Source organism: Ruegeria sp. AM2 (assembly GCF_056540685.1).
On the sequence record NZ_JBQFXE010000001.1, the window covers coordinates 904,260 to 960,199 of the forward strand.

The 55,940-nt window shown below is 58.4% G+C and carries 56 protein-coding genes and 3 tRNA genes (1 of these 59 only partly in view); 20 read left to right on the forward strand and 39 right to left on the reverse strand.

Features of this window, described 5'->3' with window-relative positions; translation table 11 throughout:
* Window positions 1-20 precede the first annotated feature (20 nt).
* The 13 genes from ACR0CR_RS04515 to ftsW all read right to left on the reverse strand — a co-directional run bounded on the left by ACR0CR_RS04515 (window position 21) and on the right by ftsW (window position 12,974).
* Entirely contained in the window at window positions 21-863 is an 843-nt protein-coding gene (locus ACR0CR_RS04515; protein ID WP_480597136.1) for an outer membrane protein assembly factor BamD, read from the reverse strand.
* 126 nt (window positions 864-989) lie between these two features.
* Complete coding sequence (gene lpxC, locus ACR0CR_RS04520; protein WP_480597138.1) at window positions 990-1,910, reverse strand: UDP-3-O-acyl-N-acetylglucosamine deacetylase; 921 nt, start codon at window positions 1,908-1,910, stop codon at window positions 990-992.
* Window positions 1,911-2,125: 215 nt separating this feature from the next.
* On the reverse strand, window positions 2,126-3,733 hold the full coding sequence (gene ftsZ / locus ACR0CR_RS04525) for a cell division protein FtsZ (protein ID WP_480597139.1): 1,608 nt from the start codon (window positions 3,731-3,733) through the stop codon (window positions 2,126-2,128).
* A 347-nt stretch (window positions 3,734-4,080) separates the two neighbouring features.
* Entirely contained in the window at window positions 4,081-4,503 is a 423-nt protein-coding gene (locus ACR0CR_RS04530) for a hypothetical protein (RefSeq protein ID WP_480597140.1), read from the reverse strand.
* Window positions 4,490-5,824, reverse strand: coding sequence for a cell division protein FtsA (gene ftsA, locus ACR0CR_RS04535; RefSeq protein WP_480597524.1), 1,335 nt, complete (start codon window positions 5,822-5,824; stop codon window positions 4,490-4,492). The genes ACR0CR_RS04530 and ftsA overlap by 14 nt, the downstream gene beginning before the upstream one ends.
* A gap of 8 nt (window positions 5,825-5,832) precedes the next feature.
* The gene (locus ACR0CR_RS04540; RefSeq protein ID WP_480597142.1) at window positions 5,833-6,828 is read right to left on the reverse strand and encodes a cell division protein FtsQ/DivIB; all 996 of its coding nucleotides are present in this window, start codon (window positions 6,826-6,828) and stop codon (window positions 5,833-5,835) included.
* Window positions 6,816-7,739, reverse strand: coding sequence for a D-alanine--D-alanine ligase (locus ACR0CR_RS04545; protein WP_480597143.1), 924 nt, complete (start codon window positions 7,737-7,739; stop codon window positions 6,816-6,818). The genes ACR0CR_RS04540 and ACR0CR_RS04545 overlap by 13 nt, the downstream gene beginning before the upstream one ends.
* 68 nt (window positions 7,740-7,807) lie before the next feature.
* The gene (gene murB / locus ACR0CR_RS04550; RefSeq protein ID WP_480597145.1) at window positions 7,808-8,767 is read right to left on the reverse strand and encodes a UDP-N-acetylmuramate dehydrogenase; all 960 of its coding nucleotides are present in this window, start codon (window positions 8,765-8,767) and stop codon (window positions 7,808-7,810) included.
* A gap of 45 nt (window positions 8,768-8,812) precedes the next feature.
* Window positions 8,813-9,067, reverse strand: coding sequence for a DUF2484 family protein (locus ACR0CR_RS04555; RefSeq protein ID WP_480597146.1), 255 nt, complete (start codon window positions 9,065-9,067; stop codon window positions 8,813-8,815).
* Window positions 9,064-9,312 (reverse strand): DUF2484 family protein, encoded by a 249-nt coding sequence (locus ACR0CR_RS04560; RefSeq protein ID WP_480597148.1) that lies wholly within the window; start codon window positions 9,310-9,312, stop codon window positions 9,064-9,066. Before ACR0CR_RS04560 ends, ACR0CR_RS04555 begins: the two co-directional genes overlap by 4 nt.
* Window positions 9,313-9,316: 4 nt before the next feature.
* Window positions 9,317-10,723, reverse strand: coding sequence for a UDP-N-acetylmuramate--L-alanine ligase (gene murC / locus ACR0CR_RS04565; RefSeq protein WP_480597150.1), 1,407 nt, complete (start codon window positions 10,721-10,723; stop codon window positions 9,317-9,319).
* Window positions 10,720-11,811, reverse strand: a complete 1,092-nt coding sequence (locus ACR0CR_RS04570; RefSeq protein WP_480597152.1) for a UDP-N-acetylglucosamine--N-acetylmuramyl-(pentapeptide) pyrophosphoryl-undecaprenol N-acetylglucosamine transferase — start codon at window positions 11,809-11,811, stop codon at window positions 10,720-10,722. Before ACR0CR_RS04570 ends, murC begins: the two co-directional genes overlap by 4 nt.
* The gene (gene ftsW / locus ACR0CR_RS04575; protein ID WP_480597154.1) at window positions 11,811-12,974 is read right to left on the reverse strand and encodes a putative lipid II flippase FtsW; all 1,164 of its coding nucleotides are present in this window, start codon (window positions 12,972-12,974) and stop codon (window positions 11,811-11,813) included. The genes ACR0CR_RS04570 and ftsW overlap by 1 nt, the downstream gene beginning before the upstream one ends.
* A gap of 237 nt (window positions 12,975-13,211) precedes the next feature.
* On the opposite strand from ftsW, the gene ACR0CR_RS04580 reads away from it, so the two are divergent.
* On the forward strand, window positions 13,212-13,610 hold the full coding sequence (locus tag ACR0CR_RS04580; protein WP_480597157.1) for a cytidine deaminase: 399 nt from the start codon (window positions 13,212-13,214) through the stop codon (window positions 13,608-13,610).
* Between the two features lie 61 nt (window positions 13,611-13,671).
* Window positions 13,672-14,850 carry a BaiN/RdsA family NAD(P)/FAD-dependent oxidoreductase gene (locus tag ACR0CR_RS04585; protein ID WP_480597159.1) on the forward strand — a complete coding sequence of 393 codons (1,179 nt, stop codon included), beginning with the start codon at window positions 13,672-13,674 and terminating at the stop codon, window positions 14,848-14,850.
* Here the strand turns inward: ACR0CR_RS04585 and ACR0CR_RS04590 are convergent.
* The 9 genes from ACR0CR_RS04590 to mraZ form a co-directional block, all read right to left on the reverse strand.
* Entirely contained in the window at window positions 14,847-15,221 is a 375-nt protein-coding gene (locus ACR0CR_RS04590) for a glycine zipper family protein (protein ID WP_480597161.1), read from the reverse strand. The two genes, ACR0CR_RS04585 and ACR0CR_RS04590, sit on opposite strands and share 4 nt — an antisense overlap.
* 107 nt (window positions 15,222-15,328) lie before the next feature.
* Entirely contained in the window at window positions 15,329-16,729 is a 1,401-nt protein-coding gene (gene murD / locus ACR0CR_RS04595) for a UDP-N-acetylmuramoyl-L-alanine--D-glutamate ligase (protein ID WP_480597162.1), read from the reverse strand.
* A 148-nt stretch (window positions 16,730-16,877) separates the two neighbouring features.
* Window positions 16,878-17,960 (reverse strand): phospho-N-acetylmuramoyl-pentapeptide-transferase, encoded by a 1,083-nt coding sequence (gene mraY / locus ACR0CR_RS04600; RefSeq protein ID WP_480597163.1) that lies wholly within the window; start codon window positions 17,958-17,960, stop codon window positions 16,878-16,880.
* A gap of 24 nt (window positions 17,961-17,984) precedes the next feature.
* Window positions 17,985-19,379: a UDP-N-acetylmuramoyl-tripeptide--D-alanyl-D-alanine ligase gene (locus ACR0CR_RS04605; RefSeq protein WP_480597165.1), complete on the reverse strand. Its 1,395-nt coding sequence runs from the start codon at window positions 19,377-19,379 to the stop codon at window positions 17,985-17,987.
* Complete coding sequence (locus ACR0CR_RS04610; protein ID WP_480597166.1) at window positions 19,376-20,857, reverse strand: UDP-N-acetylmuramoyl-L-alanyl-D-glutamate--2,6-diaminopimelate ligase; 1,482 nt, start codon at window positions 20,855-20,857, stop codon at window positions 19,376-19,378. Before ACR0CR_RS04610 ends, ACR0CR_RS04605 begins: the two co-directional genes overlap by 4 nt.
* 22 nt (window positions 20,858-20,879) lie before the next feature.
* Window positions 20,880-22,667, reverse strand: coding sequence for a peptidoglycan D,D-transpeptidase FtsI family protein (locus ACR0CR_RS04615; RefSeq protein WP_480597168.1), 1,788 nt, complete (start codon window positions 22,665-22,667; stop codon window positions 20,880-20,882).
* Window positions 22,664-23,032: a cell division protein FtsL gene (gene ftsL, locus ACR0CR_RS04620; protein WP_170655594.1), complete on the reverse strand. Its 369-nt coding sequence runs from the start codon at window positions 23,030-23,032 to the stop codon at window positions 22,664-22,666. Before ftsL ends, ACR0CR_RS04615 begins: the two co-directional genes overlap by 4 nt.
* Window positions 23,029-24,021, reverse strand: coding sequence for a 16S rRNA (cytosine(1402)-N(4))-methyltransferase RsmH (rsmH, locus tag ACR0CR_RS04625; protein WP_480597170.1), 993 nt, complete (start codon window positions 24,019-24,021; stop codon window positions 23,029-23,031). The genes ftsL and rsmH overlap by 4 nt, the downstream gene beginning before the upstream one ends.
* 4 nt (window positions 24,022-24,025) lie before the next feature.
* Window positions 24,026-24,529: a division/cell wall cluster transcriptional repressor MraZ gene (mraZ, locus tag ACR0CR_RS04630; RefSeq protein WP_480597173.1), complete on the reverse strand. Its 504-nt coding sequence runs from the start codon at window positions 24,527-24,529 to the stop codon at window positions 24,026-24,028.
* Between the two features lie 895 nt (window positions 24,530-25,424).
* On the opposite strand from mraZ, the gene ACR0CR_RS04635 reads away from it, so the two are divergent.
* Window positions 25,425-25,658, forward strand: coding sequence for a DUF1127 domain-containing protein (locus tag ACR0CR_RS04635; protein WP_480597176.1), 234 nt, complete (start codon window positions 25,425-25,427; stop codon window positions 25,656-25,658).
* Between the two features lie 398 nt (window positions 25,659-26,056).
* Here ACR0CR_RS04635 and ACR0CR_RS04640 read toward each other — a convergent pair whose 3' ends face one another.
* Window positions 26,057-28,603 carry an ATP-dependent helicase gene (locus ACR0CR_RS04640; RefSeq protein WP_480597179.1) on the reverse strand — a complete coding sequence of 849 codons (2,547 nt, stop codon included), beginning with the start codon at window positions 28,601-28,603 and terminating at the stop codon, window positions 26,057-26,059.
* Window positions 28,604-28,818: 215 nt separating this feature from the next.
* Here ACR0CR_RS04640 and ACR0CR_RS04645 point away from each other — a divergent pair, with 215 nt between their 5' ends.
* The 4 genes from ACR0CR_RS04645 (at window position 28,819) to ACR0CR_RS04660 (ending at window position 35,775) form a co-directional block, all read left to right on the forward strand.
* The gene (locus tag ACR0CR_RS04645) at window positions 28,819-30,555 is read left to right on the forward strand and encodes a GGDEF domain-containing protein (protein ID WP_480597181.1); all 1,737 of its coding nucleotides are present in this window, start codon (window positions 28,819-28,821) and stop codon (window positions 30,553-30,555) included.
* Between the two features lie 39 nt (window positions 30,556-30,594).
* Entirely contained in the window at window positions 30,595-31,752 is a 1,158-nt protein-coding gene (locus ACR0CR_RS04650; RefSeq protein WP_480597183.1) for an alpha-hydroxy acid oxidase, read from the forward strand.
* A 123-nt stretch (window positions 31,753-31,875) separates the two neighbouring features.
* On the forward strand, window positions 31,876-35,313 hold the full coding sequence (locus tag ACR0CR_RS04655; RefSeq protein WP_480597184.1) for a pyruvate carboxylase: 3,438 nt from the start codon (window positions 31,876-31,878) through the stop codon (window positions 35,311-35,313).
* A gap of 78 nt (window positions 35,314-35,391) precedes the next feature.
* Complete coding sequence (locus tag ACR0CR_RS04660) at window positions 35,392-35,775, forward strand: MAPEG family protein (RefSeq protein ID WP_480597186.1); 384 nt, start codon at window positions 35,392-35,394, stop codon at window positions 35,773-35,775.
* 15 nt (window positions 35,776-35,790) lie between these two features.
* On the opposite strand, the gene ACR0CR_RS04665 is transcribed toward ACR0CR_RS04660, so the two are convergent.
* Window positions 35,791-35,943: a hypothetical protein gene (locus tag ACR0CR_RS04665; protein ID WP_480597188.1), complete on the reverse strand. Its 153-nt coding sequence runs from the start codon at window positions 35,941-35,943 to the stop codon at window positions 35,791-35,793.
* A 149-nt stretch (window positions 35,944-36,092) separates the two neighbouring features.
* On the opposite strand from ACR0CR_RS04665, the gene ACR0CR_RS04670 reads away from it, so the two are divergent.
* The 3 genes from ACR0CR_RS04670 (at window position 36,093) to ACR0CR_RS04680 (ending at window position 37,225) form a co-directional block, all read left to right on the forward strand.
* Window positions 36,093-36,167, forward strand: a tRNA-Gly gene (locus ACR0CR_RS04670).
* Between the two features lie 33 nt (window positions 36,168-36,200).
* Window positions 36,201-36,275: transfer RNA gene (locus ACR0CR_RS04675), tRNA-Gly, on the forward strand.
* A gap of 83 nt (window positions 36,276-36,358) precedes the next feature.
* Entirely contained in the window at window positions 36,359-37,225 is an 867-nt protein-coding gene (locus ACR0CR_RS04680) for a GNAT family N-acetyltransferase (RefSeq protein WP_480597189.1), read from the forward strand.
* Here ACR0CR_RS04680 and ACR0CR_RS04685 read toward each other — a convergent pair.
* The gene (locus ACR0CR_RS04685) at window positions 37,222-37,461 is read right to left on the reverse strand and encodes an Lrp/AsnC ligand binding domain-containing protein (protein WP_480597192.1); all 240 of its coding nucleotides are present in this window, start codon (window positions 37,459-37,461) and stop codon (window positions 37,222-37,224) included. The genes ACR0CR_RS04680 and ACR0CR_RS04685 overlap by 4 nt on opposite strands.
* Window positions 37,462-37,615: 154 nt before the next feature.
* On the opposite strand from ACR0CR_RS04685, the gene hisB reads away from it, so the two are divergent.
* Together hisB and hisH are read left to right on the forward strand one after the other, a co-directional pair.
* Entirely contained in the window at window positions 37,616-38,203 is a 588-nt protein-coding gene (gene hisB / locus ACR0CR_RS04690; RefSeq protein ID WP_480597193.1) for an imidazoleglycerol-phosphate dehydratase HisB, read from the forward strand.
* Window positions 38,204-38,842, forward strand: a complete 639-nt coding sequence (gene hisH / locus ACR0CR_RS04695) for an imidazole glycerol phosphate synthase subunit HisH (protein ID WP_480597195.1) — start codon at window positions 38,204-38,206, stop codon at window positions 38,840-38,842.
* Window positions 38,843-38,846: 4 nt separating this feature from the next.
* On the opposite strand, the gene ACR0CR_RS04700 is transcribed toward hisH, so the two are convergent.
* Window positions 38,847-39,248 (reverse strand): DUF2147 domain-containing protein, encoded by a 402-nt coding sequence (locus ACR0CR_RS04700; protein ID WP_480597197.1) that lies wholly within the window; start codon window positions 39,246-39,248, stop codon window positions 38,847-38,849.
* 134 nt (window positions 39,249-39,382) lie between these two features.
* Here ACR0CR_RS04700 and hisA point away from each other — a divergent pair, with 134 nt between their 5' ends.
* Window positions 39,383-40,102, forward strand: coding sequence for a 1-(5-phosphoribosyl)-5-[(5-phosphoribosylamino)methylideneamino]imidazole-4-carboxamide isomerase (gene hisA, locus ACR0CR_RS04705; RefSeq protein ID WP_480597199.1), 720 nt, complete (start codon window positions 39,383-39,385; stop codon window positions 40,100-40,102).
* Between the two features lies 1 nt (window position 40,103).
* On the opposite strand, the gene ACR0CR_RS04710 is transcribed toward hisA, so the two are convergent.
* Window positions 40,104-40,550, reverse strand: coding sequence for a DUF302 domain-containing protein (locus ACR0CR_RS04710; protein ID WP_480597200.1), 447 nt, complete (start codon window positions 40,548-40,550; stop codon window positions 40,104-40,106).
* 118 nt (window positions 40,551-40,668) lie between these two features.
* Between ACR0CR_RS04710 and hisF the strand changes: the two genes are divergently transcribed.
* From hisF to ACR0CR_RS04725, 3 genes are all read left to right on the forward strand, one after another.
* Window positions 40,669-41,430 (forward strand): imidazole glycerol phosphate synthase subunit HisF, encoded by a 762-nt coding sequence (gene hisF / locus ACR0CR_RS04715; protein WP_480597202.1) that lies wholly within the window; start codon window positions 40,669-40,671, stop codon window positions 41,428-41,430.
* Window positions 41,427-41,744: a phosphoribosyl-ATP diphosphatase gene (locus ACR0CR_RS04720; RefSeq protein WP_480597204.1), complete on the forward strand. Its 318-nt coding sequence runs from the start codon at window positions 41,427-41,429 to the stop codon at window positions 41,742-41,744. The genes hisF and ACR0CR_RS04720 overlap by 4 nt, the downstream gene beginning before the upstream one ends.
* Before the next feature lie 61 nt (window positions 41,745-41,805).
* On the forward strand, window positions 41,806-42,372 hold the full coding sequence (locus ACR0CR_RS04725; protein WP_480597206.1) for a hypothetical protein: 567 nt from the start codon (window positions 41,806-41,808) through the stop codon (window positions 42,370-42,372).
* A gap of 3 nt (window positions 42,373-42,375) precedes the next feature.
* Here the strand turns inward: ACR0CR_RS04725 and ACR0CR_RS04730 are convergent, their stop codons facing one another.
* The 4 genes from ACR0CR_RS04730 to rlmB all read right to left on the reverse strand — a co-directional run bounded on the left by ACR0CR_RS04730 (window position 42,376) and on the right by rlmB (window position 44,761).
* A complete protein-coding gene (locus tag ACR0CR_RS04730; protein WP_480597208.1) occupies window positions 42,376-42,846 on the reverse strand; it encodes a CoA-binding protein in 471 nt (156 codons plus the stop codon).
* 197 nt (window positions 42,847-43,043) lie between these two features.
* Complete coding sequence (locus ACR0CR_RS04735) at window positions 43,044-43,499, reverse strand: YHS domain-containing (seleno)protein (protein WP_480597210.1); 456 nt, start codon at window positions 43,497-43,499, stop codon at window positions 43,044-43,046.
* Window positions 43,500-43,704: 205 nt separating this feature from the next.
* On the reverse strand, window positions 43,705-44,007 hold the full coding sequence (locus ACR0CR_RS04740; RefSeq protein ID WP_480597212.1) for a hypothetical protein: 303 nt from the start codon (window positions 44,005-44,007) through the stop codon (window positions 43,705-43,707).
* Complete coding sequence (gene rlmB / locus ACR0CR_RS04745; protein ID WP_480597214.1) at window positions 43,988-44,761, reverse strand: 23S rRNA (guanosine(2251)-2'-O)-methyltransferase RlmB; 774 nt, start codon at window positions 44,759-44,761, stop codon at window positions 43,988-43,990. The genes ACR0CR_RS04740 and rlmB overlap by 20 nt, the downstream gene beginning before the upstream one ends.
* Before the next feature lie 116 nt (window positions 44,762-44,877).
* On the opposite strand from rlmB, the gene ACR0CR_RS04750 reads away from it, so the two are divergent.
* Window positions 44,878-44,961, forward strand: a tRNA-Tyr gene (locus tag ACR0CR_RS04750).
* 266 nt (window positions 44,962-45,227) lie between these two features.
* Here ACR0CR_RS04750 and ACR0CR_RS04755 read toward each other — a convergent pair.
* From ACR0CR_RS04755 to ACR0CR_RS04780, 6 genes are all read right to left on the reverse strand, one after another.
* Window positions 45,228-46,727 (reverse strand): RNA-directed DNA polymerase, encoded by a 1,500-nt coding sequence (locus ACR0CR_RS04755; protein WP_480597217.1) that lies wholly within the window; start codon window positions 46,725-46,727, stop codon window positions 45,228-45,230.
* Between the two features lie 534 nt (window positions 46,728-47,261).
* The gene (locus tag ACR0CR_RS04760; RefSeq protein ID WP_480597219.1) at window positions 47,262-47,783 is read right to left on the reverse strand and encodes a DUF2478 domain-containing protein; all 522 of its coding nucleotides are present in this window, start codon (window positions 47,781-47,783) and stop codon (window positions 47,262-47,264) included.
* A gap of 71 nt (window positions 47,784-47,854) precedes the next feature.
* Entirely contained in the window at window positions 47,855-48,520 is a 666-nt protein-coding gene (locus ACR0CR_RS04765) for an NnrU family protein (protein ID WP_480597221.1), read from the reverse strand.
* A gap of 101 nt (window positions 48,521-48,621) precedes the next feature.
* Entirely contained in the window at window positions 48,622-50,682 is a 2,061-nt protein-coding gene (locus ACR0CR_RS04770) for an ABC transporter permease (RefSeq protein ID WP_480597223.1), read from the reverse strand.
* On the reverse strand, window positions 50,679-51,728 hold the full coding sequence (locus ACR0CR_RS04775) for a quaternary amine ABC transporter ATP-binding protein (RefSeq protein WP_480597225.1): 1,050 nt from the start codon (window positions 51,726-51,728) through the stop codon (window positions 50,679-50,681). Before ACR0CR_RS04775 ends, ACR0CR_RS04770 begins: the two co-directional genes overlap by 4 nt.
* A 10-nt stretch (window positions 51,729-51,738) precedes the next feature.
* Window positions 51,739-52,689 carry an ABC transporter substrate-binding protein gene (locus tag ACR0CR_RS04780; RefSeq protein WP_170655640.1) on the reverse strand — a complete coding sequence of 317 codons (951 nt, stop codon included), beginning with the start codon at window positions 52,687-52,689 and terminating at the stop codon, window positions 51,739-51,741.
* Between the two features lie 341 nt (window positions 52,690-53,030).
* Here ACR0CR_RS04780 and ACR0CR_RS04785 point away from each other — a divergent pair, with 341 nt between their 5' ends.
* Together ACR0CR_RS04785 and ACR0CR_RS04790 are read left to right on the forward strand one after the other, a co-directional pair.
* Complete coding sequence (locus ACR0CR_RS04785) at window positions 53,031-53,693, forward strand: DNA-3-methyladenine glycosylase I (RefSeq protein ID WP_480597227.1); 663 nt, start codon at window positions 53,031-53,033, stop codon at window positions 53,691-53,693.
* Between the two features lie 42 nt (window positions 53,694-53,735).
* Window positions 53,736-54,422, forward strand: coding sequence for a hypothetical protein (locus ACR0CR_RS04790; protein ID WP_480597228.1), 687 nt, complete (start codon window positions 53,736-53,738; stop codon window positions 54,420-54,422).
* A 5-nt stretch (window positions 54,423-54,427) separates the two neighbouring features.
* Here the strand turns inward: ACR0CR_RS04790 and ACR0CR_RS04795 are convergent, their stop codons facing one another.
* Complete coding sequence (locus tag ACR0CR_RS04795; protein ID WP_480597230.1) at window positions 54,428-54,835, reverse strand: c-type cytochrome; 408 nt, start codon at window positions 54,833-54,835, stop codon at window positions 54,428-54,430.
* 96 nt (window positions 54,836-54,931) lie between these two features.
* Between ACR0CR_RS04795 and ACR0CR_RS04800 the strand changes: the two genes are divergently transcribed.
* Complete coding sequence (locus ACR0CR_RS04800; protein ID WP_170655647.1) at window positions 54,932-55,369, forward strand: DMT family transporter; 438 nt, start codon at window positions 54,932-54,934, stop codon at window positions 55,367-55,369.
* On the opposite strand, the gene ACR0CR_RS04805 is transcribed toward ACR0CR_RS04800, so the two are convergent.
* Window positions 55,353-55,940, reverse strand: the 3' portion of a protein-coding gene (locus tag ACR0CR_RS04805) for an ABC transporter ATP-binding protein (protein ID WP_480597233.1). Its footprint extends 99 nt past the window's final position; the window shows 588 of its 687 coding nt (coding positions 100-687); its start codon lies beyond the right edge, outside the window; its stop codon occupies window positions 55,353-55,355. The genes ACR0CR_RS04800 and ACR0CR_RS04805 overlap by 17 nt on opposite strands.

Consider the following 55,940-nt stretch of genomic DNA (forward strand, 5'->3'; position numbering starts at 1 on the left):
CACCCTTTTGGCCATGGCGATTACAACCACTCACCTTTGATCGTCTGCCGGTATATTGTGCTAAGCCAGTTGTTGCCCCGGCTCTTGACGTCCAGCCCGCGCGACACTAGCAGCTTATAGCCCGCGTCGTACCATTCGGACGATTGGTAGTTATACCCAAGAATTGCACCAGCCGACTGTGCCTCATCCACGAGGCCCAGCGAGAGGTACGCCTCAATCAGACGATATAGCGCCTCGGCGGTGTGCGAAGTTGTCTGAAAGTCCTCGACCACAACGCGAAAGCGGTTGATCGCGGCGGTATAGTGATCCTGGCGCAGGTAGTACCGCCCGATCTCCATCTCTTTGCCCGCAAGATGGTCGAAGGCCAGATCAAATTTCAGCACAGCGGAAGTAGCATATTCGCTGTCGGGATAAACCTCGATCACGGTGCGCAATGCCTGCAGCGCCTGAAAGGTAAGCCCCTGATCGCGACCGACCTCGTCGATCTGATCGTAGTAGCTGAGTGCCAGAAGGTACTGCGCGTATGCGGCGTCTTCATCCGTGGGATAGAAATCAATGTAACGCTGCGCGGCGGCGCGGCTTTCCTCGTAATTCTTGTCGTTGTGGAACGAAAACGCCTGCATGATCAGCGCGCGTTTAGCCCAGTCTGAATATGGATACAGGCGCTCGACCTCCGAGAAATACCACGCCGCATCGTCCGACCGATTCTGGGACAGCTCGTATTCGCCGCGTGTGTAAATTTGCTCGGGTGTAAACCCTTCGAGGTTCTGATCGCGGTCTGCGCCCCTGTTGCCGCACGCCGTCAAAACTGCTGCCAGAAGAATCGCTCCTGCGAATCTGACTGCCGCTTTGGTGCCAACCATTCCGCCCATCCTTGTCGTCTTACCTAACGGGGTTCGCCCCTGATTGGGCCTTGGTCTAGCACATAATATTCCGGTGCAAAACGTCTTATGCGCCCGCTAGCGGAAATGTCGTCAGAGTTGATTTGGTCAGGCAACCTCGGGGATTTCGTCCAATATCAACCCTTGCCCCGGCAGACGCGCCGCCTGCTCGGGCGTGCACAGAACCGGACGAACCGCGCCAGGCGTTTCGAACAGTTTGCGCAAAAGGGTGTTGGTCATCGCGTGGCCCGACTTGTCGCCGGTGAAATGCCCCAAAATGGGGCCTCCCGCCAGATACAGATCACCCAGCGCGTCCAGCATCTTGTGACGCACAGCTTCGTCAGCGCGGCGGAAACCGCCTGGTGTCAACACTTCATCGCCCTGTACAACCACAGCATTTTCCAACGTGCCGCCCAAGGCCAGTCCGTTTTCACGCATCGCTTCGACGTCAGTACGCCGACAGAACGTACGACAATCGCTGAGTTCACGGGCAAACGAACCGTTGCACATATCCAGTGTTTTGGCCTGACGGCCAATTGCGTCGTCCTCGAAGTCGATATTGAAATCGATGATTAGCCGATCTGCCGGCACGATCGACGCGCTTGCGCCCTCACGAGTCGCCGTAACGGGTTTCAGCACCTCGAACGCCAGAACCGGGCTGGCCTGACGGCGCACGCCCTTGGCCATGATGCCCCGCACAAACTCAATGGAGGACCCATCCATGATAGGAACTTCGGGGCCGTCAATCTCGATCATCGCGTTGTGCACGCCACACCCTGCCAGAGCCGCCATGATGTGTTCAACGGTTGAAACCGAAACGCCCGCGTCGTTGACCAGTCGGGTGCACAGCGGTGTGCGTTCAACCATGTCGTAAATCGCAGGGATCAGCGCATTACCTAGCTCAATATCGGTGCGCTTGAACCAGATGCCGTGGCCCGCTGCAGCAGGCTTCAGAACCATGGTCGCGGGTTTGCCGCCGTGTAGACCGACGCCTTTGAATGTGACCGATGATTTGAGCGTATGTTGCAAAACTGACCTCAGCGAGTGGTTTGCAGCCAGAGTGACGGCTGTGTTGCACCCTCAGTTAAGGAAGGGCGCGCTAAGGCTCAACTCACTCTTTGCAACCGAATGAAACATGAATGTGACAGATCGGCAAAACCCTGCTTACACCCTATTAAATGCCTTATATCAAAAGAAAAAGAGCCGCCAAACGGCGGCCCTTACTATCGATTTTGTTACCGCGATCAGTTGGCCTGACGGCGTAGAAACGCTGGAATTTCGATGCGATCCTGGTCCGGGTCTGCTTCTTCCCGTGCAGGTGCCGTGGCGTCAGATGAGCGCAAAGCGGGCTGTTGGCGCACCGGTTGGGCCGGTGTATCGGCAGCATGACCGGTCATGCGGTCGATGAGTCGGTTGAAGCCAAAGCGAGGCCGATCTTCGGCTTCGCCCTGCTGTTGCGCCACAGATTCCTGCGGACGGTCCGCCGCATATTGCGGTCGCGACGACGGTACGCGCTGTACCGCAGCTTGAAGCCGCTGCATGGCCGCAGGAGAAGGCGAACCGGGGACCGGGGCCTGCTGTTCAGAATAGCTCTGTGCGGGTTCCTCAGGTTCCTGCTGCGGCTCGAACTGCGCGACCTGCGGCTGGTATGCAGGCGGTGGCAAGCCGTCATCCTGAACGGCCACTGCTTGTTTCTCTTCGTGCCAGCCTTCCTTCAGCTCCACATCCTCGATCGATTCAAACAGGCTCGGCGCGATGTTGGTATCCTCGGCGGCTGTGGCCGGTGCTTCCTCGGTCGCGACGGGCGCTGGTTCTTCTGCAGATACGGTGCGCGTCAGAGGTTCAGACATTGAGCGGCGTGCAACCGGCACATCGTCCTGCTTTTCGCTGGCGTCGATACCCGTCGCTACGACCGAAACCCGCATTCCGCCGTCCATTGCGGTGTCCAGGGTCGAGCCGACGATGATGTTCGCGTCTGGGTCGACTTCCTCGCGGATGCGATTGGCGGCCTCGTCCAGTTCGAACAGGGTCAGATCGTCGGACCCAGTGATGTTGATCAACACGCCCTTGGCGCCCCTGAGGCTGATTTCGTCCAGCAGCGGGTTCGCGATGGCCTTCTCGGCGGCCTGAATGGCGCGGTCCTCTCCGGTCGCTTCGCCCGTGCCCATCATCGCCTTGCCCATCTCGTCCATTACGGCGCGAACGTCAGCAAAGTCGAGGTTGATCAGACCCGGACGGACCATCAGGTCGGTCACACCCTTGACGCCCTGATACAGCACGTCATCCGCCATCGAGAACGCCTCGGTAAAGGTGGTCTTTTCGTTCGCCAGACGGAACAGGTTCTGGTTCGGAATGATGATCAGCGTGTCGACGACTTTTTGCAGCGACTCAACGCCGTCCTCGGCCTGACGCATGCGCTTGGCCCCTTCGAACTGAAAGGGCTTGGTCACGACGCCAACGGTCAGAACACCGAGTTCGCGCGCGGCCTGCGCAATAATCGGGGCCGCACCGGTACCGGTGCCGCCTCCCATCCCTGCAGTGATAAAGCACATATGAGCGCCGGCCAGATGATCCACGATCTGTTCGATGCTTTCTTCTGCGGCAGCAGCCCCGACGGTTGGACGCGCCCCAGCACCCAAACCTTCTGTGACTTTCACGCCCAGTTGCACCCGCGCCGTAGATTGGCTTTGCTGCAGCGCCTGCGCGTCCGTGTTCGCGACCACAAATTCGACGCCATCCAATTGCTTTTCAATCATATTGTTGACAGCGTTACCGCCCGCGCCGCCAACGCCAAATACCGTGATCCGAGGCTTCAATTCGTCGTGCCCGGGCATCGAAAGATTCAGTGTCATGCTCTGTCCGCCTGTTTTATTGACCCGCCAAAGCGGTGTTTTTCTTACCTATCTGCCCGTAATTCTATCTATTGAAACCGCAAAGGTCACGACAAAAATCGAGAAATTCCACAAAATATGGAGGAAATAAGGCAGCAGACGCAGCTATTTCGGGCGCCACTCCAGATATTGCGGATTTTGCCGACCCAACCACCAACGCACCGAAGCAATCGTGACGGCGTTTCACCGCGTCACGTGCCGTTCAATCGAATTTTTAGCGCGGAAAACTGCTCAGGTCCTGCCGCTGGGCCTCTGACGGGCCTTGTGGATATCTTGAGGGATAAAATCCCGAGCTGCAACCCGTTTCTTCAGCCTATTGGGATACTTGGACAGTTCAGATCGTCCTCAGAAATACTGCGCACTTCCTGAATGTCGGTGTAAGAAAACGTGGCCAGACGCACCATCAATCGATCCTCGTGCAAAAAAGGCCACCAGCAAACGGGAATCCCGTCAAAATCATCGTCGTAGAGAAAACAAATCTGCCCGTTTGGCGTTGTGATCTGACCATAAACGCAGCCACTGCCTTCCATCCTCCAAACCGACAGATTGGGGCTTAGAAATTCCTCGGTTCCGACCAGATCGCCGCTGGGAAGGTCGTGGAATTTGACCGTTTTTCCTTGCACTGCGCCCAGAAATGCCTCGGGTGTGATCAGAGTTTGCGCGCAGGTCGCCGCAGGCGCAATTGCGCACAGCGCGGCGCAGACCCAAGCCAGGCGATTACCAATTGTCACGGAACCAGCGGACTGCGCGTTTGAATGGGCGCGCAGAATAGGTGTCGACAGGGATTTCAAAGTCCCACCATTCGTCCTGTGGGTGCGCCGCAAACAGGCTTAGGCCAACCGCCGAGGAAAAGCCCGGCCCTGTTGCCGATTGTGGCAAGCCATGAACACGCAGCGGGCGTCCAAGGCGCACCCTTTGCCCCAATATGCGCGTGGCCAGGCCGTCCAGCCCCATGATCTGACTGCCGCCGCCGGTCAGGACGATCTGTTGGCTGGGCAAATGCTCGAACCCGGCGGCGTCCAGACGGACACGCACTTCTTCCAGAATTTCTTCGACCCGTGGACGCATGATCCCGATCAACTCGGCACGGCTGACGGTGCGGCGGTCATGCTCCCAATCGCCGGTATCGCCGCCTATGTCGATGAGGTCGCGGTCGTCCGCTCCGGTCGCGTGAACACCGCCATTGAACGTTTTGATCCGTTCTGCGACCGCGCCCGGAACACCCAACCCCATCGAGATATCAGAAGTAACGTGATCGCCGCCCATCCGCACACAATCTGCATAGATCATGTGCTTTTTCATGAAGATTGAAACGCTGGTCGTGCCGCCGCCCATATCGATGCAGGCTGCGCCCAGTTCCTGCTCATCCTCGACCAGAGACGAAATTCCTGACACGTAAGCCGAATTCGCAATCCCGGCCAGTTCCAGATCGCAGCGTTTGATACAGCGCACGATGTTCTGGATCGCCACAGCATCGACAGTCAGCATATGCATATCGACGGCGAGGCTTTGCCCCATCTGCCCACGCGGATCAATCAGACCCGAGCGGTTGTCGAGCGCGAAATTCACTGGTTGCGCGTGCAAAACCTCCCGACCGACACCATAATCCGGCACATCACATGCGTTCAGGACACGACCAACTTCGGCCTCGCTTACAACCTGGCCTTCCAGATCCACCTGCGCGTCCAGGCCATAAGACCGCGGGTTTGCACCCGAGAAACAGGCGATGACGTGATCCACACGGATATCCGCCATTTTCTGCGCGGCCTGTAGGGCCGTTCGAATGGCGCGTTCGGTTTCCTGCATGGCCGTCACTTCGCCAAATTGCACACCACGAGACCGCGTGGTGGCTGCGCCTATCACGCGGAAACCGGTCTGCCCGGCCAACGAGCCAATGCTGTTATCCTCGCTCAGCCGCCCGGTTCCATCGAACCGCAGCACCAGGCAGGCGATCTTGGAACTGCCGACGTCCAAAATGGCGACAACACCGCGTTGCATTGCCTGTCTGCGCATTTGCCGCATGGCCCGTTGGGACTGATAAAGGTCGGTCATCATGGTCGTTACTGCCCGTCACTCACATCTGTTTTTGTATTCCACCAGTCTTCGCTGGCGGCTTTGGTCATTCGAATGGTCGGACGCTGACCCAACCGCATGTCGATCACAGCCACGTCGCGCTCCAAAAGATCCTGGACCTCATTCACGGCCAGCACGTGTTCCAGCGCGCGAACGGGCCGGTCAGTAGGCAGCATGATGCGCTGACCGCGATTCAGAACCAGATCCCAACGTCGTTCACCAACGCGGACGAGGCCCCGAACGCGCCCGCCAAGACTTTGAGCTATGGTCAATAGCTCCACGGCCTCACCGACATGCTCGTCAGCGCCCCGGCCTGCAATCAGCGGCAGGTTGGCGTGGTCTTTGCGCGCGGCGATACGTTCGACATGCGCGCCGGTTTCGTCCAGCAATTCGGTTCCGCGACGGGTGCGCCACACGACAACGGGCTGACGCTCGACCACGTCAACCTGAAGAATACCGCCGGGCCGCACGCGAACGGTTGCTGATTTGACAGGGTTCAGCCCGGTGATCGTGTCGCGGATTTGTTCAACGTCCAGATCCCAGGAACTGATCGGGAAATCCAGCGGTACGACCTCGCGGATATCTTCGGACAGGTTTGTGCCCGCCCCGTCGATGGCCATCAGGTTCACCATGAATTCCGGACGTTGCTGGATCGATGTCTTTATGTCCGCGACATAAGCCACGACGGCCTCGCGCCTTTCTTCCGCACTGAAATAGGCGCCGATGGCCGCGCAAAGCACAAAGATGGGAACGCCAAACTTGAGGCCCCTGCGCACACCCGGCGTCAGCATCCAGCGCTGCAGCCTGTAGCTGAGCCGAGACGGAGCGGGATCGAAACGCGACGATTTCCGGCCAAACAATCCGCGCAACCGGAGTTTGGGTTCCACGTCGTGGTGGTCACCTGACGCGAAATCGGCATCTGGCCCCGCCAAAGGTTTCGAGCGGTGGATGACAGGCGCACGGGTGGCAGTCAGCGGTCGCATGAAGCGTCCTCCACCATCCAGGTACAAAGCTGGCCGAAGGTTACACCGCAATGCTCGGCCTGTTCGGGCACTAACGAGGTCGGTGTCATACCGGGCTGCGTATTGGTTTCCAGCAAGAACAAGCCATCCGCGCCCATGCTGTCATCCCAGCGATAGTCAGTACGGGTCACGCCGCGACAGCCCAGTGCGTTGTGCGCCTTCAGCGCGTAGTCCATGCAGCGGTCAAAGATGCCCTGCGGAATATCCGCAGGCAGCACATGCCATGAGCCACCGGGCTTGTACTTGGCGTCATAGTCGTACCAGCCACCATCCGTCATGATCTCGGTCACGGTCAGGGGGCGGTCGCCCATGACGGCCACGGTCAATTCGCGGCCTGCTACGTATTTCTCGACCATGATGTGATCGGGCATATCCTCCGACAATTGCGGAGGACCATTGGACCCTTCGTGAACGATATAGATACCGACACTGGAGCCCTCGTTGTTGGGCTTGGCCACGTAAGGCGGCTCCATGACGTGGACCTCGACCACCTCGACTTTGGGCACGATCACGCTGGGGACGGTGGGCAGGCCTTCGGTCTGATAAATCTCTTTGCTGCGCTGCTTGTCCATCGCCAAGGCCGAGGCCAGCACGCCGGAATGCGTATACGGAATGCGCATCCATTCCAGCAGGCCTTGCACACAGCCATCCTCGCCCCAGCGGCCATGCAGGGCGTTGAAAACCACATCCGGTTTGATGTCCAATAGGCGCGCATAGAGGTCGGGACCCGCGTCCAGTTCGACCACTTCAATGCCTTCTCCCCTAAGGGCGGCTGCGCATTCGCGCCCGCTGCTGAGAGACACCTCGCGTTCCGCCGAGGGGCCACCCATCAATACCGCCACTTTGGGGTTTGTCCTGCTCGACAGTCCCACTTAGCGCCTCAATGTCCCCGGACCTTATTTAGCGGCCCGTACCGTGTTATGCCTTTGATCCGTCGCCGTTAATTGCCTGTTTTGGTCTGACGGTTGGGGCTTTTTTCTTTCAACGGGTCGCCGACCCGCATGATTTCCCACTCTAGCGTGATGCCGCTTGTTTCGTAAACCTTTTTTCGCACCTCTTCGCCCAGCCCTTCCAGGTCTGCCGCGGTGGCATCACCGGTGTTGATCAGAAAATTTGGGTGCTTGGGACTCATTTGCGCACCACCGCGCGTCGCGCCGCGCATACCCGCGTCATCAATCACTTTCCACGCCTTGAGGTCATGCGTATCGTCTGCCCTGCCGGTCGAGGAAAATCCGGCCGGATTGCGGAACGTCGACCCGGCGCTGCGATCCTTGGTGGGTTGTGTTTCATCCCGTTTCTTAAGTTGCGCGTCCATGCGGGCGTGCAACTCTGCCGGGTCACCCAACGCCCCCTTGAAAGTCGCTGAAACGAGCACTGCGCCCTCAGGCAGATCGGACTGGCGATAGCGGAAATTGAGGTCCTTGGCCGTCAGATCCACGACCTCGCCATGTCGCGTCACAATGGTTGCAGCTTGCAGCACATCCGCCGTGTAGCTGCCATAGCACCCCGCATTCATCCGAACCGCGCCCCCGATGGATCCGGGAATTGTCCGCAAGAAGGTCAGATCAACGCTCGCATCCGCCGCCTTGCGCGCCACATGCGCGTCCAAGGCTGCAGCGCCCACAGTGACGGTGTTGTCGTCGATTGAGATACCATTGAAGCCCCGCCCTAACCGGATCACGACAGCGCGTAACCCGCCGTCCCGGATTATCAGGTTCGATCCTACGCCCATTGGGAATACCGGCACGTCGTCGGAAAGATCGCGCAGGAAACTGCACAAATCATCGATATCGGCAGGCTGGAACAGATAGTCTGCCGGGCCACCGACCCGCAGCCAGGTCAGCTCACTCAGCGTTCGGTTTTCGGTCAGTTTACCGCGTGGCGTGGGAAGTGAGGTCATATGCGCTAATTCGCGGATTTGATCCATCAACGCAAGTTGTATCCGTCACTGTGATGAGCCGAGAACACGCCGCACCCACCTGCCAAGATAGATCACCGGCCAGCGCAGAACAGACATTCCCGCAGCCAATACGATCAATCCGATCCAAGGGCCGTTTTCGTAAGTCACGTAGCCCAATATCGGAATACCGACACCAATCAGAATGTAAGCGCGTGTCCAGTGATTGTCCTTGCTTGGGATCATGGCCAGAACGTTGGCGGCCAAGCCCCATAGACCCGCCAGGGCGATTGACCAGTTCATTCTTCAGCTTCCCGACCGGTCCAGCGACGCCAATAGAATCTCAGCGGGTTTCGGAACATAGAAGCAAAGGCAGCAAACGCCAGCGCCGCTATGAACCAGCCGAAATCGTAGCCAAGCCAGACGATCAGTGCCGGTGCGCTTACAAATAGAACGACGCCCGGAGGAAACTGATACTTCATGGGCAGCATCGCGACCACGGTCGAGGCCAGAACCCATGCGCAAGCAATTATGAGCGATCCCGTCACGCCGCTAACTCGCCTTGGCCATCAATCGATCAGGCAAGTTGTTGGCCCAGGCGCTGATAGACCCTGCCCCCAGGCAAACGACCATATCCCCGGGGCGCGCCTGTTCGCGGACAAGACGCACCAGATCATTCTCGTCCAAAATGGCGCGTGAATGACGGTGGCCGTGGCGGATCAGGCCAGCAACCAGATCATCGCGCGAGGCGCCTTCGATTGGTTCTTCTCCGGCGGCAAATATCTCGGCAATGGCGACGACATCCGCGTCATTGAAACAGGTACAGAATTCGTCGAACAGGTTGGACAGGCGGGAATAGCGGTGTGGCTGGTGGACGGCGATCACGCGCCCTTCGGTGGCCTGACGGGCAGCTTTCAACACGGCGGCAATCTCAACCGGGTGGTGGCCGTAATCGTCGATGACAGTTACGCCGTTAACCTCGCCCACCTTGGTAAACCGCCGGTTGACGCCTCCAAAATTGGCAAGCGCGTCGCGAATTTCCGCTGTCTTCATGCCCAGATGACGGGCCACGGCCACGGCGCTCAGCGCGTTCGAGACATTGTGGTCGCCAGGCATCGGCAGGGTGCAACCCTCGATCACCGTGCCTTCGTGTTGCAGATGGACATCGAAATGCGCGACACCGCCTTTGTATGTGAGGTTCTCGGCCCGCACATCCGCCTGAGCATTGAACCCATATGTACGCACGCGGCGGTCGCTGATGCGGCCCACCAGCGTCTGAACCTCGGCATGGTCGGTGCAGCAGACAGCCAGCCCGTAGAACGGCAGGTTCGAGACAAATTCATAGAATCCGTCACGTAACTTATCGAAATCGCCCCAATGCTCCATATGCTCGGGATCGATATTGGTGACGATGGCAATGGTCGCAGGCAGGCGGTTGAACGAACCATCCGATTCGTCAGCCTCGACCACCATCCATTCACCCTGCCCCATCCGCGCATTCGAGCCGTAGGCATGGATGATGCCGCCATTGATCACCGTGGGATCGAAATCTCCGGCCACCATCAGTTCGGCCATCATCGTGGTCGTGGTGGTTTTGCCATGCGTTCCGGCAATGGCGATGTTGGATTTCAGGCGCATCAGTTCCGCCAGCATGTCGGCGCGGCGCACCACCGGCAGGCCCTGCGCGCGCGCGCCGTCCAGTTCCGGATTGCCTGGCTTGATCGCGGTCGACACTACGACAACAGCTGCATTTTCAAGGTTTTCGGCGCGCTGGCCTTCGAAAATCTCAGCGCCCAGGCCGGCCAGGCGGTCAGTGATTTTGGAAGCTTTCAGGTCCGAGCCCTGCACCCGGTAGCCCAGGTTCAGCAGCACCTCGGCGATCCCCGACATCCCGATCCCGCCGATCCCGACAAAGTGGATCGGTCCAACGTCCTGCGGCAGTTTGGTTGCTGGGGTCATGAGGTCTCCTTCTGCGCCAACTGTTCGACAAGGTGCATCAGACGCTCGGTCGCGTCGGGGGCTCCGGCCGAAAGCGCGGCATGGGCCATCTTTTGCGCGGCTTCCGGGTTTGTCAGAACCGCCGTGATTTGCGCGGTCAGCGCGGAAACGTCAAGCGCGTTTTCCGGGATCATGATTGCCCCGCCCGCCTGAACTAGACCACGGGCATTGGCGGTTTGGTGGTCGCCTGCCGCCGCCGCAAATGGAATCAGGATCGAAGGCCGCCCGATAACCGAGATATCGGCGACACTGGACGCACCCGAGCGGCTGATTACCAACTGGGCATCGGACATGCGCCGGGGTACGTCGTCGAAGAAGGGCAAGACTTCGGCCCGTATGCCGTTGTCAGCGTAGAACGTGGTGACGCGGTCTCTATCCTCGTCGCGCGCCTGATGCGCGATGCGGATACGGACACGCAGGTCATCGGGCAGGGCTGCAATCGCGCCGGGCACCACGTCGCTGAGGATACGCGCCCCTTGCGAGCCGCCCATCACCAGCACAGACAGCGGGTAATCTCCCGGCGGGATATAGGGTGCAGCCGCACGATCCAGAACAGCAGCGCGGACCGGGTTGCCGGTGTGGATGCCTGCCGCACCTTCTGGCAGATCGGTAGGCCAGACGCCGCACGCGACTTGTGCCGCACGTGTCGCAAACAACATGTTCACACGGCCCAAAACGCCATTCTGCTCGTGAATCATGCGTGGAATACGCAGCAATGTCGCCGCACTCAATGCCGGTATGGATGGGTAGCCGCCAAAACCCACCACCACGTCCGGTTTGTCACGCATCATTTGCGCCGCCATGCCAGTCACACCAGCCGCAATCTTCGGTCCTACCAGAACTTTGGCCGCCAGACCGCCGCGCGCGAAAGTGGCCGAGGAGACCTCAACAATCTCAACGCCTTTGGGAAAGGCTCCGGTATAACGCGCGCCGCGTGGGTCGGTGGACAGGCGCACGCGCCAGCCCTTGCGCAGCATCGCTTCGGCCAGCGCCTGCGCCGGGAACATATGTCCGCCAGTGCCGCCCGCTGCGATCAGAAGATACGGCATCAGCCGCGCCCACGCAGAATGTCGCCCAACTCGCCCTGCGGGCGGACCCGGGTAAACGCCAGCAACATGCCAACTGCAATGCCGCCTGCAATCAGGGACGAGCCGCCGTAGCTTACAAAAGGCAGCGTCATGCCCTTGGCGGGCAGCAGACGCACCGCGACACCCATATTGATCATCGCCTGAACACCGAACATGCAGGCCAGACCGGTCCCGGCCAAACGGATGAACATGTCGCGTTCACGCATCAGCCGCAGCAGTGAGCGCACCACGATGATCGAATAAAGCGCGATGATGATCAGCACCAGGATCAGCCCGTATTCCTCGGCCGCGACGGCGATGATGAAGTCCGTATGCGCGTCGGGCAAGGACCATTTCACCTGCCCTTCGCCAACGCCGACACCAAACAGACCGCCCTCGCGGATGGCATTGGTGGCATAGCCCAGCTGCGTGGTCGGATCGACCTCCTGATTCAGAAAGCCGTCAATGCGACGGGCGAAGTGTTCCGAGTTCGAATAGGCAAACATGCCCCCCAGAACGACCGCTCCGGCCATGCCAACCAGCAGCAGCATCGGCGCGCCCGCCACGAAATACATCACGCCCCAGCCGAACAGGATGAGGCAGGCCTGACCAAAATCGGGCTGCAGCACCAGCATCGCCACAATCGCCATACACAAGGCAAAAGACCACAACCGTCCCGGAGGGCCGTTGATCTCTTGCGATGCGGCCAACAGCCACGCCGCCACGACGATAAAGCCGGGCTTCAAAAACTCCGACGGCTGCAGCGACGCGAAACCCAGGGAATACCAGCGCACCGCGCCCTTGCCAAAATCCGTGCCAAAGACGGGCAGGAAAACCAAAGCTACAAACGAGACGAGAAACCCAAGGATGGCCAGACGTCGAACCAAAACGGGTGACATCATCGAGGTGAGCAGCATCGCAACCAGCGCAAGTGACCCAAACATCGCCTGTCGTTCGACATAATGGAACGGATCAAATCCGTTGCGCCCCGCCAGCGGCGGCGACGAAGCCAAGCCCAGCAACAACCCGATGACAAACAGGATCAGAACGCAGGACATCGTCCAGCGATCAATCGTGCGCCACCACTTTGGTAGAATCGGTTCCCCGCGCTGGTCCTGGACCGCGCCATACACCATCTCAGTCATGAGATACCGCCACTCTCTGCCTCGTTAACGCCCCGTTTTCGGGGTCTGACCATGAGTCTACAGGGAAATTGGCCGTGGAGCTAGGGAAATAAGGGGCTTCAACAAGAATTCAGCGACCCTATGCTGCCCAGACACGGTCATCGGCAAACCGATTGTTACGCTTTTGTGTTTTCCTTCCTTGAGACAATTATTCGACACGGCCAGAGTGACCTGAAACCGCAGCACGAGGTGCATCTGATGAGCATCGAGCGAGACCTCTATGAAAGTGCGGCAGGCCTTATCCAAGGCCGCTATCCCATTGGTTGGGGTGGCGCCGCCGCCCTTCGGCTGGACACCGGGGATATCCTGACCAGCATCGCGCCGGATACCGATTTCGACGCGCTTTCAGTTTGTATGGAGTTGGGCGCGATGCTTGAAGCACACAAACGGAACCAGATGGTCACACACAGCCTTTGCCTCGTCAGAAAAGACGAAAATGCGCCACTCAGGATTCTGTCCCCTTGTGGGATCTGCCAGGAACGTCTGCGGTATTGGGGAATGGATATCATGGTCGCGGTCACGAACCCGGAAAACAATCTGACGTTCAAACCGCTCCGAGAGCTTCTTCGCCATCATTGGTCCGGTGCCTATTCCTGACGCCCCAGATACGCGCACTCTTCCCCTTGCCATCGCACCAAATCCGCGCCATCCCCCGCGCATGACTTTTGACACGATCATCCTTGGCGCAGGTGCGGCCGGTATGATGTGCGCGGCCCATTGTGGCGGGCGCACTTTGGTGATCGATCACGCCAAAGCTCCGGGCGAAAAAATCCGCATCTCGGGCGGTGGGCGGTGCAATTTCACCAATTTGCATGCTGGGCCGGGAAATTTCCTGTCGCAGAATCCACATTTCTGCAAGTCCGCTTTGGCGCGATACACGCAGTGGGATTTCATCGACCTCGTTGACCGTCAGGGAATTGCATGGCACGAAAAAACGCTGGGGCAACTGTTCTGCGATGGGTCTTCAAAACAGATCATACAGATGCTGTTAGACGAGATGAAGCGTGCAGGCGCCGAACTGTGGCTTCGGTCCGAACTGAAAGATTTGCGCAAGATCGAGACGGGCTATGAGCTTGAGATCGAACGCGAGGGGCAGCGCCACAACCTGACCTGCGCCAATCTGGTCCTTGCAACAGGCGGCAAGTCGATCCCGAAAATGGGCGCGACGGGTTTGGCTTATGACATCGCACGTCAGTTCGGCTTGCGCGTTTCTGAAACTCGGGCCGCTCTGGTGCCGTTTACGTTCCCGGAAGGCCGGTTCAAAGAGCTCTCAGGCGTTTCGCTGCCAGCGCGTCTGTCCAACAACCGCACGAGCTTTGACGAGGCGCTATTGTTCACCCATCGCGGGCTGAGTGGTCCCTCCGTTCTGCAACTGTCGAGCTTTTGGCGCGAAGGTGAACCCATTCGCATTGACCTGATTCCGGACTTGCCTCTGTTCGAGACATTGCGTGACCAGCGGCAAAGCAGCGGACGCAAAGCGTTAACCACCGAACTGTCGCGCCATTTACCGGCACGGCTGGTTGACTATCTGAGCGGTCAAATCCCCATGCAGGGCAATCTGGCCGACCAATCCGACGCCGCGCTCGCTGAACTGACCGCCGCCTTGTCCGATTGGCAGCTTACTCCGTCAGGCACCGAAGGGTACCGAACCGCCGAGGTCACCCTGGGCGGGATCGACACCGATGACCTGTCTTCCAAAACGATGGAGGCCAGAGATGTCCCCGGCCTCTATGCAATTGGCGAAGCGGTGGATGTCACCGGTTGGTTAGGGGGATACAATTTCCAGTGGGCCTGGTCTTCAGGCCACGCGGCTGGAACTGCAATCGCCGCCCGTTAGCCGACGACGTTATAGCCGCGCCCGCGCATGCAGTTGCGCACCAAAACCTCTTTGTTCTGGTTTTTGTTGATCACGTCCGCTCCGGCACCAACCAAAGCACCGGCTACCGCCGCGCGGCCCAGGTTGTCGCTGCTGTCCTGAACAATGCCTGTCACAGCAGCAGCACCCGCCGCGCCGATAGCTGCATTGCCGGCGGTCGTCCCGTCAACGCCGGCTTGTGAAGCGGCCAACTGTTGGCACTGCTGAAGGTCAAAATTGTAGTTGGGACCCACGGGGCCGTCGATCACCGGCTGATAGTTCGCACCGGTGTTGGTGCAAGCACCCAGAAGAGCAACGGCAGGAACAATCAAAGAGAATTTGCGATTTTGCATAGTATATGACCTCAGGTTCTGTTTCCCCGACAGCAATAGCAATAGGTTCAGCACGTCAAGGCGATTGCAGCCAAAGGTGGTCGAACCGGCAATCAATTGCAAATCACCTATTCCGGCAGCCGGTTTCGCACCTGCGCCACAAAGTCATCTCCACGCTGCTCAAAGTTGTCATATTGGTCGAAACTCGCCGCAGCCGGAGCCAGCAGGATGGTCTCGCCCGGCTGCGCGTCGGCCATGGCGTGCTCGACAGCAGCAGCCATAGTGGTGCAGACCTCCGCATCCACGTTTAGCTGCATAGCAAAGCCTGCGGCCTCTCGCCCGATAACATAGGCTTTCTCAACATTCGCTGCGGCCTCGTTGAGAACCGATAACCCACCCTCTTTCTCAAGCCCGCCGCAAATCCAGCGTATCTTTTTAAACGCGCTGAGCGCCTTGAGCGCACTGTCCACATTCGTGGCTTTCGAGTCGTTCACATAGGTGACACCACCTGCCTCGGCGATGATCTGGCTGCGGTGCGGCAGGCCGGGGAAACTGTGCAGGGCATCTTCGATCACGCGCGGAGCAAGGCCCAGCGACCGGCAGGCGGCATAAGCGGCGCAGGCGTTTTGGTGATTGTGCGCGCCGGGCAGGCCCTTGATGCCGCGCAGATCAATGGACCCCGCCTGACGGCCCTTGCGATACTCTGCCAGGAATCCCTTGCGGGCAAATACCTGCCACCCCGGCCCCGTCAGTTTGCGCGCAACCGAGACACGGATAACCCGGTCATCCGACGGCCCTTCGGCTAGTTGGCCCGCCAGAAACGCGCCCTCGGCCTCATCAATGCCGATTACCGCGCGATCCGGCCCGCCTTCGGCAAACAGGCGTCGCTTGGCTGCAAAATAACCGCCCATGCCGCCGTGCCGGTCCAGATGATCGGGCGAGAGATTGGTAAAGACCGCCACATCCGGGGTCAGCGCGCGCGCCAGTTCGGTCTGATAACTGCTGAGCTCCAGCACCACGACTGACCCATCGCCGCCCGGACCGATATCCAGCACGCCACGTCCGATATTGCCCGCCAGTTGCGAGTCGCGCCCCGCCTCAGTCAGGATGTGGTGGATCAAAGCAGCGGTTGTCGATTTGCCGTTCGACCCGGTTACCGCGATCACCCGCGGTGGGGTGTCAAAATTGTGCCATTCCGGCCCCGCGAAAGAGCGAAAGAACAGGCCGATATCGTTATCGACCGGAATGCCAGCATCCAAAGCAGCGGCCACAACCGGGTTGGGCGTAGGGTAAAGATGTGGAATGCCCGGTGAAACGATCAGGGTCGCAATATCGTCAAACGCCCCATGTCGGCGTAGGTCGACGCACCTGAACCCCTCACCCTCAGCGGTCTCGCGCGATGCGGGGTTGTCATCCCAGCACACCGGCTGCGCCCCACCCGCGCGCAATGCGCGTGCCGTGGTCAGACCCGACCGCCCCAGCCCCAGAACCGCAACCTTTTGTCCTGAAAACCCTTTGACCGGGATCATGCCGCCCACCTTTTTCGACCATAGATTTTCGCCACACTGCACCGAAGGTTTTCCCAAAGGCAAGGGCAGGTTCAGGCTCGCGCAGTCGCGCGAGCCGGGCCCAACAGGTGGCAGGTGGACCGCAGGTCCGCCGAACCTGGCGGGAGCGCTACCGGACTTTCAAAGTTGCCAGACCAATCATCGCAAGGATCAGTGAGATGATCCAGAACCGGATGACAATCGTCGGCTCGGCCCATCCCTTTTTCTCATAGTGATGGTGGATCGGAGCCATCAGGAACACCCGACGCCCGGTGCGTTTGAAGTACAGCACCTGGATAATGACGCTCAGCGCTTCGACAACAAACAATCCGCCGACAACGGCCAGCACAAGCTCGTGCTTGGTCGCCACCGCAATCGCACCCAACGCGCCGCCCAGGGCCAGTGAGCCCGTGTCGCCCATAAACACCGCCGCCGGAGGGGCGTTGTACCACAAGAAACCAAGCCCCGCGCCGAACAGCGCTGAGGTAAAGATGAAAATCTCTCCGGTTCCGGGCACATAGTGAACGTCAAGATATTCCGTAAAGTCGACCCGGCCCACAGCATAAGCGATGATCCCCAGGGTCGAGGCCGCGATCATCGCAGGCATGATGGCCAGCCCGTCCAGGCCATCGGTCAGGTTTACCGCATTCGCTGCCCCGACAATGACGACAATTGCAAATGGAATGTAGAAAATCCCAAGGTTCACCAGCGTGTCCTTGAAAACTGGAACCGCCAACTGGTTTTGCAGATCCCCGGGATGGTGCAGGGTCGCCCAAAGCGAGGCCAGTACGGCGATGATGATCCCAAGTCCCAGCCGCATTCGACCCGAGACACCCTTGGTGTTCTGCTTAGAAACCTTCGCATAGTCGTCCGCAAAGCCAATCGCCGCATAGGCAAGCGTCACAAACAGCACCATCCAAACATATGGATTGTCCAATCGCGCCCAGATCAGCGTTGAGGTAATCAGCGCTCCGACGATCAGCAGCCCACCCATGGTAGGTGTACCGGCCTTCGAGAAATGCCCTTCGGGCCCGTCATCACGGATCGGCTGACCCTTGCCTTGTTTGCGGCGCAATACGTTGATCAGCGGCTTTCCGAACAAAAACCCGAATACCAGCGCTGTCATAAAGGCTCCGCCCGCACGGAACGTGATATATCGGAAGAGGTTCCAGAAGTCCCCTCCGTCCGACAGGGCGGTCAACCAATAGAGCATCTCAAAACCTTTCTCGGTCAGCGGTCATGGGTCAAGCGCGCTCCCTTGCCCCATTTTCCGCAGCCCGTCAACAATCCGCGCCAGCGCCATGCTGAGCGACCCTTTGGCCAGAACCGTATCCCCAGACCGGATCACGTCTGGCAAATGCGCGGCCATTTCATCGCTGGTTTCAAACCACATCCCGCGCTTTTCCGGAGGCAAATTATCATGCATCGCCTTCATCAGTGGCCCGACGCAATGGACCTGATCGACCCGTGTCATGGCCGGGACTTGGGCCATGGCCGCATGCATGTCGAGTTCCTGAGCGCCTAACTCTTTCATATCGCCCAAAAATGCGATCCGACGTGTGCCCTGCGCCGCTGCAAGAACATCAAGCGCGGCCTCCATCGAGGTTGGGTTGGCATTATAGCTGTCATCCAGCAGCTCAATCTGACCGCCCTCAGCCAAGTCAATTGTTTCGCGAACGCCCCGCCCTTTGACCGGCGACCAATGTCGCAACCCGGCGATGGCCGTATCCAGATCGACACCCAATTCGACACACGCGGCAAGCGCACCCAGTGCATTCATCGCGAAATGAGTACCCGCCGATTGCACGTCGAACGTCATTTCGGCCTTCTCAAGGCTTGCGGTAGCCCGCACCGAGTTCTCCACCGGCACCACATCATGCAACACGTAGTCGGCAGCGCTGCGACCAAAGTCCACGATCCCGGCCCCGGTTTCACGCGCATGCTGGTGCAGGATGTCCGAGTGTTCGATATCCGCGTTCACAATCGCCGCACCGCCCGGAGTGAGCCCGTCAAAGATCGCCGCCTTCTCTCGCGCGATACCGGCAACCGAGTCGAAGGCTTCAAGATGTACTGCCGCGACGGTGGTCACCAGCGCCACATGCGGGCGGGCTTGAATCGCCAGCGGAGCAATTTCGCCCGGGTGGTTCATGCCGATCTCAATGACGGCAAATTCAGTGTCGCGTGGCATACGCGCCAGCGTCAAAGGTACGCCCCAATGGTTGTTGTAACTGGCCACACTGGCGTGGGTTTTCCCCTGCGTTTCCAGAATGGTGGCCAGCATTTCCTTGGTCGAGGTTTTGCCCACGCTGCCCGTTACGCCGACGACTCGCGCTTCGGTTCGCGCCCGGGCTGCTTGTCCCAACGCCTCCAACCCGCTGAGCACATCATCGACGATCAGCAGCGGGGCGTCGCCCGGGATATCATCGGGAATTCGGGAAACCAGCGCCGCACCGGCGCCCTTTTCCAATGCTTGCGCTAAGAAATCGTGGCCGTCTCGTACATCTTTCAGAGCGACAAACAGGTCTTTGGGCTGAAGAGTCCGGGTGTCGATAGAGACTCCGTCCACCTGCCAGTCACCTGTCGCGCGCCCACCAGTGGCTGCGGCGGCCTCGGCCGCGGTCCAGAGCGTCATGCGACCCTCCCATCCAGCGCTGCAACGCTAATGCTGGCCTGTTCTGCGTCATCAAAGGGCAAGACCTGATCGCCGACGATCTGACCAGTTTCGTGTCCCTTGCCCGCAATCAGCAACGCGTCACCCGGTTGCAATGCATCGATGCCACGCAGGATCGCTTCGGCCCGGTCACCGACCTCGGTTGCACCCGGCGCGCCTTCCATGACTGCGGCCCGGATGGTGGCGGGATCTTCACTGCGTGGATTGTCGTCAGTGACGAACACGATATCCGCGTTTTGTGTCGCCGCCCGCCCCATCAGTGGCCGTTTTCCCGCGTCCCGATCCCCGCCTGCGCCGACGATGGCAATCAGCCGACCCATAACGTGCGGCCGCATCGCCTTTAGCGCCGTGGCCACGGCATCCGGCGTGTGAGCGTAATCCACGTAAACCGCCGCACCGTTTTCTCTGGTCGCGGCAAGCTGCATCCTGCCGCGCACCGTGGTCAGATGAGGGAGCGTTTCAAAAACCCGTTCCGGTTCATCCCCAGCCGCGATGACAAGTCCGCAAGCCAGCAAAACGTTTTCAGCCTGAAACCCTCCAATCAGGTTCAGGCGGGTTTGAAACACTTTCCCCCGCCAAGAAAACCGAAGGTCCTGCCCAGTGGCGTCAAAGCGTTGATTGATCAGGCAAAGATCGGCCTCGCCAAGTCCAACGGTGAGAACGCCCTGTCCGCGCGCCTCGGCAATGCGCCGGACCTGAGCGCCCTTTGGGTCACTCATGTTTATTACGACCGTCCCGTCCTGCGGCAGAACGCGGTCAAACAATCCCGCCTTGGCGGCAAAATACGCCTCGAAGGTTTCGTGATAATCCAGATGATCCTGCGTGAAATTTGAAAACCCGGCGGCAGTGAGGTGCACACCGTCCAATCGACGTTGCTCCAGCCCATGCGATGATGCCTCCATCGCTGCATGGGTGACGCCGTTCTCAACCGCCTCGGCCAGGCAACGATGCAGGGTGATCGGCTCGGGCGTCGTATGGGCCAACGGGGCGGTCCATGCGCCCTCGACCCCGGTGGTGCCAAGATTGACTGCGTTGTGGTCCAGTTCCATCCAAATCTGTCGTACAAAGGTAGAGATCGATGTCTTTCCATTGGTCCCGGTGACAGCAACGATTGTTTCCGGCTGAGCCCCGAACCAAAGCGCCGCGCTTCCGGCAAGCGCCTGTCTGGGGTCTTCGACAACGACCAGAGCGGCGTCCGAGCCGGACATGCATTCGGCAGCGATCGCGGCGCCCTCGGCATCGGTCAGGATTGCGGCAGCGCCCATACGTAACGCGAATTGAATGAATTCGGCACCGTGCACCCGCGTGCCCGGAAGCGCCGCGAACAGGTAGCCAACCTTCACCTCGCGGCTGTCAACGGCCAGTCCGGTGATATCGGGGTTTGCGCCACCCCGCGCGGTCAGGGCCAACTGGCTGAGTGTCTTTGTCCTTGTGCCCATGACCCACCTCTTGCCGGACAGCCTAATTCGAGGTCAGCGTTATAGCAGGGCGCGCCTCAGGCTCAAGCCGGGGTCTCAGCCCCAACAACGGTGCAATGCGTGCGATCAGTTCAGCGGCCACAGGAACGGCCGTCCACCCGGCGGTGCGGCGCTTTTCACCGTAAGCAACGATCGAAGGCTCATCCAGTGTGACGATCAGCACATATTTCGGGTCATAGGCCGGGAAAAGCGTGGCAAAAGTCGCGATCACCTTGTCATCGTAGTAGCCGCCGCGCGGTTTCGGCTTGTCCGCCGTTCCGGTTTTGCCCGCAACGTCATAACCCGCAACATCGCCAAAGCTTGCGGTGCCATCCGTGACCACGCGCCGCAGCATGGACTGCGCTTGTTTCGCCGCATTTTCCGACATCACGCGCGGTCCATATTGAGTTCCGTTTTTGCGCAGAATCGTGGGGCTGACATAGTACCCACCATTGGCAATCGCGGCATATCCCGCCGCAAGGTGCATTGGGCTGGTCGACAACCCGTGACCATAAGATATGGTGACGGTGCTCAATTCACCCCACTTTTTGGGCTTCAGCGGCTCGCCGCCTGTGGCTTCAACGATCTCAAATGGAGTGGGTTCGAACATCCCCAGCGTTCGCAGAAATTCTTGCTGACGCTGCGCTCCGATCTGCAAAGCCAACCGCCCGGTGCCCCGGTTCGAGCTATGGACGATCACATCGGCGACGCTGATTTTGCCATAGTTCTTGCCGTTGAACTCGCCAATCGGGAACCGTCCGATCTTCATCGGCCCAGATGTATCGATGATCGTGTTCGAGTTCACCAACCCAAGCTGAACCGCCTGAGCCGCCGTAAAGATCTTGAACACGGAACCCAATTCATAAACACCCTGCACATAGCGGTTGAACAAAGGGCTGTCCGAGGGATCAAACCCCGATGTCGGCGGGCGCGGGCGGTCGTTGGGGTCAAATGACGGCAAAGACGCGGCTGAGACGACCTCGCCGGTATGCACGTTCATCAGAACGGCCGAAGCGCCTTTGGCGTTCATGATCTTCATGCCACCGTAAAGCACTTGCTCGACCGCGGCTTGAATTGTCAGATCCAGCGAAAGCTGAAGGGGATTGTTGCCGTTGGCCGGGTCACGCAGATAGGTGTCGAACTGTTTCTCGACACCCGCGACGCCGATCACTTCGGCTGCACTTACCCCTTCGCGTCCAAAACCGGAGCCGCCCAGGATGTGCGCCGCCAGCTTGCCGTTGGGATAAAGTCGCATCTCGCGCGGACCAAACAGAATGCCGGGGTCTCCGATATCGTGCACGGCCTGCTTCTGTTCGGGCGAGATACGCTTTTTGATCCACAGAAACTTGCGTTCGCCCGTGAAATCCTTGACCAACCGTTCCTTATCCAGATCGGGGAAGATCGCCACCAGTTGATCGGCGGCGGCGATGGGGTCGATCATCAAGGGCGGCTGCGCGTAGACCGAATAGGTATCCAGATTGGTCGCAAGAATACGCCCCTCGCGGTCGACGATGTTGGCGCGTTGCATTGCAATCGCCGCACCCGGTGCGCTGGCCAGCGGCTCTTGGGCCTCGGACGTCGCCAGAGCACCCATGCGGAACCCGACAACCGAGAACGCACAGAAGAAAAACAGACCCAGCACCAGCAATCGCCCCTCAGCGCGGGCGCGGGCGCTGTCCTTCATGTCTTCGTGACGCTGACGAATGTTCTCACGCTCGATGGCTTTGGGGTTTTCTCCGCGCGCGCGCGCATCCAAAATACGGGCCAAAGGGCGAAGGGGCGTGCGTGTCATGGGATCTGCACCTCGCCCAGGGACTGCAGGTTCGTGATCGACTGCAGTTCAATAGGGTCAACGATGGGAAGGTCCGGGTCTTCGGCATAGGCGATCTGGTCGGCGCGACCAAACTGCTCGGCGCGCAACGGCAACAAGCCCAAACGTTCAAAGTTCAAATCGGCCAGTTCACGTAGACGGTCGGGACGATTCAAATAGGCCCATTCCGCATTCAGAACCGCAAGTCGCACTTGCGCCATCCCAATCTCACGCTGCAGCTTTTGCGTCTCTTTAACGACCTGCTGCGTGCGGTAGTTCTCCTGATACGCCCAAAGCGCCAGTCCAAACACCGCAAGGGCCGTCAACACATACAAAACACTCTTCATTTCACCCTTCCCCCTGCCTGCGGCATCCCGATGGCGCGCGCATCGATTTCACCCGCCGGAGCTTCAGTGCGCACCGCGACACGCAGCTTGGCCGAACGCGCGCGCGGGTTTTCCCGCAATTCCTGCTCGTCTGGACCCACGGCTTTGCGCGTCTTGAGCGTAAATTGCGGCTGTTCCTGTTCAATCTCAGGCGCGTATCGGTTGGCGCGCCCGGTCTTGCCCGCGCGCGACTGAAAGAACCGTTTGACCATCCGATCCTCGACCGAGTGAAACGTCACCACAGCCAACTGTCCACCGGGCTTCAACGCCCGTTCGGCGGCCATCAAGCCCTGAAACAACTCTTCGTACTCGGCGTTCACAGCAATCCGAAGCGCTTGAAAGCTGCGTGTCGCCGGATGCGACTGCCCCGGCTTGGGGCGCGGCAAACAGGATTCAATGATCTCAACCAGACGCAGAGTGGTTGTGATCGACGCTTCTGCCCGTGCTTTGACAATGGCCTTTGCGATCCGACGGCTGGCGCGTTCCTCGCCATAGTGAAACAGGATATCGGCCAGTTGCGTTTCAGTCGCCTCATTGATCAGATCGGCGGCGCTTTCGCCCTCCTGGCTCATTCGCATGTCCAATGGGCCGTCTTTCATAAATGAAAACCCACGCTCGGCCTGATCGAGCTGCATGGATGAGACCCCAAGGTCCAACACAACGCCGTCCAGATCCTGCGCGTACTCATCCATCCGCGAAAAGACGCCGGGCTGCATCACAACGTGGTCGCCATAATCGGCGGCCCAATCTGCCGCCATCTCAAAAGCAAGCGGGTCACGATCGACACCGATAACCCTGTCCGCCCCAGCCTGCAGCAATCCGCGCGTATAGCCACCGGCACCAAATGTTCCGTCCAGCCAAGTGCCCGATACGGGTGCAACCGCGTCCAACAGTGGGCGCAGCAAAACCGGGATATGAGGTGTGTTCGATGGGGTCGCAGCACCGGCCATGCCGCTACGCGTCCTCGACGCTATCCAGGAACACCAGCGGATCGAAATCGTCGGGCTGATCATCTAACCACTCTTCCGCAACCGCCAGTTCATCGGATTCATATGTTTCGGGTTTCCAGATCTGGAACGTGTCCCCGGCAGCAATAAAGAACGCCTCACCTTCCAGTCCGATCTTGTTGCGTAGCTTTGCGGGCAACACCAGGCGGCCCGTTTCATCAACGTTGGTCGGAAACGATTGACCGTGGAACATGCGCTGCAACAACTTCCGCTTCATCGACCCGCGCGGCAATGCATCGATCTTGGCATCAACCTCGTCGATCGCCTGCATCGTATAACATTCAAGGAATTTCCGACGGTGATCCCCGTAGACGATCACAAGCTCTGGATTGTCACCGGGCTGCCAGTTGGGGTCCGAGGATTCAAGCACGCGGCGAAAAGAGGCCGGGATCGAGACCCTGCCCTTCGTATCCACCTTATGGTGGCTTTCACCTCTAAACCTGCGCGCCAAGACGACTGTCCCTTTCGCTTGCGCCCCACCTCGAACGTCCCCCCGATTGAAAACGGCGGGTTGATCTGCTGCCACTGATCAACCCGCCGCATTGACCCGCCTTGCGGGATGTCCAGCTGCGCGCGCCACCTGGGGGGATGTCTGCTCGCCCGCGCGCCGGATCTCTTAAGTGATGAAAGCGAGATGCCTGTATGAAACCTGAATTTTTTGGTCCGGGGTCGTTTGGTGCCCCTTTGCCTCGTCCTCATCGGATAAACAAGGGATGCCATGGGAATTCATGGAAAGCAACAGATATTTTTGGGACCTTCGTGGTCCTGAGCCGTAGATTACTGCCAATTGGCGCATCTAAATCCGATTGCCGTACCATAATTAGACGCTGTAATAACACGGGATACCATATGTGCCGAAATCAAGCTGGCCCAGTTTTCCCATGAATTCCCTGTATTTTTTTCCAAGCGGGTAGCAATATTCAAAATGATATCGCCGCAACCGTCAGCAACGAATCCGAATCGACCCGCTTTCATACCGCACGGACCAGACCCGCACGACGCTCACTCCAACCACGCGCAACCCACCTTAAGTCTCATAAGGGCACTCTGGGCGAGCAAGTATTGTGTTTTCACAATGCTCACATTTCAGCAAATACCGCCCAATGTGAGGGCAACTGATCCAATCCCGCCCCACAAACAATTTCCAGCAAAATTAAATTAGGTGTCCAAAACCCGTATTTTTAAAGCGTTTCAGCGAACAGGTTTACAACTTATTGATAAGTATGCACTTGCTGCATAGCAGCATTGACAACTTTGGTGATTGTGCAGATGCAGCATTCGCCTATCTTCAGTGCCAAGCAAACGCCGGACCTAACCGGCACAAACACTAACACCGGGTTACGCAAATGGCTGTAGCAGCAAACCACACCGCGCTCAAAAGCGCTCCGGCAACCGGCTTGGCTTCGCTGATCGAAGCCGCAAAATTCCGGTTTGCCCGCTATCGTGTTTATCGCCAGACGGTAAACGAACTGTCCGAGTTGTCGGATCGGGAACTGGCCGATCTGGGACTGCACCGCTCGATGATCCGTCGTCTGGCAATTCAAGCGTCCGAAGAATACTTCGCGCGGTCGGCAAAATAAGACACCAGAGATCAGGTCCTACTCCTCCCTTGGATCTGACTTTTGGCGGCGACATCTCTCCTCCTCCCTGATGTCGTCGCCCTTAATACCGGCTCTGATGGCCGGATACTGATACACCGGGTTCTCCTCCTCCCTATCCCGGTGTTGAAAAGCGCGCAGCGGCATCTCTCCTCCTCCCTGATGTCGCTGCGCTCTTCAGATACCGGGTTCAAACCCGGAAATGGATACATCGGGGCTCTCCTCCTCCCTGCCTCGATGTTGCAAAGAACGGCGGTTTCCTCTCCTCCTCCCTGGAAACCGCCGTTTTTCTTTGCCAAAACCAAAAAAGAGGGCGCGAACGCCCCCTGTTTGTTCTGTTCAAAAATACTTCGGAGTGAGAGGCGGAGCCCCGCAAAGCATCAAAACGGCACGTCGTCCTTTGTGGTCAGGAACCGCGACACAACCTTTTTGGTCCCGGCCTTGTCGAAATCGACCTCGACTTTGTCGCCCTCAATGCCGATCACCGCACCGTAACCAAACTTCTGGTGGAAAACCCGTTCCCCCAGGGTGAAACTGGCGACAGCAGTCGCATCAATCACCGTGTTGCGGCTTTCCTTCGGCTGAGACATTCCGTATTGCCCCTGCCGCGCCTGCAATCGCTTCCAGCCCGGCGAGTTATAAACGTTGGCCTCAGCCGCGCGGGTTTCGATCCCCGCAGTTGTCTGCCCGCCGCCATACAGACCCGGAGGCGTCAGAACTTCCACATGATCTTCGGGCAATTCGTCGACAAAGCGCGACGGCATCGAGTTTTGCCACTGCCCGAACACCCGCCGGTTGGCGGCAAAGGAAATCGTACAGACCTCCTCGGCGCGCGTGATGCCGACATAGGCCAGCCGCCGTTCCTCTTCGAGGCCCTTTAGGCCCTGCTCGTCCATTGACCGCTGCGAGGGAAACAACCCGTCTTCCCATCCCGGCAGGAACACGGCGGGAAACTCCAGCCCTTTGGCCGCGTGCAGGGTCATGATCGAGACCTTGGCCCCGTCGCCGTCCTGCTCATTGTCCATAACCAGGCTGACATGCTCAAGAAACCCTTGCAGGTTCTCGAAATTATCCAGCTGGTTGACCAGTTCCTTGAGGTTTTCCAGCCGCCCCGGAGCCTCAGGCGTCTTTTCGTTTTGCCAGTGGCCGGTATAGCCGGATTCGTCCAACACGATCTGCGCCAGTTCGATATGCGTATGCTCGGGTTCGCCATATCGGATCGGCGAAACGCCATCGTCGATCACCGTGTCATCATCGACCTCGACCCGAGGTCCCCGCGTCATCGCATTCCACCGCGCCAGCCCGTCGATCAACTCGCGCAGTGCTTTGCCGCCCTTGCCCTTGATCAAACCATTCTCAACTGCGATCCGCGCGCCTTCGACCAAGGACACGCCGTTTTCCCGCGCCACCACCTGAATCGTCTGCTGCGCCTTGTCGCCAAGGCCGCGTTTGGGCGTGTTCACGATCCGCTCGAAGGCCAGATCATCCTCAGGGCTGACCACCAGCCGGAAATAGGCCATGGCATCGCGAATCTCCATCCGCTCATAGAACCGAGGGCCACCGATCACCTTGTACGGCAGACCGATGGTCAGAAACCGATCCTCAAACGCCCGCATCTGGTGCGAGGCGCGCACGAGAATCGCCATCTCATCAAGGTTCATCGGCCGCACGCCCCGCGTACCGCCCTGCATCGCGTCGATTTCCTCACCGATCCAGCGCGCCTCTTCCTCGCCATCCCAATGGCCGATCAGACGAACCTTTTCGCCCTCTTTCCGGTCAGTCCACAATTCCTTGCCCAAGCGGCTTTCATTGCCGCGAATGACATTCGACGCAGCCGCCAGAATATGCGGGGTCGAGCGGTAGTTCTGCTCCAGCCGGACTACAAAGGCACCGGGGAAATCCTTCTCAAAACGCAGGATGTTGCCCACCTCGGCACCGCGCCAACCATAGATCGACTGGTCGTCATCGCCCACGCAGCAGATGTTCTTATGCCCCCCGGCCAGCAGGCGCAGCCAGAGATATTGGGCGACGTTGGTATCCTGATACTCGTCCACAAGGATATAGCGGAACCAGCGCTGGTATTGCTCCAACACGTCCGGATGGGTCTGGAAGATCGTGACCATGTGCAACAACAGGTCGCCGAAATCCACCGCGTTCAACTCCAGCAGGCGGCGCTGATACGCGGCATAAAGCTCAATACCCTTGTTGTTATACGCCCCCGCATCCGCAGCGGGTACCTTATCGGGTGTCAGCGCACGGTTCTTCCAATCGTCAATGATCCCGGCCAGCATCCGCGCGGGCCAGCGTTTATCGTCGATATTGGCCACCTGAATCAGCTGCTTAAGCAGCCGCAATTTATCGTCGGCGTCCAGAATAGTGAAGCTCGATTTCAGGTGAACCGTCCGATCGACCACCTGAGCTTGCGAAACAACCGGCTCTTGCGGTCGGGGAACTGGTCCAAGATCATAATTTGACGCATCTTGCATCCCCAATGGGTCAACAGTCGCATCATGAACGTCCACAGCCGGCAGCACGTGACCATCGCCGACCAACTCCGCGTGGCGGCGCAGCAGCTTGACGCAAATCGCGTGGAAGGTGCCCAGCCAAGGCATACCCTCGGCGGGCTGACCCAGTGACCGACCCACGCGATCTTTCATCTCACGTGCGGCCTTATTGGTGAACGTCACCGCCAGAATCTCATTCGGGCGCGCCTGCCCCGTGGACAGCAGATGCGCAATTCGCGCTGTCAGCGCCTTGGTTTTGCCGGTACCCGCACCGGCCAGCATCAACACCGGACCATCCAACCGCTCGACCGCTTCTCGCTGCGCCGGGTTGAGGTCGTTGAGATACTCCGCCGATGCCGCTGGCATCGCCCGCGCCGACAGCGATGCGCCCTCGAAGGCGTCCATTTCGTCAAAACTGCTCATGGTTCCAAACTACGCCGGATGCGCGCCGAGGGGAAGAGTTTGTTCACGCCTTGTTCGCACCCAGTTTTCCTTGAGGTTGCCTAGGAAGGCTTCACCATAGCTGGTGTCTGCAGACCTTAACGAAATTTCAAGAGAATCCTCAGACCCTGTGGCAGGTGCATTGGGGGATTGATTTGGTGGACGGGCAAAAGAAAGAATCTTTGAGGCGCGCAATTATGCGTCTGGTTGCGGGTGCAGGGCTGGTTTGTGTGGTTGGACTGGCCGGGTGGATTTCGGTCAAGGGGGCAGATCCGCTGGTCAATCGCATGATCGAGGCCGAAGTGCGCCACCGGGCCGAAGTTTGGGAAAGCCATATCTCGGTGCTGATGCCCGATTTCCAGCTTGAGTTTACAACTGGCAAAATCAACGCGGATGAAGCCGCTGTTCTAAGGCGCTTTCTGGGTGCGACGGATGTGTTCCGGATGCAGGTCTATGATGCGACCGGGCGCGCCATCTGGTCTTCGGCCGGGCCGCACAGCCATGCCCCCGCTTTGACAGTCGATCGCCGGGACGAAACACTGAAAGGGCGCATTTTCTATGCGCTATCGCAAAAATCCGCGTTGGAAGTGCTGCATGCGGAAACCGCCGCGCTCAGCCAATCCGACCAGATCCGCGATGTGGCCGAAACCGTCGCGCCGGTCACGAATGGCGGTGCGTATCTGGGCGCGGTTCAGTTCTTTACCGATGTCAGCGATCTGCGGGTCGCTTTTCTGGCTCAGATCAGGCCGCTGTTGGCGCTGATCGGTTGCCTGATGATTGGTACGATTGTGACCGTCGCCGCAGTAGTGTTTCGCAGTAACCGGCAACAAGTGCGAAGCCTGAAAAACCGCGCGGTAAAGGAACGAGAGTTGATGGACGATCAACTTCGCCTAGCGCGTGAGGTTCGCCTACTTGGCGAATTGAACGAGTGGTTACAGTCCAGCCGATCATTGGACGAATTGTTCGACATGGTCTCACGCTTCATGACGCACATCCTACCGGAGGCGGAGGGCAGCGTGTACGTGTACTCCAATTCGCGTGATGTGCTGGACGGCTGCGCCAGTTGGAACGGCGGCGACCACAAGGCACATATCCACCCCGAGGGCTGCTGGGGCCTACGGCGCGGGCGGACCTATGAATTCGGGGCGTCCGAGATCGACTTTGTCTGCGAGCACGCAGAACCGCATGACGGGCGACCCTATTTCTGCTTTCCCATCCTCGCACATGGCGAAACCGTCGGCCTATTGCACTTGCGGGCGCATAGCGGCACTGACAATGCGTTTCATGCCAGCAAGAAGCTGGCGCGGCTCTGCGCTGAACAGATCAGCATGGCCATCGCCAATGTGCGGATGCGGGATCAATTACATGATCAGTCGGTCCGTGATCCGCTGACCGGTCTATTCAATCGCCGACACATGACCGAAACACTGCGCAAATCCATCAGCCGCAGCCAGCAGTCCGGTGCCCCTTTAAGTTTGATCGCCGTGGATGTGGATCATTTCAAGAAGTTCAACGACACCCACGGGCATGATGCCGGTGACATGGTGCTGCGCGCGGTTGGATCAGCGTTGGAGCAAGGCTGCGACCGTGACGAAGTCGCCTGTCGTATTGGCGGAGAGGAGTTCACGATTATCCTGCCAGACAACTCTCCGGATGACGCCATGACTCGCGCCGAAAGCTTACGCCAGGCGGTCGAGGCGGTCTCGGTCCGATATGGTGAGAAATTCCTGCCCCGGATAACGATTTCGCTTGGCGTCGCACATTATCCTGCGCACGGAGTAATGCCGCAGGACCTGATGCGCGCGGCCGATGACGCGTTGTATGCAGCCAAGGACAAGGGGCGGAACCAGGTGCAACTGGCACGGTCCGATACTGTGGCAATTGCCGGAGACGCCTGTCACCCAAAGTCCCCTCCGCCCGCGACAGCTGCCTAAAAACCTTGCCGAATCATCGCGCAGGTTTGATCAAACCTTATGAACCTGCACAGCACCTACCCCGGCATCGCCGACCTAAAACAGCGCGCGCGACGCAGGGTGCCGCATTTTGTTTGGGAATACCTGGACAGCGGCACCGGTGATGAAGCCACACTTGGCCGCAACAGAATCGCGTTTGACCGGATCGGATTTACTCCATCCATCCTGCACGGCCAAATCAGTTGCGACCTGACCAAACGGTTGTTGGGCCGCACGCATCCTCTGCCTTTCGGCGTTGCTCCGATCGGCATGGCCGGGCTGATCTGGCCCGATGCCGAAGGCATTCTTGCGCGCGCGGCCTCGGACGCCAATATTCCGTTTTGTTTGTCGAATGTCGCCAGTCAAAGCCCCGAAGACCTTTCCCCCGTGTTGGGTGAGGATGCATGGTTCCAACTTTATCCGCCAAAAGACCCGGAAATACGCGCGGATGTATTGGCCCGCGTCAAACAAGCCGGATTTTCGACACTGGTTCTGACAGTGGACGTTCCTGTTGCTTCCCGACGAGAACGTCAGACACGGTCGGGTCTGACCAATCCACCCCGGCTGACGCCGCGCCTTCTGGCACAAATCGCAAGACGGCCCGCTTGGGCGTTAGGAATGGCGCGAACCGGGTTTCCCAGAATGCGAACGTTGGACAAATACACGGACACGCGCCTCAACCTGCCGCCTGCAGCCCATGTCGGTTATTTGCTGCGCACCTCTCCGGATATGGACTATGTCAAATGGTTGCGGGACGCGTGGGATGGCCCGCTGGTTATCAAGGGCGTTCTGCGGGCCGAGGACACTCAGCGCCTTGAAAATGCGGGCGTTGATGCAATCTGGGTTTCGAACCATGGCGGGCGACAGTTCGATGGTGTTCCAGCCGCCATCGACATGCTGCCCTCGGTGCGCGCTGCCACAAGCTTGCCGATCGTCTTTGACAGCGGCGTGGCGGGTGGGCTGGATATTCTACGTGCTTTGGCGCTTGGCGCGGACTTCGTGATGCTTGGCCGTGGGTTTCTGTACGGCCTTGCCGCCTTGGGCGCGGGTGGCCCACCGCATGTCATCGACATTTTGCGGCAGGACTTACTGGCCAATATGGGGCAACTGGGGGCTACCAAGCTGGACGCTTTGCCGCCGATCACAAAGCTGATTGATGCCGCAGCGCAGCGCATGTAGAAAATACCGCCAATAGGGGGCGTTTGCGAACGTCAATGTGCCGGTTCTACCCAAAACGACTGATATACATGCGCGTATCGTCAACCTATTAATGCGGCCAATCCAACAGGACCGGGACCAGAAATGACAGACTTCAAGAAAATCCTGATTGCCAATCGCGGCGAAATCGCCATCCGCGTGATGCGCGCAGCGAATGAGATGGGCAAACGAACCGTTGCTGTCTTTGCCGAGGAAGACAAGCTGGGCCTGCATCGCTTCAAGGCGGATGAGGCGTATCGGATTGGCGAAGGGTTGGGGCCGGTTGCGGCCTATCTGTCGATTGATGAGATCATCCGCGTGGCAAAAGAAAGCGGTGCGGATGCGATCCATCCCGGCTATGGTCTGCTGTCAGAAAACCCCGAATTCGTGGATGCCTGCGTTCAGAACGGCATCACCTTCATTGGTCCCAAAGCCGAAACCATGCGCGCGTTGGGCGACAAGGCCAGCGCGCGGAAAGTGGCGATTGCTGCGGATGTGCCTGTCATCCCGGCAACCGAGGTGCTGGGCGAAGACATGGCCGCCATCAAGACTGAGGCCGCCGAGATCGGGTATCCCCTGATGCTGAAAGCCAGTTGGGGCGGCGGCGGGCGCGGTATGCGTCCGATCTTGTCTGAGGATGAGCTTGAAGAGAAGGTTCTGGAAGGCCGCCGCGAGGCCGAAGCTGCCTTCGGCAATGGCGAAGGTTATCTGGAAAAGATGATCACCCGCGCCCGCCACGTCGAGGTTCAGATTCTCGGCGACAAGCATGGCGAGATTTATCATCTGTACGAACGGGATTGCTCGGTTCAGCGCCGCAACCAGAAGGTCGTCGAACGCGCTCCTGCCCCCTATTTGACCGAGGCACAACGAGCCGAAATTTGCGAACTCGGCCGCCGCATCTGCGCCCATGTGAACTATGAATGCGCAGGCACGGTCGAGTTTCTGATGGATATGAACACCGGCAAGTTCTACTTCATTGAGGTCAACCCGCGCGTGCAGGTAGAACACACTGTCACCGAAGAGGTCACGGGCATTGATATCGTGCAGGCGCAAATCCTGATCGCCGAGGGAAAGACCCTCGCTGAGGCCACAGGCAAAGCCAGCCAGGATGACATCCGTCTGAATGGCCACGCCCTGCAAACGCGGGTGACGACCGAAGACCCACTGAACAACTTCATCCCCGACTATGGCCGCATTACAGCCTATCGTTCGGCCACCGGTATGGGCATCCGTCTTGACGGCGGCACGGCCTATGCGGGTGGGGTGATAACGCGGTATTATGACTCGTTGTTGACTAAGGTCACCGCATGGGCGCCAACCCCCGAGAAAGCGATTGCACGGATGGACCGCGCGCTGCGGGAATTCCGCGTGCGCGGTGTCAGCACCAATATCGCTTTTGTCGAAAACCTGCTGAAACACCCGACCTTCCTGTCGAATGAATACACCACCAAGTTCATCGACGAGACCGCCGACCTGTTCCAGTTCAAAAAGCGCCGCGACCGTGGCACAAAGGTTCTGACCTATATCGCGGATATCACCGTGAACGGGCATCCTGAAACCAAGGATCGCCCTGAACCACGTGCCGATCTGAAGCACGCCAAGGCCCCCGCCCCCAAGGCTGAGCCCCAAATGGGCACCCGGAACCTGCTGGAGCAAAAGGGCCCGCAAGCCGTGGCCGACTGGATGAAGGCGCAGCGGCAGTTGCTGATCACCGACACCACCATGCGCGACGGGCATCAATCATTGCTGGCGACGCGGATGCGCTCGATCGACATGATCAAGGTCGCGCCCACATATGCCGCCAACCTGCCGCAACTGTTCAGCGTCGAATGCTGGGGCGGTGCGACCTTCGATGTGGCCTATCGCTTCTTGCAGGAATGCCCGTGGCAACGCCTGCGCGATCTGCGTGAGGCGATGCCGAATCTGATGACGCAGATGTTGCTGCGTGGCGCGAACGGGGTGGGATATACCAACTATCCCGACAATGTGGTGCAGGAATTCGTCCGTCAGGCGTCGCAGAATATCGACGTGTTCCGCGTATTCGATTCGTTGAACTGGGTCGAGAACATGCGGGTGGCGATGGATGCGGTCGTTGAGAATGGCAAAATCTGTGAAGGCACGGTCTGTTACACCGGTGACATTCTGGACCCGGATCGCGCCAAATATGACCTGAAATACTATGTCGGCATGGCGAAAGAGCTGCGCGATGCGGGCGCGCATGTGCTGGGCCTCAAGGATATGGCGGGTCTACTGAAACCAGCCTCGGCCAAGATCCTGATCCGCGCGCTGAAGGAAGAGGTCGGCTTGCCAATCCACTTCCACACCCACGATACCGCCGGTATCGCCAGCGCCACGATTCTGGCCGCGTCCGAGGCGGGCGTGGACGCGGTGGATTGCGCGATGGACAGCTTCAGCGGCAACACCTCTCAGGCGACGTTGGGCACCGTGGTCGAAGCGCTGCGCCATACGGATCGTGACACCGGCCTCGATATCAAGGCCATCCGCGAAATCAGCGACTATTTCGAGGCCGTGCGCGGCCAATACGCGGCTTTTGAGTCGAGCCTGCAGGCCCCCGCCTCCGAGGTCTATTTGCACGAAATGCCTGGCGGTCAGTTCACCAACCTCAAGGCGCAGGCGCGCAGCCTCGGGCTTGAGGAACGCTGGCACGAGGTTGCCCAGATGTATGCGGACGTGAACCAGATGTTCGGCGATATCGTCAAAGTGACGCCTTCGTCCAAGGTTGTTGGTGACATGGCGCTGATGATGGTCAGCCAGGGCCTGACCCGCGCCGATGTGGAAAGCGCCGATACCGACGTGGCCTTTCCGGACTCGGTCGTCGACATGATGCGCGGCAATCTGGGCCAGCCGCCGGGCGGGTTCCCCGATGCGATCATCCACAAAGTGCTGAAGGATGAGGCCCCCAACACCGACCGCCCCGGCAAAGATGTGCCGCCGGTCGATCTGGAGGCCACCCGTGCCGACCTGTCCAAACAGTTGGAAGGCATGGAGGTCGATGACGAGGACCTAAACGGATATTTGATGTATCCGAAAGTATTCCTCGACTATATGGGCCGCCACCGCACTTATGGTCCTGTCCGTACCCTACCCACGCGCACCTTCTTCTACGGCATGGAACCGGGCGAAGAGATCACCGCCGAGATTGACCCCGGTAAAACGCTGGAAATTCGCTGTCAGGCCATTGGTGAGACCGACGAAAAGGGCGAGGTCAAAGTGTTCTTCGAACTCAACGGCCAGCCACGCGTGATCCGCGTGCCTAACCGCCTGGTAACCTCGGCCACACAGGCGCGACCAAAGGCCGAGGTCGGCAACCCCAACCACGTCGGTGCGCCGATGCCGGGGGTTGTAGCGACCGTTGCTGTGTCGGCGGGCCAAGAAGTCAAGGAAGGTGATCTGCTGCTGACCATCGAGGCGATGAAGATGGAAACCGGTATCCACGCGGAACGCGATGCGGTGGTAACTGCTCTTCACGTCCAACCCGGTGGTCAGATTGACGCAAAGGACCTGTTGGTCGAACTGGATTAACCTGCGAAACATCCTATGGTTTCTAGGGCCGCTCGGTAAATCGGGCGGCCCTTTTATTACCTGCCTGGAGGTCTCACAATGCTGTCCATCACCCCCGTTTACGCCGCACTTTTGGCGATTCTTTATGTCGTGCTCAGCGCCCGTGTCATTGGTCAGCGGCGCAGCGACAAGATTTCCTATGGCGATGGTGGCAACTCGGACATGCTAAAAGCGATGCGGACGCATTCCAACTTTGCCGAATACGCGCCCCTCGCTCTGTTGCTGATTGCAATGGTCGAACTGCAAGGCGCGGGGGGCTGGTTGGTCAACCTATTGGGTTTGAGTATACTCGCTGGCCGGGTGCTGCATGCCTATGGCTTTGGAAAGACACCACAAATCGTGATTATGCGCCAGCTTGGTATGGTACTGACATTCGCGTCCATTCTTGTTGCGGCATTTGCCAACCTTGTGCTGGCATATTAAATTAGCGGTTCATTTTCAACCAGTTAAGACAGCGACACCAACATGCGGGGCCTGCATCAGCACAGGCTTGGCATGGTGGCGCTGGTCGTCGTCATCACCCGAGACAAAAGCAGCCAGCAGGATCGTTGCAGCCAGCGCTATCATTTTTAGATCGGCAAAACTTGTCATTTCATCACCTCCGCTGATCTTTTTTGGTCATTCCACTGATTCATGAACGCATCAGGCGCAGATTTCCGTCGAAAAGAATTTCGTTGTTTTTGTGTTTTTCCGCTTGCAGCGCTGCTTGGGAATTTATACATCCCTCCTCACTCAACGGCGCGGGCGTAGCTCAGGGGTAGAGCATAACCTTGCCAAGGTTAGGGTCGGGCGTTCGAATCGCCTCGCCCGCTCCATTGAGAGGTCTTCGGACCACATAAGTATCTGATGCGGGCGTAGCTCAGGGGTAGAGCATAACCTTGCCAAGGTTAGGGTCGGGCGTTCGAATCGCCTCGCCCGCTCCAGATACCAAACACTTCCGAACATGCTGGTTCTTTCGCTGGGCTTGCGCCATGCTGGTTGCAACGCAGATTGCAAGGCTACGCTCATGTCGGATTATGTCATTCGCCCCCTCACCGCCTCCGAAGTCCAGCACGCCGTTGACTGGGCAGGCCGCGAGGGGTGGAATCCGGGCGTGCACGATGCCGAGTGTTTCCGCCCCACGGACCCCGATGGGTTTCTGGGCGGATTTCTGGACGGTGAAATGATCGCCTCGGTTTCGGCAGTCAACTATGACGAGGCGTTTTCGTTTCTTGGCTTCTACATCGTTAAGCCCGAATTCCGCCACCACGGCCACGGGCTTGAGATCGCGGGCCACGCGCTGGCCCATTGCAAGGGCCGCAATATGGGTCTGGACGGTGTGGTCGAGCAGCAGGACAATTATCGCAAGTCTGGGTTCACCTTTGCCTATAACAACTATCGGTTCGGCGGCACAAAGGGCGGGATTCTGGCCGCGCTTGGATCACAACCTGCGGATGGGGTCTCGGTGCTGAACAGCCTATCGGATGCCCTGGCAGTTTATGACCAAAAGCTATTCCCTGCCCCGCGCGATGTATTCCTGCGTAGCTGGCTGAGCGCGGCCAGCCATTCATCACGTGTTTTTATGGAAAACGGTCAGATCAAAGGCTATGCGACCCTGCGCCCTTGTCTGGACGGGTACAAGATCGGCCCCTTGTTCGCGGACGGTCCCGAGATTGCAAGGGCTTTGCTGGCCGCGGTTTTGCAGGACATCCCAGACGATCACGAAACCCATGATGTGTTCATCGACATGCCTCAACCCAACGCCGCCGCATTTGCGCTGGCCGAGTCGCTGGGGCTGGTGAAGGTTTTTGAAACCGCGCGGATGTATTCGGACTATCAGCCGGATATTGACCTGGATCGGATCTTTGGCGTGACGACGTTTGAACTGGGCTAGAACGCCTTGAACGTCATCGTCGTCAGGGATCGTTCGATGTTGGGAATTACCAGCAGGTTTTCGTTGATGAAGTGGCCCACATCTTCAGACTCGGGGATGTAGAGTTTAAGCAGCAGGTCATATTCGCCGCTGGTGGAGAAAAGCTCAGAGTGAATTTCGCGCAGTGCGATCTCTTCGGCGACATTGTATGTTTTGCCGGGTTTGCAGCGGATTTGAATGAAAACGCAGGTGGACATGATTTGGCCCTGATGGTTCGTGTTGCCGTCAGGCTGACATGGCAAGGCAGCGTGTGCAATCCCCTGCAACAGTTTACGGCGATTGGTGCAGCCGGTCTTTTAAACCAGTCCCAACCCCGTCTATAAGCGCCCCTGTAGCAAAAGGAATTCGCCCATGCGAAGCGCAAAGATCAGCCGTCAGACCGCCGAGACCCAAATTGAGGTCGAGGTCAATCTGGACGGCACCGGGAGTTACGACAACCAAACCGGCGTTGGGTTCTTTGATCACATGCTGGACCAGTTGGCACGTCATTCGCTGATTGACATGACGATCCGCGCCAAGGGTGATTATCACATCGACAATCACCACACGGTCGAAGACACCGGCATCGCACTGGGTCAGGCTTTGACGCAGGCACTGGGCGACAAGAAAGGCATCCGCCGCTACGGCGAGTGTCACCTGCCCATGGACGACGCTCAGGTGCGTTGTGCGCTGGACCTGTCGGGTCGTCCATTCCTGATCTGGAACGTTGACCTGCCCACTCAGAAGATCGGCACGTTCGACACCGAACTGGTACGCGAGTTCTTTCAGGCGCTCAGCACCCATGGCGGCATCACCCTGCATATCGATCAATTGCACGGTTTCAACAGCCACCACATCGCCGAGGCCGCCTTTAAGGCAACGGCCCGCGCGTTGCGTTTGGCGGTAGAAACCGACCCGCGCAAGGCAGATGCGATTCCCTCGACCAAGGGCGCGCTGTAAATGCTGACAGCCATCATTGACTACGAGAGCGGCAACCTGCACTCGGCCGAGAAGGCATTCCAGCGCATGGCGCGTGAAGTGGATGCCGGCGAAGTCGTTGTGACCTCTGACGCCGACGTCGTGGCGCGCGCGGATCGTTTGGTGCTGCCCGGCGATGGGGCTTTCCCCGCATGCGCGGCCGAGTTGCGCGGGCACAAAGGCATTTACGACGCGATGGTCGAGGCGGTCGAACAGAAAGGCCGCCCGTTTTTGGGCATATGCGTCGGAATGCAGCTAATGGCTTCAAAGGGCCATGAATATTCCGAGACTGACGGCTTGGGCTGGGTAGTTGGAGATGTCGTGCGGATCGAACCGTCCGACACCGCGCTTAAAGTCCCACACATGGGCTGGAACGACCTTGTTTTGGAAAGCGATCATCCGGTCTTTGACGGGGTAAAATCAGGCGATCACACTTATTTCGTCCACTCCTATCACTTCCGGGTGACCGATCCGGCGCAGCGGCTGGCCTATGTGGACTATGGGCAAGAAGTCACGGCCGTGATCGGCCGCGACACGATGGTCGGTATGCAGTTCCACCCGGAAAAAAGTCAGGATGTAGGACTGCGCATGATCGGGAATTTCCTGACCTGGAAACCCTGAGCCTTTACTGGACGCGTGTCCAGGTCTGCCCTCGACACACAAGACCACCCGCAACGCAGCCTTTCACGGTCAGCGTGTTCTGCCCGTCCAGCTGCATCTTCGAGCTGTAGGTTTTGTCCCTGTCCGGGGCCCAGATTTTGCCACCGCCATAGGCTCCGTCGCCTTCTGGCGTCATGTCCCAGATCATCTGCTTGCCCAGATGTTCATAGTTCAGTGATTGATTGCCTGATGAATCAAAAGCGCTGTCGATGGTACCGCACGTGGCGCTGCCGCAGGGCTGGATCGAGACATGCAGATAGTTGCCCTCGTCCCCTGGTTCGGTCTTCCACAAGCCGTCCACCGGATCGGCGAGCGCTGCGGTGGACAGAACGGACAAGGCCGCCGCTGCGATGATTGAAGTTTTCATGCTCATCTCCCTTTTATGGGCACAATGTGTCGCGCGATACGTGATCCGGCAAGATTGACTTGGCGTCGCGTTGCATCCCCTGCCCGGCTTGTGCGATATCCCGCCCGAGTCACACTGATATAGGGCCGCGCACCATGATCCTCTACCCCGCAATCGATCTAAAAGACGGCCAAGCCGTGCGCCTGCTGCGTGGCGAAATGGACAAGGCGACCGTGTTCAACGACGACCCGGCGGCGCAGGCCAAGGCTTTCGTCGAGGCGGGCTGCGAATGGCTGCATCTGGTGGACCTGAACGGGGCCTTCGCTGGTGAGCCCGTGAACGCCGCCCCAGTCGAAGCGATCCTGTCTGCCTGCAACGTCCCTGCCCAGCTTGGCGGCGGCATCCGAGACATGGCCACGATCGAAACCTGGATCGAAAAAGGGCTGGCCCGCGTGATTCTGGGCACCGTTGCGGTCGAGAACCCCGATCTGGTGCGGGAAGCGGCCAAAGCATTCCCCGGCAAGGTCGCCGTGGGAATCGATGCGCGCAACGGCATGGTTGCCACCAAAGGCTGGGCCGAAGAGACAGACGTCAAGGTCACAGATTTGGCGCGCAGCTTTGAGGACGCAGGCGTTGCCGCGATCATCTACACCGACATCAACCGCGACGGCGCAATGCAAGGCCCCAATATCGAGGCGACGGCCGATCTGGCCCGTGCCGTTTCCATCCCAGTGATCGCCTCCGGAGGTGTCAGCTCACTAAACGACCTGATCGCCTTGCGTGATTGTGGTGTAGAACTGAACGGAGCGATCTCGGGCCGCGCGCTGTATGACGGCGCGATTGACCTGGCCGAGGCCATTCGCGCCCTGAACTGAGTTAGTGCGCAGCAGCCGCAGTAAGTTTCGCCAACGCGCCGCGCATCTTCTCGACGACGGGTGAATTCTCGACGTCGTCCAACTCGTCCATCGTCTCTTTAGGGTCCTCATAGGCCAGCCAAACCTGCCCATTGGCATCCTCGTATGCCTGCACTTTCAATGGCAGGAAAAGCCCGGCGCGCGGGTCGATCTGCATCGCAGGCGTGCCCAATGCAGGGTTGCCGAAGATCAGCACCTGATTGGCCGGGATCGGCGTGCCGACTTTCTCGGCCCCGGCGGCATGATCGACCCGCGCGAATACGGTTGCGCCTGCATTGCCAACAGCGGCCTCAAGCGCGTCAAGCGCTTGTGCCACTGATTTGTTAGTCTGAACTTTGATGATGTCGTCTGCCATGGCGGACAGGGTTCCTCCGACCGTGAAAATCGTTGCCAGTATCAGTTTGCGCATATCGGAATTCCTTTGCTGAATTTCATCCCAGTTTTCACAGGTTTCTGCGTCGCTGCAATCACAACTCTGGCATCGGCGGGGCTTTGCCGGTAAGGGTGCGGCCAACAAAGGAAGGCCCATGCTGAAAACCCGTATTATCCCCTGCCTGGACGTCGCCGATGGCCGCGTGGTCAAGGGTGTCAATTTCGTTGGCCTGCGAGATGCTGGTGACCCGGTGGAATCGGCCAAGGCCTATGATGAAGCCGGAGCAGACGAGATCTGTTTTCTGGATATCCACGCGACCCACGAAAATCGTGGCACCATGTTTGACGTCGTTCAGCGCACCGCCGAGCAGTGTTTTGTCCCTCTGACCGTAGGCGGCGGTGTGCGCACCAAAGAAGACGTACGCGCCCTTCTGCTGGCGGGGGCGGATAAGGTCAGTTTCAACTCGGCAGCAGTAGCCAACCCGGACGTAATCGCCGAGTCGGCAGATCAATTCGGCAGCCAGTGCATTGTCTGCGCAATCGACGCCAAAACGGTCAGTCCGGGCAAGTGGGAGATTTTCACCCATGGCGGGCGCAAACCCACAGGCATCGACGCCGTTGAGTTCGCCAAGACTGTCGTCTCTAAAGGTGCGGGCGAAATCCTGCTGACATCGATGGATCGTGACGGCACCAAATCCGGGTTCAACTTGCCTCTGACCCGCGCGATCAGCGATGCGGTGGACGTACCTGTCATCGCATCCGGCGGCGTTGGCACGTTGGACCACCTGGTTGAAGGCGTGACCGAAGGCGGCGCAAGCGCAGTGCTTGCCGCTTCGATCTTCCATTTTGGTGAATTCACGATCCGCGAAGCCAAGGAACACATGGCCGCTGCGGGCATTCCAATGAGGCTGACATGAGCATCCTTCACGAACTGGCCGCAACAATTGAGGCCCGCAAAAACGCTGATCCGGACAGCAGCTGGACAGCCAAGCTGCTGGCCAAGGGACCCGAGAAATGCGCCGAGAAATTCGGGGAAGAGGCCGTCGAGGCCATCATTGAAGCTGTAAAAGGTGATCAGGCCGCATTGACAGCTGAGGCGGCGGATGTGCTCTATCACCTTCTGGTCATGCTGGCTGCGCGCGACATCGCGTTGGATGATGTACTGGCCGAGTTGGCTGGTCGTCAGGGCACCAGCGGCATCGCTGAAAAGGCAGCTCGGCCAAAGGGGTGACGCCTCTGCCTTCGATCTATTATTTTTGGGGCAAGTGAGTTGCCTGACGAGGGGCGCGAAAATGATCAGAGCAATTGTTGGTTTGCTTTTGCTGGCAACTCTGTCCGCTTGCGCTGTCGCACCTCAGCCCACAGGTGACGAAGTCCAGCGTCTTGCGGCAGAAATTCGCGATCTTGGCCCCGATATCGACCCGGAGGAGGCTGATCGCGCGGCCCGGATTGCCTATGCCTACACGGCGCAATTGGTTGAAGAATACGAAATCACGGACCCGCCACTGATCCACAATGCCAAGGTGAACAAGGGATTGCGGCCGCGCGGGCTTTGCTGGCACTGGGCCGAGGATATTGAACGTCGCCTGAACCGCGAACGGTTCCGCACGCTTCAGGTGCACCGTGCCATCGCCAACGCAGACAACCCATTTCGCATCGACCACAGCACCGCCATCATCAGCCGTAAAGGCGAAGCGATGTATGACGGCGTAATATTGGACCCTTGGCGATATGGCGGCGCGTTGTTCTGGGCGCCCTTGTTGGAAGACACGCGCTATGACTGGGTTCCGCGCGAAGTCGTGCTTGCAAAGCGAAGCGCGGAGAAATACGGCCCGCTTCTGCCATATACCGGCGAGTGACCATCAGAGCTTGGATGAGATTACGCCGGTTGCGAACCCGCCCATTCGCAGCTCACCAAACAGTCGCTGATATTCGATCTTGGGGCAGCAATTCATCACGACGTCCACCCCGCGCGCCTGCGCCTTGGCGGCGGCCTGCGGGCTTTCGACACCGATTTGCATCCAGACCGTGCGCAGATCGGGAAACACGTTCAGCGCTTCGTCCACTATCGGCGGCACGGCCTCGGACCGGCGGAAGATGTCGACCATATCAACGGGAGTGGGAATGTCGGACAGCGTGGCTTGCACGGTCTGACCAAACAACACCTTCCCCGCATGGCCGGGATTGACCGGAACGACCGTGTACCCCTTGAGCGACAAATACCGCGCCACGTAGTAGCTGGGCCTTACAGGATTCATTGAAACGCCAACTACGGCGATCACCTTGGTGCGTCGCAGAATTTCGGTCAGGAATGCATCGGAATAATCTGCCATGGGGCTACCCTAGCGGCTTATGCAAAAGAAAAAAGCGCTCAGGTAAAACCTGAGCGCCAGTTGTTGGAACGAGGGACAGTGAAATGACCCGCGGCAGTTCCGTTCCGCGGTCACTGTGACATTTAAGCATGTCTTGGCAGAAAAAAAGAGGGGGTGCGCATTTTTGTGATGACAGATCACGAAAAGCGGAAAATTGCCTAGTTGTGGTACAGGATCACCGGCCAGTTTTCTTCGGCCATGCGGATGTATTCCGCACGATCGCTTGTCCACATATCCTCGATCTCGGGTGAATGGGTCAGGTACAAGCGACCGTCGATGACCTGCCAGAGGTTCGGGTCCGTACTGACCAGTTCGCCCTGCGCCATCGCATAAGCACAATAGCCGCCAAACTGCGGCGCATAAGCGCGCGGATTCATTTCAAAGGCATCGCGATTTTCGGCCGAGGCGAAATGCCACTCTGCCCCCTTCCAGACCACTGAATATTCAGGCAACCCCAAGATGGGCTTACCACTGTGGAAGTAGGAAACAGCGTCGTACCCGGACATGGCTGCGCCATCCCTCTTGAAATAGACGGGCATATCCTGCGCAAAAGCGGCAGGAACGATCAGGGTGGCGGCTAATGCGCCAAACAGGGTGCGTCGGGTTATCGTCATCGCGTCTTAGTTAGAAAATGAGACCCTCAAGATGCAATCTATTAACGCATCTGAAACCCCAATTGACGTGGATGTGAACGCGCGTGGGTGAATACGGGAATTTTCAGTTTCCCCCGAAAAAGCAGGCGAACGCCAATGTCGCAAGAGCGTCGATGGCGTGGCAGGGTATTGGCAATTCAGTTCAAATTGCAACGGCTTCTGGGTGCTAATCGAATACGTCTTCGATCACGTCCCAGGCTTCGTCCAGAACACGCGAGAACAAGGATTTCTTCTTTTTGTTCTTCCTGTACGTCGCCCTGCCCGAATCGCGCGCGCTTTTGTTTTCAGCCAGCTTTCGCTTGGGCACCATCTTGAGGTCATGCAACGGGGCGCCGCAACTGGAGCAGCTTAGCTCGTGGCGTTGCTTGCCTTTCAGCACCAGTGCGGCGCGCGTTCCGCAATAGCAGCAGGTGGCGATTTTCGAGGGGGTAGGAATGGCGCTCTCCGATTTACCTGTGTCTGGATGCATATAGGGCAATTGCGGCGGCATTTGAGACGTTCAGCGATCCAAAACCACCGGCCGCGTCGATTTTAACCAATAGATCCACAGTTTCCTTTGTTTTTTGGCGCAGGCCCGGCCCCTCCGCGCCCAGAACCAGAGCGACCGGGTGGGCCAACTTCTCTTGCAACGCAGTTTCGATTGTGTGCTCGGCCTCGCCGTCCAGACCCAGCACAAGAAAGCCCATACCCTGCAATTCAACAATCGCGTCTGCCAGATTGCGGACCCGCAAATAGGGTTGGCGCTCAAGCGCGCCGCTCGCGGTCTTGGCCAGTGCGCCCGTTTCCGGGGCCGAGTGGTGGCGGGTGCCTATGACCGCACTTGCGCCCAGCACTTCGGCAGACCGAAGAATCGCGCCAACATTATGAGGGTCGGTCACCCGGTCCAGCAAAATGACGCGCGGATGTTCGCGCCCGATACAGTTTTCAGCCAACCCGCCCCAGTCCAGCGGCTTGACCTCCATGGCCGCGCCCTGGTGCACGGACCCCGGGTCAAGCGGTGCCGAAAATTTGCGCGGATCAGCCATTTCGGGCTCGACACCCGAAAATTCAATGGCTTCCGACAGCTTGTCGCGCGCGTTGCGCGTCACGATCAGGCGCAGTTTTTGCCTGGCTGGGTTCATCAACGCGTCGCGAACCGCATGCAGCCCAAACAGCCAGACGGTCTCGGCGGCGGCCACTTTTCGCGCCTGTTCTTTCTGGACGACCCACTTGGGTTTCTTCATGTTATGGGCCTCCGGGCCGGGAAATCGGTTTCCTGCGCCAATGCGGTATTTTCCTGTTGACGCTCGTTTAAGGCGCTAGTAATCACGCCTCCACGTCAGGTGCAACGCCTGACAGTGGGCGACAGGCCGCAAGGTGTGGCAGGGGACTGTAACTCCCTCGCGGAGACGCACGCCTGGTTCGATTCCAGGGTCGCCCACCAATCAATTTTTTTTAAATAAAAATAACCACTTACGGAGCGTAAGCTGGTATAAGATGGTATAAGCCGTGCACCATCTTTTTTCTAAATTTGGCCGCAAATCAACTTTTAGCTAATATCACCCGTAAATATGGTTTCTCCGTAAAGAGTTAGCTATTAGCAAAAAGTGGACATCTGTCTAAATTCGCTCGCAAAATTGTCTATTAAGGTTCTGAACAACGGAATCGAACTAGTGCGGCAAAAACTGCGACTTACCGCTCGACTCTATTTCAGCCATATTCTTTCCAAAAAGCATCAAACTCATTGATCTGAATATCTGCTGGCAGATCATCTAAGACAGTGCGGTCAACCACCGAGTAGCCCTCTATGCTGGTCTTTGTATCAGTCTTTCCAATCCAACTATTGCACCAAAGGCTTTGAGAAATCCCCTCATCGATCAGCTTGCACATCGGTTCTCTACTTAAGAAACTCAAGCGATTGGGATACGCAATCCTCTGTAACCAAAGCTCCATATATCCATTGTCCGGTATCCTGTTGGTTCGTTTCCCGACAAGGCTGAATAGATCGTCTTGATCGGAGTCCTTAAGGTAAGCCATGATTTTGCTGATGGTTGTCGCAACAGCGGGAAACACAGCTGGTGTTTTCGCAGCGATATCCAGAAGAATTGCAGCGAGAACCTTTGGATTCTCAATCTTCCAGGCATTTTGGGGGAGCCTGGCTTCGAGCCTATCCAAGAATTCTCGGATCAAAAATTTCGTCGCCCCAGAACCCGGTTTTTCAGTGCAAAACCGATGGATCACCAAGAGTTCCTTTTGCAAGGTGGTTTGACGGCGAGCTAATGATAGAGCATCGACTTTATCTTGCTTAACAGCACCCAGAACAACGTTAGAGGAACGTGATGTTTTTGAAGAACCAAGCTTCATACCAAAAACATTCAAGCATTCCGAAACGGCTTTCAGGCCTTTCGCGCAGTCCGCATCGGAGTTCGCGAAAATTCTATAGTCGTCACGATATCTAAGTATGACGATATCATTTGAACCATCGAGTTTTTTGTCGATGTAAGTGTCACAATACCCAAGTACCAATTCTGCTACTAAATGCGAGAGCAAAGATGCTTGTGGAATTCCGTTAGTCTGACCCTCTCTGGAACTTCTTATAAGCCTGTCCAGTTGGTTCCCGAGTAAGTTGGGTTTTCGATTCTTCTTTGCGTGCTCCCGCTCATGAAGCGCCCACGCAATTGCATGGGTGTAGATAGAAGGATAGCAATTCGAGACGTCAGTCAAACTTACGTGGCTGAATTCTAAAGACAGTTCTAAAGATCGCTGCTCAATCGACTTCCACCAAGTCAAAATCTGCTTTTTCTTTGGATTTGGCTCTTCATCGAGGTCAACCACTGGAAGCGAACAACATTCAACAACACCACCGGAAAATGAGTTAAGACGTTCCTGGACGAAGCGCCAATTTTTGTCCGCGGTCAGAATATCTACGCACTTTGCATAGATCAGGGGGTGCATTAGCTCAAACGGCCGCCATCCAATATCGCCGTCCTTGTTGTACATTAGAGTATAGTTTAGTCCCTCTGTTTGCTCGGGCTTCCAACCAAAAATGTCCTCTAGCTTAATGCTCTCGGCCTCAGCAAGCGAGTGCTCTAGTAGCGGCTGGAAGTTGAAATATGGAGGCAACTCCATATCAAAATACGAAGTCGTTCGACAAAAATATGCTCGCGCTTCCTGTGGGCTCAATTCACTTACTAAAACATGTCTTTCCAAAATCGACTTCCACTAATCGAATTCAATCTAAGCACTACCATTGAAATAATAATTGCGCTGCGGCGCGAGCGTAACCCAATGTGGCTACCACGCTTGCAGCAATCGGAATATGAAATACACTTGAAAACCTTTTCGACCCCTACCAACGTTTAACGTAGAACCCACTGTAAGTTCGCACTTTGTCTTGGCTCAACTTTAATCAGATCGGGTCAATTAAGGCCAGTTCCACCTCTACGATAGGGAGATTGGTATAAGACGCGCGAAAGATGTGAGATTTGGTATAAAGTGGTATAAAATTTCTTACACCGACCTTATACCAAAAGCGAACTTATACCACTTTCGGTGGACAAAGGTATAAGTTGGCATAAGGAAAAATTGGCTAAGCTATTGATTTCCATAGGTGCGGACTCCAGGGTCGCCCACCACTTTTCTTTCCCAAGAACACTGCAAATATGTGGCACGTTGCGCGCGACAGTCACGCTTGCGCCCGTCAAAGATCCTCTGAGCAGGCGCTTGAGGTAATGTTTCAGCCCCTCATGCAGCCGTCGCCCGCAGCGCAACGATACGGTTGAACCAGGCAATGATCGCATCCTCATCTGCCGGGACCTGCTCGGCAGAACCGCCTGTGAACTCTTCGAATTTCTCTAGGTTCAGACCGTTTACGCCAACCAACACGGGGATGTCCTGAGCTAAAGCCTCAGCAATTACGGGGCGGAACCCGCGCCCATCGGCTTCGTGCTTGCCAAACTTGTTGATGATGAGCAGTTGCGGCGCGCTTTCCAGCGAGGCTGTCACATATCCAACGGCCTGTTCCAGCGCGGCCGGGTCCAGTCGACAGCCACGCGACTGCGTTCCAAGGGACTGAGATATGCGGATCGTTTCCCCTTCGGGAAGAACGCGTACATCCATATCGCATTTCGCGCTGTCCACGCATTCGGTGTTCGTTTGCACCACACCAGCCAGTCGCGCACCGGATTTCTGCAATTGCTCGGCAACTGCGCTCAGCAGGCGATCGGTAGCACCGCGATCAGTGGTGGTGACATAGCCCAGGTACATTCAGAGACCCTCATCATAAAACGGTGACATTTCAGATAGCACGCATGACGGCGTCCGACCACTCCCCTGCGCTATGGCAACGGAGAAACCCCGATCACAGCTGCGTGCAGGTGAAGTAGAATTGCAAACGTCGCGAGCGCGCCCAGCGGAACCCAAAGTGGCGGCCAGGGATGAGGCGCGCGCAAGGAAAACCGCGCGGTATTGCGAGACAGGCGAACCCACTCGATCCCCATCTCACGTGCTTTTCGCCGGTCGATCAGGGACATGCCCATGGCCGCGAAACCAGCGAACAATCCAAACAGGATCACATGGGAAAAGCTGCCATTTGCCAGCAGATGTGCAATTGCCCACAGCATCAGAGCTGCCAGAACCGGATGTCGTGTCGTGCGCAATATGCCTGGGTTGTCGGGGTCAAAGGGGCGTTGACCGAGCCCGCCGAATGAGAACGGATTTTGGATCGACAGCCCGGCGATAGCCAACCAGCAGACGACCGGCATCAACAGCAAGGGCACCCAGCGAAAAAATGCCCACGGTGGGATGACTTCAACATAAGGGGCGCGTGCCGCGGCGATGATCAGCCAGCCGAGCACCAAAAGCGACAGGGTGGAATAAGCCGCAAAATACCCCTTTCGACCCAAAGCGTTGATCAGGTGCCCGCGCACGGTTGAGCGTACCGGAATGGCGTGGGTCAGCAGGAAAATGAAAAGCGCCGCAAAAAACAGGAACCAGTCCGTCATGATAGCCTCCAAACGTGCTGGGTTCGGATTAAACCTGTGCACCGAGGCCGTCTTTGTCCGAAATCAAGTCGAGAGCGGGGCGGTCGGCCACCCCGCCCTCTTTACAATCCCAGTGCCTTGCGGCGTTCCTCGGCAAAGCCTTGCACCATGCGGTCGGCGATCAGCGCAAGAATCGCCATTGCTGCGCCGGCTGAGATGCCAAGCCCCACATCCGCCTGACCCAGCGCCAGATAGATCGACTGACCCAGACCGGTGGTGCCGATCAGCGCGGCGATCACCAGCATGGCAAAGGCATAGAGGATGGTCTGGTTCAAACCCAGCAGGATGGTCGGCGCGGCATAGGGCGCGCGCACGTCACGCATGATCTGCCACTCGGTCGCGCCGCTGGAAATGGCGGCCTCCATCATCTCGTCCGGCGTGTTGACCAGCCCGTGTCGCGTGTAGCGGATCATCGGCACGATCGCATAGGCGCAGATGGCGAGGAAAGCCGAGAATTCGCCGATCTGGAACACCATCAGCACAGGGATCAGGAACACGAACAGAGGGATCGTCTGCAACATGTCACAGATCGGACGGACGACCTTCCAAACGGGCACCCAGACTGCGCTGGCCAAACCGATCAGCCCGCCGACGACGGCGCAGGAAAACACCGCCGCACCGCTGAGGTAGAGTGACAGCAAGGCGCGCTCCCACAAGCCTGAAACAAGAATGGTGCAGAGCAGCCCCACCGAAAGCGCCGCCAGACGCCAGCCGCCCGCGACATAGCTGAGCGCAGCAGCGCCGGTCAGCACGAAGGGCCAAGGCAGGTTCGCGATGCCGGTCTCAAGCATGCCGATCAGGATCAGCACGACCAGCCCTCCGGTCAGATGCCCGCGTAACGCCATCAGAGCGGCGATGACGGCAGCCACAGCGAAGAGGCCGTAGCTCATGCCTTGCGTCCACTGGAACCCCCATGTGAAGGGCAGCACCGCCTGATCCAACCCGATCCGCAGGGGCAGCAGCACATAAAACAGGGAGTTATTCTTGAGCGCATCCAGCCATGGACCATTGGCCTGTGTAAAGGCCGTCAGGCCGCTGTCAATTGCCCCGGCCACCGGGTCCAACACCGTCAGTTCGGAGGGGTTGGGTAGCCATGCCCAGAAGGCCGCTGTGAACAGCACGGTAAAGCCCAGAACCGCCCAGACAACGCGTTGGTTATAGCTTTTGCGCTCGGTTGCCAGCGTGCCGCTCATGCGGTCGATGACAACGGCAAAGACCACGATCACCAGACCGGCCATCAAGGATTCGCCGAACTGCGCCTTGCGCATGGTCAGCAGAACCTCCCAGCCGATATCGTTGAATCCGCCGATCACGGCGGCGATGATGACCATCGAAAGCGCAGCCATAAGGCATTGGTTCACACCGACCATAATCTGCGTTGCTGCCGCCGGGATTTCCACTTGAAACAGCTGCTGGAACCGGGTTCCGCCGGACATAATGGCGGCCTCTTTGATCTCGGGTTCGACCCGCTCCAGCCCCAGCATCACATTGCGCGCCATCGGCGGTGCGGCGTAGATGGCCGAAGCGATCAGACCAACAACCGGGCCAAAGCCAAACAGCAGCAGCAGAGGCGTCAGATAGGCAAAGGTCGGCACGGTCTGCATTACGTCCAGTACCGCCTGAACAAAGTTCTTCACACGGGGGATTTCATTGGCGAGGATACCGATCCCCCCGCCCACAACCAGCGCGACAGGGACCGAAACCGCCACCAGGGCCAGCGTATTCATGCTCTCGGCCCAATAACCCGAGGCCAGCACGAAGCTGAGGCCAAAGAACCCCAGCGCCGCCATCGGCAACCCGCCCAGATACCAGCCCAGCGCAGTCACCAGCCCAATCAGGATCGGCCACGGCGTGTTCGCCAGCACGAAATTGGCCGCATCCATCGGATAGGTCATCAGGTCGGAAAACAGCCGCATCGCCGGTTTAATGCCGTTCAGGAACCAGTCGAGGAATATGCCAACCCACTCGGTCGCAGGCAACTCCCATGCGGCGGGCCATTTGACCAGCCACGGAGCGGCACCCTCTAGCGCCAGGCACAAGGCTCCGATGATAACCGTGATCAATGCCGCCTTGGCCCCGACCGTTAGCCGGGCCTGTACGGGGAGGTCCGCTATGGCGCTCATGCCTCGTCTACCTGCAACGCGGCGGCCAGATCGGACGGGTGAACCGTGCCGACGATATTGCCCGCCTCATCACGCACGGGCACGGGTTCGTACAATTCCATGCAATGGGCCAAGGCTGCGTCCAGTGTCATGCTGGTCGTAAGGCCGGGGTCATCCGGGCCACGTTCGGATTCGTCGCGCATGACCGAGGCGACCTTGGCGTGTTGCCCCTTGGCGACGTCTTTCGAGAATTCGCGCACATAGTCATCGACCGGATGCAGCACGATATCCGTAGGCGTGCCGATCTGAACGATCTTGCCATCGCGCATGATGGCAATGCGGTCGGCCAGCTTCAGCGCCTCTTGGATATCATGCGTAATGAAAACGATGGATTTCTTCAGCGTCGCCTGAATGCGCAGGAACTCATCCTGCAACTGGCGGCGGATCAGGGGATCAAGCGCCGAGAATGGCTCGTCCAGAAACCAGATATCGGGGTTCACGGCCAAGGACCGCGCAATCCCCACGCGTTGCCGCTGACCACCCGAAAGCTGTCGGGGAAAACTGTCTTCGCGCCCCTCAAGCCCGACCAGCGAGATCACCTCTTGCGCGCGGGCCAGACGTTCCTTTTTGCCGACGCCCTGAACGCGCAGCGGATAGGCGACGTTTTCGGCCACAGTCATATGCGGAAACAGGCCGAAATGCTGGAACACCATGCCCAGCTTTTTGCGACGCAGGTCGGTCAGCACCTTTTTTGAGGCACCAATGACGTTTTCACCGTCCACACGAATTTCCCCGCCCGTTCCGGGCAGCAATTGCGAGATACAGCGGATCAGCGTCGATTTGCCGGAACCCGACAGGCCCATGATGACGAACAGCTCGCCCTCTTTGACCTCGAAATTAGCGTCTTGCACGGCCGGGATGAACCCATGTTCGCGCAGGTCAGTAGCGGCTTTGTCGGCGTCATTCCCTGACCGAGACAGCGCGTCGGTCAGGGCCTTGTCAGCACCGGGGCCAAAAACCTGCCAGAGGTTCTGGCAGGCAATGGCTGGCGTTTTAGCTTCAGTCACTTAGGCAGGCTCACTGCGTTGCAGCGTCAACGACCGGACGCCACTTGCCTTCGTTCTCGGCCATCCAAGCCGCGACGACTTCTTCGACTTTGCCGCCATCCACGTCGATCGCACCCATCATCGGCTGCTGGTCTTCGACCGCAAGCTGATAGTTGGTGAGAATCTCATAGGCGGCGGGCCATTTGTCTTCCATGCCGCTCCAGCTGGCTTTGAAGATGCGCGAGGGCGAGAAGTCACAGTCGTTCACCGCGTTCGGGTTCGGGCCCCACGCCGGATCGTTAAAGCACGCCTCTTCACCTGCAGGCAGGTCCACGAACTGAACGTCATAGGCCGACATCGCCCAGTGCGGCTGCCAGAAGGTGATCAGCAGCGGCGACTTGCGCTCGGTTGATGCGCGGAGCTCGGCGATCAGTGCGCCCTCGGACCCCGCAGGGACTGCTTTGAAAGGCAGTTCGAGACCGGTCATGCGGTCCGCGCCGGGTGTGCCCCAATCCGCAGGATAGTCTACCAGACGACCACCGGGCAGCGTCTCAGCCGTGGCAAAGACCTGCGCACATTCTTTAAGCGCTTCCCATGCGGGCAGACCGGGGCACAGATCCGCCACGTGAGCGGGGTATGCGATGCCTTCCTTGGCATCCAGACCCAGATCACCGATTTCTACAACTGTGCCTTCATCCACCTTCTTGGCGTACTCATCCGAGACGTTCGAGGACCAGATCTCAAGCGTCGCATCGATATCGCCATCGGCCAGCGCCTGGAACTGGTTCATCATGCCTGCGGTAACGTATTCGACGTTGTAACCGGCAGCCTTCAGCATCTCACCCGCGACATGCGTGGTGACGTGCTGACCGGTCCATTCGTTGATGGCCAGTTTGATCGGTTCATCCACAGCGCCCATATCGGCGGCATAGGCCGACCCGGCGACGGTCATTGCCAAAAGGCTGACACTCAGTTTTTTCATAACTCAGAACTCCCTGTTCATTTTTGCTGTTCCCGCGTTTCTTGGGGAATGGATTGGCTAAAGCGCCCTGTCGCAACATGCACAAATTCGGTCGCAAAAGGAAAGGTGACAGTTGCTGTGGAACCCGGTTTTCTTTGTGTCGCTATCAGAGCCATTTCAGTGCTTGCATACAACCCTTTTCAATCCGGTTCCCTACGCCGATGCCGGGCAACGTGCGGGATATTGATTGACTAGTCAATTATAAATCTGTTCACCGCCCCCTTCCTGTGTTTAGAGGCCCAAAAATTCAGCTTGCCAGACAGGAACAAAAAGGCAACACTCGACGGGCGGAGGACACATCTATGCGTCACTTTGAAGAGATTTATGAAATTTCAGCGCAACGCCATGGAGGCTCTGAGGCGCTGGAAAGCACGCTCAGCAAGCCGAAATCAACCGAAGAACTGGCGCAAATGCCAGAAGATCGCTGGTTGTCGATAATCACCAAGTCCATTTTTCAGGCCGGTTTCAATTGGAAGGTGATTGAGGCCAAATGGGACGGATTCGAAACCGCGTTCGACGGTTTTGACGTTGGCCGATGCGCCTTTATGGATGACGAGAAGTTCGACGCCTTGCTCCAGGACACCTCGATCGTGCGGAACGGCACCAAGATCGCGACAGTGCGCGACAACGCGGCTTTCTTGCTGGAACTACGCGAAGAAGGGGGCGCTGGCACGGTACTGGGGGGTTGGCCCTCGACCGACTTTATCGGCCTGCTGGCCATGCTGGGCAAACGCGGATCACGGCTGGGTGGGGCAACCGCGCAGAATTCGATGCGATTTGCGGGGCGCGACAGTTTCATCCTGTCGCAGGACGTCACCGCGCGCCTGATCGCCGAGGGCGTGATCGACAAACCCGCCACTTCGAAGAAAGCCCTGACTGCAGTGCAGGAGGCATTTAACACCTGGATGGATCAATCCGGTCGGTCACTTAACGAAATCAGCCGGGTTCTGGCGATGAGCCTGTGAAAACGTCTTGCAGCGCGGATCAGGTGCTCTAGGCTTTCGGGCATGGTTCGCCCCCTGCTGATTTCGATCCTGATACTGTTTGCGTCCTGCGGTCGCCCTTTGACCGAGCAAGAACGCGCTTTTGCGGGCAATATTCACGGAGAAACCCTTGATCTGGACCGCGTTCGACTGGTCGAAGGCGCGCCAGTGGCTGCAATCACATATACGCGGAAAGCCCGCCCCCGACTGGCTTGTCGCGAACGGATTCTACCGCCGGTCACCGAAGAAGTCGTGACGGGGAAACCAGCAGCCGTGGCCCTGTTCAACCGCGTTTATTTCACAAGGGATTGGTATCTGGACGACTATATGTCTCAGTACCCCGAGCGAGTGAACCTGATCGCCGCCATGCTTCTGGCGCACGAGTTGACCCATGTCTGGCAATGGCAAAACCGAAAGACCACTGGCTATCACCCATTACGCGCGGCAGCCGAACATGGTCGGCAGAATGATCCATATCTGTTCGATCTGGATACCTCGCCTGACTTTCTGGCCTATGGGTTTGAGCAGCAGGGCGCGATCGTCGAAGAATACGTATGCTGCCGCGCTCTGGACCCGGATGCGCCGCGTACACAGCGTCTGCATGATATGCTGAGCCCTCATTTTGACGTCGCGCAATTGCCTGGCAGCCGACGCGAGAGCGACATTGGGCTGCCTTGGGCGGGCGCGGAAGTCAACGGTATCTGCGGCTGAACCTGTCAGTTGCCCTGAAGCGTTTTCAGATACTCAACCAAATCCGCAATTGGCTTGCTGGTCAGGATCGGCTGCCCGGCTGGAGTTTTGATGGCCGTGTCGTTCCCCTCGAAATACGGACCATAAACAGGCATGGGGCTGCCGTGGCTGACCAACGGGTCACGACCATCGATGCGTGCCACAACTCGCGCTGTGGGGAATACACCGTCTTCGCCGGACAGAGCTTTCAGATTTGTCGGTTGGATCACCAAAACACCAGCCATCGGCCCGTGACCTGTCGCGTCCAACCCGTGGCACGTAGCGCAATAATGCATGTAGAGTTCCGCGCCCGTTTCGGCATCCTGCGCGAATGTGGCCTGTGAAGTCAGGCCAACCAAGATCGCCAAACTTGTCCCAAGCATTGCCCTATTCATCACTTTCCTCCTTCCAGCCCCGCAAACTCAGACTTGCCGGATGGGCTCTATGGCGCAATGATCCAGATCAACGAAGCGGCACAAGGGGTTAGGGCGATGACACAATATGCAGCGATCATGCTGGCAGCCGGGATCGGAGTGCCCATTCTCGCCGCCCTAAACGCCGCACTGGGTAAGCTGATCGGTTCCCCCACGACGGCTGCGGTCGTTTTGTTTGCAATAGCTTTCGCGGCATCAGCCGTCGTGATGCTGGTCTTTCCGGGCATGACCGCGCTGGCCAAAGTCACACAGGCGCCGAAACACTTGTTGCTCGCAGGCGTCCTGATTGCTTTCTACGTTTTGTCGATCACACATGTCGCCCCGCATTTCGGGGTCGGCAACGCCGTTTTCTTCGTCTTGCTCGGACAATTGATCAGCACAGCCGCCATCGATCATTTTGGCCTGTTTGGGGCACAGGTCACCCCGCTGACCCTGATGCGGGCGGGCGGAATCACAGTGATGGCAATCGGTGTCGCGATCACTCAACTGGCCTGAGCACTCCGCCCTCAAGCCTCAGCATCCGATCCATTCGGGCCGCGAGGTCCAGATTGTGCGTCGCAATCAGCGCGGACAATCCGGCCTCACGCACTAGGTCCATCAGCGCCGAGAAGACCTGATCAGACGTGTCGGGATCAAGGTTGCCCGTTGGTTCGTCAGCCAAAAGAACGCTGGGTTCGTTGGCGAGCGCCCGACAAAACGCAACCCGCTGCTGTTCTCCGCCCGACAGGGCCGCTGGCCGGTGGTCTGATCGCGCCGCGACACCGACCCGGTCCAACAGCATCATCGCACGGTCCCGCGCCGCCTTGTCAGATGTCCCGTTCGCCAATTGCGGCAAGACGATGTTTTCCAAAGCCGTGAATTCTGGCAACAAATGATGGAATTGGTAAACGAACCCAACATCTCGCCTGCGAATGGCTGTGCGGGTGCGGTCACCCTTGCCTGTGGCGGCCTGTCCCGTGATCTCGACCGAACCGTGATCCGGGGTGTCCAGCAATCCTGCAATATGCAACAGCGTCGACTTGCCCGCCCCGGACGGTGCCACAAGGGCCACCGCCTCACCGGCGCG

Bases quoted from the DNA above. Each gene is read 5' to 3' on its own strand.
- ACR0CR_RS04765 (WP_480597221.1), bottom strand. From the start codon at position 48,520: ATGACGGACTGGTTCCTGTTTTTTGCGGCGCTTTTCATTTTCCTGCTG.
- ACR0CR_RS04555 (WP_480597146.1), bottom strand. From the start codon at position 9,067: ATGAACTGGTCAATCGCCCTGGCGGGTCTATGGGGCTTGGCCGCCAAC.
- ACR0CR_RS04590 (WP_480597161.1), bottom strand. From the start codon at position 15,221: ATGCAAAATCGCAAATTCTCTTTGATTGTTCCTGCCGTTGCTCTTCTG.
- ACR0CR_RS04580 (WP_480597157.1), top strand. From the start codon at position 13,212: ATGAGCATCGAGCGAGACCTCTATGAAAGTGCGGCAGGCCTTATCCAA.
- ACR0CR_RS04785 (WP_480597227.1), top strand. From the start codon at position 53,031: ATGCGTCACTTTGAAGAGATTTATGAAATTTCAGCGCAACGCCATGGA.
- ACR0CR_RS04610 (WP_480597166.1), bottom strand. From the start codon at position 20,857: ATGGGCACAAGGACAAAGACACTCAGCCAGTTGGCCCTGACCGCGCGG.
- hisF (WP_480597202.1), top strand. From the start codon at position 40,669: ATGCTGAAAACCCGTATTATCCCCTGCCTGGACGTCGCCGATGGCCGC.
- murD (WP_480597162.1), bottom strand. From the start codon at position 16,729: ATGATCCCGGTCAAAGGGTTTTCAGGACAAAAGGTTGCGGTTCTGGGG.
- ACR0CR_RS04585 (WP_480597159.1), top strand. From the start codon at position 13,672: ATGACTTTTGACACGATCATCCTTGGCGCAGGTGCGGCCGGTATGATG.
- ACR0CR_RS04770 (WP_480597223.1), bottom strand. From the start codon at position 50,682: ATGAGCGCCATAGCGGACCTCCCCGTACAGGCCCGGCTAACGGTCGGG.
- ACR0CR_RS04650 (WP_480597183.1), top strand. From the start codon at position 30,595: ATGAACCTGCACAGCACCTACCCCGGCATCGCCGACCTAAAACAGCGC.
- ftsW (WP_480597154.1), bottom strand. From the start codon at position 12,974: ATGACTGAGATGGTGTATGGCGCGGTCCAGGACCAGCGCGGGGAACCG.
- ACR0CR_RS04730 (WP_480597208.1), bottom strand. From the start codon at position 42,846: ATGGCAGATTATTCCGATGCATTCCTGACCGAAATTCTGCGACGCACC.
- ACR0CR_RS04790 (WP_480597228.1), top strand. From the start codon at position 53,736: ATGGTTCGCCCCCTGCTGATTTCGATCCTGATACTGTTTGCGTCCTGC.
- ACR0CR_RS04615 (WP_480597168.1), bottom strand. From the start codon at position 22,667: ATGACACGCACGCCCCTTCGCCCTTTGGCCCGTATTTTGGATGCGCGC.
- ACR0CR_RS04680 (WP_480597189.1), top strand. From the start codon at position 36,359: ATGTCGGATTATGTCATTCGCCCCCTCACCGCCTCCGAAGTCCAGCAC.
- ACR0CR_RS04660 (WP_480597186.1), top strand. From the start codon at position 35,392: ATGCTGTCCATCACCCCCGTTTACGCCGCACTTTTGGCGATTCTTTAT.
- ftsA (WP_480597524.1), bottom strand. From the start codon at position 5,824: ATGACCGACCTTTATCAGTCCCAACGGGCCATGCGGCAAATGCGCAGA.
- mraY (WP_480597163.1), bottom strand. From the start codon at position 17,960: ATGCTCTATTGGTTGACCGCCCTGTCGGACGGAGGGGACTTCTGGAAC.
- ACR0CR_RS04645 (WP_480597181.1), top strand. From the start codon at position 28,819: ATGCGTCTGGTTGCGGGTGCAGGGCTGGTTTGTGTGGTTGGACTGGCC.
- ACR0CR_RS04635 (WP_480597176.1), top strand. From the start codon at position 25,425: ATGGCTGTAGCAGCAAACCACACCGCGCTCAAAAGCGCTCCGGCAACC.
- ACR0CR_RS04540 (WP_480597142.1), bottom strand. From the start codon at position 6,828: ATGCGACCGCTGACTGCCACCCGTGCGCCTGTCATCCACCGCTCGAAA.
- ftsZ (WP_480597139.1), bottom strand. From the start codon at position 3,733: ATGACACTGAATCTTTCGATGCCCGGGCACGACGAATTGAAGCCTCGG.
- ACR0CR_RS04605 (WP_480597165.1), bottom strand. From the start codon at position 19,379: ATGACGCTCTGGACCGCGGCCGAGGCCGCCGCAGCCACTGGTGGGCGC.
- ACR0CR_RS04515 (WP_480597136.1), bottom strand. From the start codon at position 863: ATGGTTGGCACCAAAGCGGCAGTCAGATTCGCAGGAGCGATTCTTCTG.
- ACR0CR_RS04720 (WP_480597204.1), top strand. From the start codon at position 41,427: ATGAGCATCCTTCACGAACTGGCCGCAACAATTGAGGCCCGCAAAAAC.
- ACR0CR_RS04655 (WP_480597184.1), top strand. From the start codon at position 31,876: ATGACAGACTTCAAGAAAATCCTGATTGCCAATCGCGGCGAAATCGCC.
- ACR0CR_RS04665 (WP_480597188.1), bottom strand. From the start codon at position 35,943: ATGACAAGTTTTGCCGATCTAAAAATGATAGCGCTGGCTGCAACGATC.
- rlmB (WP_480597214.1), bottom strand. From the start codon at position 44,761: ATGAAGAAACCCAAGTGGGTCGTCCAGAAAGAACAGGCGCGAAAAGTG.
- ACR0CR_RS04570 (WP_480597152.1), bottom strand. From the start codon at position 11,811: ATGCCGTATCTTCTGATCGCAGCGGGCGGCACTGGCGGACATATGTTC.
- ACR0CR_RS04685 (WP_480597192.1), bottom strand. From the start codon at position 37,461: ATGTCCACCTGCGTTTTCATTCAAATCCGCTGCAAACCCGGCAAAACA.
- ACR0CR_RS04735 (WP_480597210.1), bottom strand. From the start codon at position 43,499: ATGACGATAACCCGACGCACCCTGTTTGGCGCATTAGCCGCCACCCTG.
- ACR0CR_RS04800 (WP_170655647.1), top strand. From the start codon at position 54,932: ATGACACAATATGCAGCGATCATGCTGGCAGCCGGGATCGGAGTGCCC.
- ACR0CR_RS04780 (WP_170655640.1), bottom strand. From the start codon at position 52,689: ATGAAAAAACTGAGTGTCAGCCTTTTGGCAATGACCGTCGCCGGGTCG.
- ACR0CR_RS04700 (WP_480597197.1), bottom strand. From the start codon at position 39,248: ATGAAAACTTCAATCATCGCAGCGGCGGCCTTGTCCGTTCTGTCCACC.
- murC (WP_480597150.1), bottom strand. From the start codon at position 10,723: ATGACCCCAGCAACCAAACTGCCGCAGGACGTTGGACCGATCCACTTT.
- ACR0CR_RS04760 (WP_480597219.1), bottom strand. From the start codon at position 47,783: ATGTACCTGGGCTATGTCACCACCACTGATCGCGGTGCTACCGATCGC.
- ftsL (WP_170655594.1), bottom strand. From the start codon at position 23,032: ATGAAGAGTGTTTTGTATGTGTTGACGGCCCTTGCGGTGTTTGGACTG.
- murB (WP_480597145.1), bottom strand. From the start codon at position 8,767: ATGACCTCACTTCCCACGCCACGCGGTAAACTGACCGAAAACCGAACG.
- ACR0CR_RS04795 (WP_480597230.1), bottom strand. From the start codon at position 54,835: ATGAATAGGGCAATGCTTGGGACAAGTTTGGCGATCTTGGTTGGCCTG.
- ACR0CR_RS04740 (WP_480597212.1), bottom strand. From the start codon at position 44,007: ATGCATCCAGACACAGGTAAATCGGAGAGCGCCATTCCTACCCCCTCG.
- ACR0CR_RS04640 (WP_480597179.1), bottom strand. From the start codon at position 28,603: ATGAGCAGTTTTGACGAAATGGACGCCTTCGAGGGCGCATCGCTGTCG.
- hisH (WP_480597195.1), top strand. From the start codon at position 38,204: ATGCTGACAGCCATCATTGACTACGAGAGCGGCAACCTGCACTCGGCC.
- hisB (WP_480597193.1), top strand. From the start codon at position 37,616: ATGCGAAGCGCAAAGATCAGCCGTCAGACCGCCGAGACCCAAATTGAG.
- ACR0CR_RS04710 (WP_480597200.1), bottom strand. From the start codon at position 40,550: ATGCGCAAACTGATACTGGCAACGATTTTCACGGTCGGAGGAACCCTG.
- ACR0CR_RS04725 (WP_480597206.1), top strand. From the start codon at position 41,806: ATGATCAGAGCAATTGTTGGTTTGCTTTTGCTGGCAACTCTGTCCGCT.
- rsmH (WP_480597170.1), bottom strand. From the start codon at position 24,021: ATGGCCGGTGCTGCGACCCCATCGAACACACCTCATATCCCGGTTTTG.
- hisA (WP_480597199.1), top strand. From the start codon at position 39,383: ATGATCCTCTACCCCGCAATCGATCTAAAAGACGGCCAAGCCGTGCGC.